Source organism: Streptomyces flavovariabilis (assembly GCF_000725785.1).
Lineage (GTDB): Bacteria > Actinomycetota > Actinomycetes > Streptomycetales > Streptomycetaceae > Streptomyces > Streptomyces hawaiiensis.
Genome location: NZ_JNXD01000026.1, coordinates 55,113 through 96,694 on the forward strand (window position 1 = coordinate 55,113; position 41,582 = coordinate 96,694).

Genomic DNA, 41,582 nt, shown 5'->3' on the forward strand with positions numbered 1-41,582 from the left:
GCATCGGCAGCTCGCTGGTCGGGACGAGGGTGCCGAGGACCTGCCGGCCGTCGAGGCCGACGCCGGTCACGTCGTCCGGGGTCAGCCGGTCGTAGGGGACGCCCGACGGCGTGACCAGGACGGTTTCCCCGACGCGCACCGAGACGTTGCCGGACGTGCCGACGACGAGCCCGTCCGAGACCGTCCGGCGGGCCGTCGCGACGAGGTCCTCCCAGGCACGCGCCTCCTCGGGGCGCACACTCCTGCGCCGCGCCTGCCCCGCACCCCGTCCGCCGGCCCGTGCGTGCCCCGTGCCGCGCTCGTCGCCTCGCTGCTCAGCCATGCCGCGAATCCTGCCAGGCAGGGGCTCGACGCGTCGCCAGGACTGCCAGGACGCCCAAAAGGCAGGGCGCCCGGTTCGTCTACGTCAAGGCGACCGAGTCCACCACCTGTCGCGACCCCTGCTTCGCGCGCGCCCGGCATCGCATACAACGGCGACCCTCCCGGGTGACCGGAATCTCTTCAACGGGTCACTCGATCAGCTGAAGCGGTTCGCGCGAGGCGCCTGGCCGCCGGGGCGCCGGGCCGCCGTTCCGGGGCGTCGCCCCGACCTCCTGCTGCGGTCACCCCTGCGCCCCTCCCAGTTCATCTTCCGTTCACTCAGGTTGCCTACGTTCATACAGCCAACGACCTCGAACGATTGCCTGGGTAAATGGAAAGCTTCTCGCTGATCCTCGCGATTGTGGTGGTAACCGCACTCGCGTTCGATTTCACGAACGGTTTCCACGACACCGCGAATGCGATGGCCACGACCATTTCCACGGGCGCCATGAAGCCCAAGGTTGCGGTGGCCATGTCCGCGGTCCTCAACCTGGTCGGCGCCTTCCTGTCCGTCGAAGTCGCCAACACGATCTCCAAGGGCCTCGTCGACGAGGCCGGCATCCGTCCTGAGGTCATCTTCGCCGCCCTGGTCGGCGCGATCCTCTGGAACCTGCTGACCTGGCTGGTCGGCCTGCCGTCCAGCTCCTCCCACGCTCTCATGGGCGGTCTGATCGGTGCCACGATCGCCTCGGCGGGCGTCGGCGCGGTCCACGGTGACGTGCTGGTCACCAAGGTGCTGATCCCGGCGATCGCCGCCCCGCTGGTCGCGGGCGTCGCGGCGATGCTGGCCACACGGCTGACGTACTCCCTCGGCAAGAAGGCCGACGGCGAGGCGTCCCGGAAGGGCTACCGGGCCGGCCAGATCGCCTCGGCGGGTCTGGTCTCCCTGGCGCACGGCACCAACGACGCCCAGAAGACCATGGGCATCATCACCCTCGCCCTGGTCGCCGGCGGCACCCTCGCCCCCGACTCCGACCCGCCCATGTGGGTCATCCTCTCCGCGGGCGTCGCGATCGCGCTCGGCACCTACCTGGGCGGCTGGCGCATCATCCGCACCATGGGCAAGGGCCTGACCGACCTCCAGCCGCAGCAGGGCTTCGCCGCCCAGACCTCCGCGGCCACGGTCATCCTGGCCTCCTCGCACCTCGGTTTCTCCCTGTCCACCACGCACTCCGTGTCCGGCGCGGTGATGGGCGCGGGGCTCGGCCGCAAGGGCGGCGTCGTCCGCTGGTCGACCGCGACACGGATGTTCATCGCGTGGGGTCTGACGCTGCCGGCGGCGGCGCTGGTGGGCGCTCTCGCCGAGTACGTCACCGGCTTCGGAGCCTGGGGCACCGCCGTGGTGGCCGTCTTCCTCGTCGCCTCCAGCGCGGCGATCTGGAAGCTGTCGCGGCGTGAGGTCGTCGACCACACCAACGTCAACGACATCGACGTCACCGACACCGACGAGGCGGAGCCCGCGGGCGTGGTCACCACGGCGATGGCCGCCGTGACGCCGCCGCCGGCCGGCACGCCGGCGCAGGAGCCGGTGCCGTCGTTCCCGGCCCAGGCCACCGCCGAGCGGACGCCGACCACGACCACGACGGTCTGACCCCGCCACCGGTTACAAGGAAGAGTCTCTGAGATGAAGATCGACTGGGCGGCCCTCGGCTCCGTCTTCGGCGTCAGCCTCGTGGTCACCGTGGCCCTCGTCGGCCTGTTCACCCTCGGCATCACCGGCCTGTCGCGCCGCGAGCGTGCGGTGGCGGAGGGCGGTTCCGCGGGCCTCGCGGTGACCGGCGCGTACGCGTGCTTCGCGGCGTGCGCGGCGGCCGTGGGGTACGGGATCTATCTGATCGTGGCCTGACGGCCCGACAGCACATCGTCCACCGGGCGGCGCGGGACTTCGGTCCTGTGCCGCCCGGTCGTCGTGTGTGCGGAAGGGGACGGTGTGGGGTTCTGCACACTCTCCCCTCGCAGGTCAACGGCAAGTTGACGCCGGTTCCCGGCCGTGGTGGACTGCCGGGGCCAGTACGGCGGCAGGAGAGGAAGCCGGTGAAAGTCCGGCGCGGTCCCGCCACTGTCACCGGGGTAGCAATCCCCGGGAGCCAGGAACTCTCACCGCCGGTCTCGTCGAACCAGGGCGTGGACACCCTGAGTGAGGACACATATCGCCATGCGCGGCTGCCGATCCGGTTTCAGCACCCCACCCCCGCCTGCCCTTCTGGCCGGCTGAGCCCATGGGTGCCGATCGCGTCTTCGCGTACGGCGCCGCCGCCGGTCTGATCGGTGACCTGCTGCTCGGTGATCCTCGCCGAGGGCATCCGGTCGCCGTGTTCGGGCGGGCCGCGGGTGCCGTGGAACGGGTGTTGTGGCGGGACCACCGCGGGTGGGGCGCGCTGCACACCGCCGTGTGTGCCGGAGGAGCCGTCGCCCTGGGGTCCGTCGCCGCACGTGCCGTGCGGACGTCCCCCGTCGCCTCGGTCGCGCTCACCGGAGCCGCCACCTGGGCTGTCGTCGGGGGGACTTCACTCGCCCGGGAGGCGCAGGCCATCGGGCGTGCCCTCCGTGGCGGGGACGTCGAAGCGGCCCGGGCCCGGCTGCCGCATCTGTGCGGCCGGGATCCGCAGGCCCTCGACGCCGACGGCATGGCCCGGGCCGTGGTCGAGTCCGTCGCCGAGAACACCTCCGACGCGGTGGTGGGGGCGCTGGTGTGGGGGGCAGTCGGCGGGGTGCCGGGGCTGCTCGGCTTCCGGGCCGTCAACACCCTGGACGCCATGGTCGGGCACAAGTCGGCCCGGTACCGCCGGTACGGGTGGGCCTCCGCGCGCCTGGACGACCTCGCGGGGTGGCCGGGAGCGCGGCTGACCGCCGTACTCGCCGCCCTGGCCGGGCCGGATCCGCGGGGGGCCGTGCGGGCCTGGCGGGCCGATGCGGCGAAGCATCCGAGTCCCAACGCCGGGCCCGTGGAGGCCTCGTTCGCGGGGGCGCTCGGGGTGCGGCTGGGTGGAACGCTCTCGTACGGCGGGCGGGTGGAGCACCGGCCCGTGCTGAACACACAAGGGCGTGCCGTCGGTACGCACGACGTCGAACGGGCCGTGCGGCTCTCGCGGCGGGTCACCTGGCTCGCCCTCGGGGTGTGCGCCGGCGCGCGGCTGCTGAAGAGGGGGAAATGACATGGGCGGTGGTCTTCTCGTCGCCGGCACCACCTCCGACGCCGGCAAGAGCGTCGTGACCGCCGGGATCTGCCGGTGGCTGGTGCGGCAGGGCGTCAGGGTCGCGCCCTTCAAGGCGCAGAACATGTCCCTGAACTCCTTCGTGACGAAGGAGGGGGCCGAGATCGGGCGGGCGCAGGCCATGCAGGCGCAGGCCTGCCGGGTCGAGCCGACCGCGCTGATGAATCCCGTGCTGCTCAAGCCCGGTGGCGAGCAGAGCAGTCAGGTCGTGCTGCTCGGCAAGCCCGTCGGGGAGCTGAGTGCGCGCGGCTACCACGGCGGGCGGCAGCAGCAGTTGCTCGGCACGGTCCTGGACTGCCTCGAGCAGTTGCGGGGCACGTATGACGCGGTGATCTGTGAGGGGGCCGGTTCTCCCGCCGAGATCAATCTACGGCGGACGGACATCGTGAACATGGGGATCGCCCGGAACGCCGGGCTGCCCGTGCTCGTGGTCGGCGACATCGACCGGGGCGGTGTGTTCGCCTCGTTCTTCGGGACCGTGGCGCTGCTGTCGCCCGAGGACCAGCGTTGCGTCGCCGGGTTCCTCGTCAACAAGTTCCGCGGGGACGTCTCCCTGCTGGAGCCGGGCCTGGAGATGCTGCTCGGCCTCACCGGACGGCGCACGTACGGCGTGCTGCCCTTCCGGCACGGGCTCGGGATCGACGAGGAGGACGGGCTGCGCGTGTCCCTGCGGGGAGCCGTGCGGGAGTCCGTGGTCGCCGCGCCCGTCGGCGAGGACGTGCTGCGTGTCGCGGTCTGTGCCGTGCCCCTCATGTCCAACTTCACCGACGTGGACGCCCTGGCCGCCGAGCCCGGGGTCGTGGTGCGGTTCGTGGACCGGCCGGAGGAACTCTCCGACGCCGACCTCGTCATCGTGCCCGGCACCCGCGGGACGGTCCGGGCACTGGAGTGGCTGCGCGAGCGGGGGCTCGCCGGGGCCCTGGTCCGCCGGGCCGCCGAGCAGCGGCCCGTCCTCGGCATCTGCGGCGGCTTCCAGATACTCGGCGAGCACATCGAGGACGACGTCGAGAGCCGCAGGGGCCACGTCGACGGGCTCGGGATCCTGCCCGTGCGGGTGCGGTTCGCCCGCGAGAAGACCCTCACCCGGCCGGCGGGGGAAGCCCTCGGCGAGCGGGTCGAGGGTTACGAGATCCATCACGGGGTCGCCGACGTCACCGGAGGAATCCCCTTCCTGGACGGCTGCCGGGTCGGCCAGACCTGGGGCACGCACTGGCACGGCTCACTGGAGTCGGACGGCTTCCGGCGGGCCTTTCTGCGCGAGGTGGCGGCCGCCGCGGGCCGCCGCTTCGTGCCGGCGCCGGACACCTCGTTCGCCGCGCTGCGCGAGGAGCAGCTCGACCGGCTCGGCGACCTGATCGAACAGCACGCGGACACGGACGCGCTGTGGCGGCTCATCGAGTCCGGCGCGCCACAAGGACTGCCCTTCATTCCACCGGGAGCGCCCGCATGAGCACTGTGTTGTTGTTGTCGACCGCCGACACGGACCTGCTGGCGGCCCGGGCCGCCTCCGGTGCCGACTACCGGATCGGCAACCCGACCCGGGTGGACGTCCGGGAGGAGCTGCCGGCCCTGCTGGACGGGGTGGGCATCGTCGTCGTCCGGCTGCTCGGCGGCAAACGGGCCTGGGAGGACGGGCTCGCCGCGCTGAAGGCCTCCGGCGTCCCCACCGTGCTGCTCGGCGGCGAGGCCGTGCCGGACGCGGAGTTGATGGCCGAGTCGTCCGTCCCGGCCGGTGTCGTGGCCGAGGCGCTGAGGTACCTCGTGGAGGGCGGGCCGGACAACCTCACCGAACTGGCCCGGTTCCTCTCCGACACCGTGCTGCTGACCGGCGAGGGGTTCGTCGAGCCGCGGAAGATGCCGGAGTTCGGCGTCCACGGCGAGCGCGTCCGGGTGGAGGGCCGTCCGACCGTCGGGGTGCTCTTCTACCGGGCCCACGAGCTGAGCGGCAACACCGCCTTCGTCGACACCCTGTGCGACGCGATCGAGGCACACGGCGCCAACGCCCTGCCGGTGTACTGCGGTTCGCTGCGCGGGGCGGACGAGAGGCTGTACGAGATCCTCGGCCGGGCGGACGCCCTGGTCGCCACCGTCCTCGCCGCCGGCGGCACCCATGCCTCGCAGGCCTCGGCGGGCGGCGACGAGGAGGCCTGGGACATCGGCGCCCTCGCCGAGCTGGACATCCCCGTGCTGCAGGGCCTGTGCCTGACGTCGTCGCGGCAGGCCTGGGCGGAGTCGGACGCCGCCCTCTCCCCCATGGACGCCGCCATGCAGGTGGCGATCCCGGAGTTCGACGGGCGGCTGATCACCGTGCCGTTCTCCTTCAAGGAGCAGGGCCCGGACGACGTGCCCGTGTACACCGCCGACCCGGAACGTGCCGCGCGCGTCGCCGGCATCGCCGTACGGCACGCGCGGCTGCGGCACAAGGACAACGCGGACAAGAAGCTCGCGCTGGTCTTCACCGCGTACCCGACCAAGCACTCCCGGGTCGGCAACGCGGTCGGGCTCGACACCCCGGCCTCGGCGGTGCGGGTGCTGGACGCGCTGCGGGACGCCGGGTACGGCGTCGAGGGGCATCCGGACGACGGTGACGAGCTGATCCACCGGCTCATCAACGCCGGCGGGCACGACGTGGAGTGGCTGACGGAGGAGCAGCTGGCCGCCGCGCCGGCGCGGGTGCCGCTGGCCGACTACCGGGCGTGGTTCGAGAAGCTCGACCCGGAGCTGAAGGACGCCATGACCGAGGCGTGGGGCGAGCCGCCGGGCGGCCTCTACGTCGACGGCGACGACATCGTGCTGGCGTCCCTGCAGTTCGGGAACGTCGTCGTCATGATCCAGCCGCCGCGCGGGTTCGGCGAGAACCCGATCGCGATCTACCACGACCCGGACATGCCGCCGTCCCACCACTACATGGCGGCCTACCGGTGGCTGGAGAACAGTTTCGGCGCGGACGCCATCGTGCACATGGGCAAGCACGGCACCATGGAGTGGCTGCCCGGCAAGGGCCTCGGGCTCGGCGGGGGCTGCGCCCCGGACGCGGTCCTCGGGGACCTGCCGCTGATCTACCCCTTCATCGTCAACGACCCCGGCGAGGGCACCCAGGCCAAGCGCCGCGGCCATGCCACCGTCGTCGACCACCTCGTGCCGCCGATGGCCCGCGCCGACACCTACGGCGACCTGGCCAAGCTGGAGCAGCTCCTCGACGAGTACGCGCTCGTCTCCGACCTGGACCCGGCGAAGGCCCCGACGGTGCGCGCCCAGATCTGGACGCTGGTCAAGGCGGCCGAACTCCACCACGACCTGCATGTCGACGACCAGCCGGACGACGAGGAGTTCGACGAGTTCGTCATGCACATCGACGGCTATCTGTGCGAGATCAAGGACGTGCAGATCCGCGACGGCCTGCACATCCTGGGCGGCGGGCCGGTCGGCGAGCCGCGCGTCAACCTCGTACTGGCCGTGCTGCGCGCCTCGCAGGTGTGGGGCGGGCAGGCCAACGCGCTGCCGGGGCTCAGGGCGTCGCTGGCGCAGCACTTCGGGCTGGTGGAGAAGGAGCTGCTGGCCGAGCCCGGGGCTCCGGTGAAGGTGCCCGTCGAACTGACGGACCTGGTGGACGGCCCGGCCCGCAGCGCCGCCGACGCGATCGACCTGCTGGAGCAGCTGTGCCGGCGGATCGCGGAGGGCATGGAGGAACGCGGCTGGGCGGCCGCCGAGAGCGCGCCCCTGGTCCGGGAGGTTCTCAGCACCGAGCTGCCCGAGGCGGTCGCGGTGGTGACGTTCGCCTGCACCGAGGTCGTGCCCCGGCTGGAGAAGACCACCGACGAGATCGGGCACATCCTGCGGGCGCTGAACGGCGGCTACGTCCCGGCCGGTCCCTCCGGTTCGCCGACCCGCGGGCTCGTCAACGTCCTGCCGACGGGCCGGAACTTCTACTCCGTCGACCCCAAGGCCATTCCGTCCCGGCTGAGCTGGGAGGTCGGGCAGTCGCTCGCGGACTCGCTGGTGCAGCGGTATCTGCAGGACACCGGCGCGTACCCCACGTCCGTCGGCCTGACGGTGTGGGGCACCTCGGCGATGCGCACCCAGGGCGACGACATCGCCGAGATCCTGGCGCTGCTGGGGTGCCGGCCGGTGTGGGACGACGCCTCGCGCCGGGTGACCGGGTTCGAGGTGGTCCCCCTGGCGGAGCTCGGCCGACCGCGCATCGACGTGACGGTCCGCATCTCGGGCTTCTTCCGGGACGCGTTCCCGCACGTGGTGGGGCTGATCGACGACGCCGTCCGCACGGTCGCCGAACTGGACGAGCCGGCGGAGTCCAACTACGTCCGGGCGCACGCCGATCAGGACACCGCCGAGCACGGCGACCGCCGCCGGGCCACGGCCCGCATCTTCGGCTCCAAGCCGGGGGCGTACGGGGCCGGTCTGCTGCCGCTGATCGACGCCCGCAACTGGCGCTCCGACGCGGACCTCGCCGAGGTGTACGCGGTGTGGGGCGGCTACGCCTACGGCCGGGGGCTCGACGGGCGGGCCGCGCGCGGGGACATGGAGACGGCGTTCAAGCGGATCGCCGTCGCCGCGAAGAACGTCGACACCCGTGAGCACGACCTCGTCGACGCCGACGACTACTTCCAGTACCACGGCGGCATGGTCGCCATGGTGCGGCACCTCACGGGCACGAGCCCCGAGGCGTACGTCGGCGACTCGGCCACCCCGGACCAGGTGAAGACCCGCACGCTCGGTGAGGAGACGCACCGCGTCTTCCGGGCCCGGGTGGTCAACCCGCGCTGGATGGCGGCCATGCGGCGGCACGGCTACAAGGGCGCCTTCGAGATGGCGGCGACGGTGGACTACCTGTTCGGGTACGACGCCACGGCCGGGGTCGTGGACGACTGGATGTACGAGAAGCTCAGCGCCGAGTACGTCTTCGACCCGGAGAACCGGGACTTCATGAAGAAGTCCAACCCCTGGGCGCTGCGCGGCATCACCGAGCGGCTGCTGGAGGCCGCCGAACGCGGACTGTGGGCCGAGCCGGACGCGGAGACGCTTCAGCGGCTGCGCGCCACCTATCTGGAACTCGAAGGCGACTTGGAGGGCGACGAGAAGTGACCACCCCCTTTCCGTTCACGGCCGTCGTCGGCCAGGACGACCTGCGGCTCGCGCTGCTGCTGAACGCGGTGTCCCCTGCCGTCGGCGGTGTGCTGGTGCGCGGCGAGAAGGGCACCGCCAAGTCGACGGCGGTGCGGGCCCTTTCGGCGCTCATGCCCACGCTGGACGTCGTCTCCGGCTGCCGGTTCTCCTGCGACCCCGGCTCCCCCGACCCCGGCTGCCCCGACGGGCCGCACGAGCCGGGGGCGTTCGAGACCCGGGCCGCGCGCATGGTCGAACTGCCCGTCGGCGCCTCCGAGGACCGCCTCGTCGGTGCGCTGGACATCGAGCGGGCCCTCTCGGAGGGTGTGAAGGCCTTCGAGCCGGGCCTGCTGGCCGACGCGCACCGCGGGATCCTCTACGTCGACGAGGTCAACCTCCTCCACGACCACCTGGTCGACCTGCTGCTGGACGCCGCCGCGATGGGCGCCTCGTACGTCGAACGTGAGGGCGTCTCCGTCCGGCATGCCGCGCGGTTCCTGCTCGTCGGCACCATGAATCCCGAAGAGGGAGAGCTGCGGCCGCAGTTGCTCGACCGGTTCGGGCTGACCGTGGAGGTCGCGGCCTCGCGGGAGCCGGACCAGCGGGTGGAGGTCGTGCGACGGCGGCTGGCCTACGACGACGACCCCGGCGGTTTCGCCGCGCGCTGGGCCGAGGAGGAGGCCGCCGTACGGGCGCGGATCGTCGCCGCCCGGGAGCTGCTGCCGTCCGTGCGGCTGGGCGACGGGGCGCTGCGGCAGATCGCGGCGACCTGTGCGGCCTTCGAGGTCGACGGCATGCGCGCGGACATCGTGATGGCGCGCACCGCCACCGCCCTGGCGGCCTGGGCCGGGCGTACGGACGTGCTCGCGGAGGACGTCCGGCAGGCGGCGCTGCTCGCGCTGCCGCACCGGCGGCGGCGCAACCCCTTCGACGCGCCGGGGCTCGACGAGGACAAGCTGGACGAGACCCTGGAGGAGTTCGGCGGCTCGGACGACGACGATCCGGACCCGGACCCCGGGCCGGACGGGCCCGGCGGGGGCGGCGGACAGCCGGAGCCCGACGACGCGCCGCAGGGCGACGGCGACGCCGGGGCGGCCCGGCCCGAGGCCGGTGAGGACGGGCAGCCGCAGCCCTCGGGGGCCGGCGAGCAGTCGGCGGCAGGCGCCTCCGAGCCGTTCCGCACCAAAGTGCTGAGCGTGCCCGGGATCGGCGAGGGTGCCGCCGGGCGGCGTTCCCGGGCGCGGACCGAGCACGGGCGGACGACCGGGGCCCGGCGGCCCCGGGGCGCGCTCACCAAACTGCACCTGGCGGCGACCGTGCAGGCCGCGGCGCCGCACCAGCGGGCGCGTGGACGATCCGGGCGGGGCCTGGTCGTGCGCCGGGACGATCTTCGGCAGGCCACCCGCGAGGGCCGCGAGGGCAATCTCGTGCTGTTCGTGGTCGACGCCTCCGGGTCGATGGCGGCACGGCAGCGGATGAGCGCCGTGAAGGGCGCGGTGCTGTCGCTGCTGCTGGACGCCTACCAGCGGCGCGACAAGGTGGGCCTGGTGACCTTCCGCGGCTCGGACGCGGACGTCGCGCTGCCGCCGACCTCGTCGGTGGACGCGGCGGCGGCCCGGCTGGAGACGCTGCCCACCGGCGGGCGGACACCGCTCGCCGCCGGGCTGCTGCGCGCGCACGACGTGCTGCGCGTGGAGCGGCTGCGCGACCCCGCACGGCGGCCGCTGGTCGTGCTGGTGACGGACGGCCGGGCCACCGGCGGCCCCGAGCCGGTCGCCCTGGCAGGGCGTGCGGCGCGGCTGTTCGCGGCCGACGGTGTCGCCTCGGTGGTCGTGGACTGCGAGTCGGGGCCCGTGCGGCTGGGCCTCGCCGGGCAGCTCGCCGGTGAACTGGGCGGTACCGCCGTGACATTGGACGAGCTGCGGGCGGACAGCATCGCCGGGCTCGTGAAGGACGTGCAGAGGAGGGCCGCGTAATGCCGCAGGGACAGCCGAGTGTGGTGCCGGACGACGGGCTGACCACACGGCAGCGCCGGAACCGGCCGCTGGTCGTCGTGCACACGGGCGTCGGCAAGGGCAAGTCCACCGCCGCCTTCGGGCTCGCGCTGCGGGCCTGGAACCAGGGATGGCCGATCGGGGTGTTCCAGTTCGTCAAGTCGGCGAAGTGGAAGGTCGGCGAGGAGCGGGCGCTGCGGGTGCTCGGGGACTCCGGCGAGGGCGGGTCCGTCGACTGGCACAAGATGGGCGAGGGCTGGTCCTGGGTGCAGCGCGACATCCAGGGTGACAACTTCACCAACGAGGAGAAGGCCCGGGAGGGCTGGGAGCAGGTCAAGCGGGACCTGGCCGCCGAGACGTACCAGCTGTACGTGCTGGACGAGTTCGCCTACCCCATGCACTGGGGGTGGGTGGACACCGACGAGGTGATCTCCGTGCTGCGCGACCGGCCCGGGACGCAGCATGTCGTCATCACCGGGCGGAATGCGCCGGAGAAGCTGGTCGGCTTCGCCGATCTCGTGACCGACATGTCCAAGGTCAAGCATCCGATGGACGTGGGCCAGAAGGGCCAGAGGGGCATCGAGTGGTGAGTGCTTCCGTCCCTCGGCTGGTCATCGCCGCGCCCTCCTCGGGCAGCGGCAAGACCACCGTCGCCACGGGGTTGATGGCCGCGTTCGCCGCGCGGGGGCTCGCCGTGTCCCCGCACAAGGTCGGGCCGGACTACATCGACCCCGGGTACCACGCCCTCGCCACCGGGCGGGTGGGACGGAATCTCGACGCGTACCTGTGCGGGCCCGAGCTGGTCGGGCCGCTGTTCCTGCACGGGGCGCGGGGGTGTGACATCGCCGTCGTCGAAGGCGTGATGGGGCTGTACGACGGGGCCGCGGGCGAGGGTGAGCTGGCGTCGACGGCTCATGTCGCGAAGCTGTTGCGGGCGCCGGTGGTGCTGGTCGTCGACGCCTCGTCGCAGTCGCGGTCGGTGGCGGCGCTGGTGCACGGGTTCGCGTCGTGGGACCCGGAGGTGCGGGTCGGGGGCGTGATCCTCAACAAGGTCGCCTCGGACCGGCACGAGGAGCTGTTGCGGGAGGCGCTGGAGCAGGCCGGGGTGCCGGTGCTGGGTGTCTTGCGGCGGGCTGCGCAGGTGTCCACGCCTTCTCGGCATCTCGGGCTGGTTCCCGTTGCCGAACGGCAGGGTGCGGCGGTCGGCGCTGTCGCCGCGATGGCCGCGCAGGTGGCCGACGGGTGTGACCTGGGGGCGTTGGAAGCACTGGCGCGTGCTGCCGGTGCCGTACCGGGGGGCTCCGCCCCCTGGACCCCCGCCTCGCCCGCTCACCACCCGACTCGGTCGGATGAGAAGCGAGCGCCCGTCGTCGCCGTTGCCGGCGGGCCCGCGTTCACCTTTTCCTACGCCGAGAACACCGAGCTCCTCACCGCCGCCGGTGCCGAGGTCGTGGTCTTCGATCCGCTGCGGGACGAGGAACTGCCCGACGGGACCGCCGGCTTGGTGATCGGGGGCGGCTTCCCCGAGGTGTACGCCGCCGAGCTGTCCGCGAACGAACCCCTGCGCAAGGCCGTTGCCGCCCTGGCGGACAGCGGCGCTCCCGTCGCCGCCGAGTGTGCCGGGCTGCTGTATCTGTGCCGGGAGCTGGACGGGCTGCCGATGTGCGGGGTGCTGGACGCCGGGGCGCGGATGACGGAGCGGCTCACTCTGGGCTACCGGGATGCCGTGGCCGTGGGCGACAGCGTGCTCGCGGCGGCCGGGACACGGATGCGGGGGCACGAGTTCCACCGGACCGTCGTGGAGCCCGGCGCGGGGACGGAGCCCGCCTGGGGGGTCCGCGCCCCCCGGCCGCGGGTCGAAGGTTTCGTACAGCGCGGTGTGCACGCGAGCTATCTGCACACGCACTGGGCGTCCGAGCCCGGTGTGGCCCGTCGGTTCGTGGAGAGGTGCCGGACGTCATGAGCAGCAGGCTGGTCGGAGTCGGGGTGGGGCCCGGGGATCCGGAGCTGGTGACCGTCAAGGGCGTGAACGCCCTGCGGGAAGCCGATGTCGTGGTGGTCCCCGTGATGGACACGGGAGAGCGCGGCCGGGCCGAGGCGACCGTGTTGCACTACGTGCCCGAGGAGAAGGTCGTCCGGGTCGTGTTCGCGCTGAACGAGCGCAGTGACCGGGGGCGGCGCGAGGCCGCCTGGGACGCGGCCGGGGGCCGGGTCGCCGAGTTGCTGCGCCGTCATGCCGCCGTGGCCTTTGCGACCATCGGCGACCCCAACGTGTACTCGACGTTCACGTACCTCGCGCAGACGATCACCGAGCTGGTGCCGGGGGCCGTCGTCGAGACCGTGCCCGGGATCACCGCCATGCAGGACCTCGCCGCGCGGTCGGGCGCCGTGCTGACCGAGGGCACCGAGCCGCTCACGCTCGTCCCCGTCACCGCCGGTTCCGCCGTGCTGAAGGACGCCCTGGCCGGGCCGGGGACCGTGGTCGCCTACAAGTTCGGGCGGCAGGCGCAGGAGGTCGCCGAGGCGCTGCGCGAGACCGGGCGGCTCGCCGACGCCGTGTGGGGTTCGGCGCTCGGGCTGCCGGAGGAGTCGGTACGTCCGGCCGCCGAGCTCGGCGACACGCCCCTGCCGTATCTGTCGACGCTCATCGCACCCGCCCGGCGCGACGGCGGACGGGGCGGAAAGCTCTGACCCGCCCGTCCTCCACCCCATCCCCGCTCACCCCCTGTACGAGAGGACCCCACCCATGGCCGACGCCCCCGCCGGCAAAGTGACCTTCGTCGGCGCCGGCCCCGGTGCCGCCGACCTGCTGACGTTCCGCGCCGCGCGCGCCATCGCCGAGGCCGACGTCGTGATCTGGGCGGCCAGCCTGGTCCAGGAGGAGGTCCTCGAGCACGCACGCGAGGACGCGGAGATCCTCGACTCGGCGACCATGTCCCTGGAGGACGTCGTCGCCGTGTACGAGCGGGCCCGCGCCGAGGGCCTCAAGGTGGCCCGTATCCACTCCGGTGACCCGGCCCTGTGGGGCGGCACGCAGGAGCAGGTCGACCGGTGTGCCGAGGTGGGCATCGCGACCGAGATCGTGCCCGGGGTGTCCTCCTTCTCGGCCGTCGCGGCGCTCGCCCAGCGCGAGTTGACCATCCCCGAGGTCGCGCAGTCGGTCGTGCTGACCCGGCTCGGTGGCGGCAAGACGCCGATGCCGCCCGGCGAGGAGGTCCGGGAGTTCGCCAAGCACGGCACCACCATGGCGGTGTTCCTCTCCGCCGCCCGCAGCGGCCAGCTCGTGCGGGAGCTGCTGGAGGGCGGCTATCCGACGTCGACCCCGGTCGTGGTCGCGTACCAGGCGACCTGGCCGGAGGAGCTGATCGTGAAGTGCACGATCGGCACACTGGAGGAGACGGTCAAGGAGCACAAGCTCTGGAAGCACACCCTGTTCCTGGTCGGCCCGGCGCTCGATGCGCACGGCACACGCTCGCACCTGTACCACCCGGGTCACTTCCACGGTTACCGCAAGGCCGACCCCGAGGCCCGCAGAGCCCTGCGCGAACGGGGTGCCAGTACATGATCACCGTGGTCGGGACCGGCACCGGGGCCCCGGTGGGCGAGGACGTCCTGGCCGGGGCCGGGCTGGTCGTCGGCGGCCGGCGGCATCTGGACGCCGTAGTGCTGCCGGAGTCGGCCGAGCGGATCGTGCTCGGTCCGCTGGCGCCCGCGCTCGACGCCGTCGAGCGACAGGTCGGCAAGGGCGGTCGGGTCGTCGTGCTCGCGTCCGGCGACCCGGGGTTCTTCGGAATCGTGCGGGTGCTGGCCGAGCGGTTCGGGCCGGGGCTGCTGGATGTGCGGCCCGGAGTGTCGTCCGTCGCCGCCGCGTTCGCCCGGATCGGGCTGCCCTGGGACGACGCCGTGGTGGTGAGCGCCCACGGCCGGGACCTGCGCACGGCCGTCAACGTGTGCCGGGCGCAGGCGAAGACGGCCGTGCTGACCGGGCCGGGCGCCGGCCCGGCGGAACTGGGCGCCGCGTTGCGGGACGCGCCGCGGGTGCTGGTCGTCGCCTCCGGGCTCGGTTCGCGGGCGGAGCGTGTGGAGCGGGTGACGCCCGGCGAGGCCGCCGCCCGGGACTGGGGTACGGCGGTGAACGTGGTGCTGTGCCTGGACGAGGCGCGGGCGCTCGGCGCCGCACGGACGGTCGCGGGGCCCGGGGAGCGGCCCGCCGGCTGGGCCTTGGAGGAGGCGGAGTTCGCCCACCGGGACTCGATGATCACCAAGTTCGAGGTGCGGGCGCTGGCCCTGGCCCGGCTGGGGCCGCGCCCGGGCGACCTGCTGTGGGACGTGGGCGCGGGCTCGGGGTCCGTGGCCGTGGAGTGCGCGCGGCTCGGTGCGGCCGTGACCGCCGTGGAGAAGTCCGCGGACGGGGCGGAGCGGGTCCGCGCCAACGCCGCCGCGCACGGCGTGGACGTACGCGTGGTGCGGGGCACGGCACCGGACGTGCTGGCGGATCTCGCCGAGGCCCCGGACGCCGTGTTCGTGGGCGGCGGCGGGCGCGAACTGCCCGCCGTCGTCACGGCCTGCGCGCGGCGTGCCCGGCGCACCGTGGTCGTCGCCATGGCCGCGCTCGACCGGGTACCGGCCGCGCGCGAAGCCCTGACGAACGCCGGTTTCACCTGCGACGGCGTGCTGCTGCAGTCGTCGCGGCTCGCGCCGCTGCCCGGGGACGTGACCCGGCTCGCGGCGACCAACCCCGTTTTCCTGCTGTGGGGCGTCCGGCCTCCGGCAGCTGTCGAAGAAGGAGTCGCTCAGTGATCGGCCTCATTTCCGCCACCGCGGCGGGAGCGGCTGCGCGGGACCGGCTGGCCGCGGCGTGGCCGGACCGCACGCGTGTGTACGAGGGTCCCGTCGGGGACGCCGTACGGACCGCGTTCGCGCAGTGCGAGCAGCTGGTGTGCTTCCTGGCGACGGGGGCGGTGGTGCGGCTGGTGGCACCGCTGCTGTCCGGCAAGACCGAGGACCCGGGCGTGGTGTGCGTCGACGAGGGCGGGCGGTTCGCCGTGTCCCTGCTGGGCGGGCACGCGGGCGGGGCCAACGAACTGGCCCGCGAGGTGGGCGAGTTGCTGGGTGCCGAGCCGGTCGTGACGACGGCCACGGACGCCGTGGACCTGCCGGGCCTGGACACCCTCGGCCTGCCCGTGGAGGGCGATGTCGCCGGGGTCTCGCGGGCACTGCTGGACGGCGAGGCCGTGGCGCTGCGGGCCGAGGTGGCCTGGCCGCTGCCGCCGCTGCCGGTGGCGGACGAGGGGTCGTACACGATCCGGCTGACCGACCGGCTCGTGGAGACGGCCGGGCGCGAGGCGGTGCTGCGTCCGCCGACGCTGGTCGTCGGGGTCGGGGCGTCCAGGGGCGCCCCCGTGGAGGAGATCCTCGGGCTGGTGGAGGACGCCCTGCGGGAGGCCGGGCTGTCCGCGGCGTCCGTCGCCGAGCTCGCCACCGTCGACGCCAAGGCCGGGGAGCCCGGCATCGTCGAGGCCGCGCGGCGGCTGGGCGTGCCCCTGGTGACGTACTCCGCCGGAGAACTGGCCGGGGTCGACGTGCCCAATCCGTCCGACGCGCCGCTCGCGGCCGTCGGGACCCCGTCCGTGGCCGAGGCCGCCGCGCTCGTCGGCGGCGGCGAACTCCTCGTCCCCAAGCGGAAGTCGGCCGCGAGCCCGGCGATGGCGACCTGTGCCGTCGTACGGCGGCCGGGGCGCGGGCGGCTCGCGGTGGTCGGGCTCGGGCCCGGCGCCCGGGACCTGCTGACGCCGCGCGCGAAGGCCGAACTGCGGCGGGCCTCCGTGCTCGTGGGGCTCGACCAGTACGTCGACCAGATCCGCGACCTGCTGCGGCCCGGCACCCGGATCCTGGAGTCGGGGCTCGGGGCCGAGGAGGAGCGGGCGCGCACGGCGGTCGAGGAGGCCCGCAGGGGACAGGCCGTCGCGCTGATCGGCAGCGGGGACGCGGGCGTCTACGCCATGGCCTCCCCCGCGCTGGCCGAGGCCTCCGACGACATCGACGTGGTAGGGGTGCCCGGAGTGACGGCGGCGCTCGCGGCCGGTGCGATCCTGGGCGCCCCGCTGGGCCACGACCACGTGTCGATCAGCCTGTCCGACCTGCACACGCCGTGGGAGGTCATCGAACGGCGGGTGCGGGCGGCGGCCGAGGCGGACATCGTGGTCACCTTCTACAACCCGCGTTCGCGCGGCCGTGACTGGCAGCTCCCCAAGGCGCTGGGCATCCTCGCCGAGCACCGGACACCGGCCACGCCGGTCGGTGTCGTACGCAACGCCTCACGGCCGGACGAGTCCAGCCGGCTCACCACGCTGGGCGCTCTCGACCCGGCGACGGTCGACATGATGACGGTCGTGACCGTGGGCAACACGGCAACCCGGGACATCGCCGGGCGCATGGTGACCCCGCGCGGCTACCGCTGGCAGTCGGCACAGGAGGGAGCCGAGTGAACCGCGTCGTTCATCCGATCGAGGAGGAGTCCTACCGGCGGCTGCGCGCCCGGCTGGACACCTCGCACTTCCCGCCGCTGACCCGGGCGGTCGTGGAGCGGGTCATCCACTCCGCCGCCGACCTCGACTACGCCACCGACCTCGTCATGGCCGAGGCAAACCTGCAGAAGGCACACGCGGCGCTGCACGCCGGGGCGCCCGTGGTCGTGGACGTGGAGATGGTCGGGGCCGGGATCACCCGGCGCGAGACCGTCTGCCGCCTGAAGGACGCCGTGGCAGGGGCGGGGCTGACCCGTTCCGCGCACGCGATCCGGCTCGCCCACGAGCAGGTCGGCCCCGGTGCCCTCTGGGTGATCGGCAACGCGCCGACCGCGCTGGAGGAACTGCTGACGCTCGACGCCGACCCCGCGCTCGTCATCGGACTGCCCGTCGGTTTCGTCGGAGCCGTCGAATCGAAGGCCGCACTGCGCGAGAGCGGACTGCCCGCCGTGAGCAACATATCCGAGAAGGGCGGGTCGGCGGTCGCCGCCGCCGCGCTCAACGCCCTGCTGTACCACCCCACTTCCGCCGAGGAGAAACTGTGACCACCCCGCCCGCCCTGCTCATCGCCGGCCACGGCACCCGGGACGACGCCGGAGCCGAGGCGTTCCGCGACTTCGTACGGCGGCTGGGCGCCCGGCACCCCGAACTGCCCGTCGCGGGCGGCTTCATCGAACTGTCCCCGCCGCCGCTGGGCGAGGCCGTCACCGAGCTGGTGGAGCAGGGCGTACGGCGGTTCGCCGCCGTCCCGCTGATGCTGGTGTCCGCCGGGCACGCCAAGGGCGACATCCCGGCGGCCCTGGCCCGCGAGAAGGAGCGGCACCCGGGCATCTCGTACACGTACGGGCGTCCGCTCGGCCCGCATCCGGCGCTGCTGAACGTGCTGGAGCGGCGGCTGGACGAGGCCCTGGGGTCGGCGGGCCGCACACCCGGGGACCGGGCCGACGTGACGGTGCTGCTGGTGGGGCGCGGCTCCACGGACCCGGACGCCAACGCCGAGGTGCACAAGGCGGCCCGGCTGCTGTGGGAGGGGCGCGGGTACGCGGGTGTCGAGACGGCGTTCGTGTCGCTGGCGGCGCCGGACGTGCCGAGCGGGCTCGACCGCTGCGTGCGGCTGGGCGCCCGCCGGATCGTGGTCCTGCCCTACTTCCTGTTCACGGGCATCCTGCCGGACCGGGTACGGCACCAGACGGAGGGCTGGGCGGCCGCCCACCCGGAGGCCGAGGTGCTGTCGGCCGACGTCATCGGGCCGGAGCCCGAGCTGCTCGACCTGGTGTGGGAGCGGTACGAGGAGGCCGTCAAGGGTGATCTGCGGATGAACTGCGACTCGTGCGTCTACCGCATCGCCCTGCCCGGTTTCGAGGACAAGGTGGGCATGCCGCAGCAGCCGCACTTCCACCCGGACGACGACGACCACCACCACGGGCACGGTCACGGGCACCACCACGGCGCTCACTCGCATGCGCACTGAGAACGGGCACGATCTGCGCCACCACGGGGACGCGGAGGTGCGGGACGACGGCGGATCGCTCGTCGACCTCGCCGTGAACGTCCGCGCGGACACGCCGCCGGTCTGGCTGCGGGAGCACATCGCCGCGTCCCTGGGCGGGCTCGCGGCCTACCCGGACGGACGCGCCGCGCGGGCGGCGGTGGCGGCACGGCACGGGCTGCCGGTGGAGCGGGTGCTGCTGACGGCGGGTGCGGCGGAGGCGTTCGTGCTGCTGGCGCGGGCGCTGAAGGTGCGGCGGCCGGTGGTCGTCCACCCCCAGTTCACGGAGCCGGAGGCGGCGCTGCGGGACGCGGGGCACACGGTCGGCCGGGTGTTGCTGCGGGAGGAGGACGGTTTCCGGCTGGACCCGGAGGCCGTCCCCGAGGACGCCGACCTGGTGGTGATCGGCAACCCGACGAACCCGACGTCGGTGCTGCACCCGGCGGACACGATCGCCCGGCTCGCCCGGCCCGGGCGGGTGCTGGTGGTGGACGAGGCGTTCATGGACGCGGTGCCGGGCGAGCGCGAGGCCCTGGCCGAACGCGTCGACGTGCCCGGCCTGGTGGTGCTGCGCAGCCTGACCAAGACGTGGGGGCTGGCCGGACTGCGGATCGGCTACGTGCTGGCGGCGCCGGAGACCGTCGACGACCTTCAGCGGGCGCAGCCGCTGTGGCCGGTGTCGAGCCCGGCGCTGGCCGCGGCCGAGGCGTGCGTGGGGCCGCGTGCGGTGACGGAGGCGGCCCACGCGGCGCACCGTATCGCCGCGGACCGCGCCCATCTGCTGACCGGTCTCGCGCGCTTCGCCCCGGCCGGGCTGCGCGTGGCCGGGCCGGCGCAGGGCCCGTTCGTCCTGGTCCGCCTGCCCCGCGCGTCCACGGTCCGCCGGCGTCTGCGCGACCTCGGCTACGCCGTGCGCCGCGGGGACACGTTCCCCGGCCTGGACGAGGAGTGGCTGCGGCTGGCGGTGCGGGACCGCGGGACGACGGACGGCTTCCTGCGGGCCCTGGAGCAGGCGCTGGCGGACTGACACTCACCTGCGCACAGCGGGAGGTCGACGGGCGTCGGGACTGCGGCCACCCGCCGGTGGGTCAGCCCCGGCGGCGGGCCAGGACCACCGCTCCTGCGCGTTCCCCCGCCGTCACCCGGGCGGCCGGGGCCCCACCGGTCGGACCTCGAAGAGGCCCTGCCCGACCACGGGCCTACCCGACCACGCGCCCGTTCAGCACCACCCGGCGGGGCGACGTCAGCACCCGTACGTCGGCCCGGGGGTCCTCGTCGTAGACGACGAGGTCGGCCGGGGCGCCCTCGTCGAGCCCGGGGCGGCCGAGCCAGGTGCGGGCCGTCCAGGTGCCCGCGGCGAGGGCCTCGACGGACGGGATGCCGGCGGTGACGAGTTCGCCGACCTCGGCGGCGGCGAGGCCGTGCGCCAGGCCGCCGCCGGCGTCGGTGCCGACGAAGACGGGGATCCCGGCGTCGTAGGCGTTGCGCACGGTGTCGTAGCGCCGTTCGTGGAGCCTGCGCATATGGGCCGACCAGCGGGGGAACCGGGCCTCGCCGCCGTCGGCGAGCCGCGGGAAGGTGGCGATGTTGACCAGGGTCGGCACGATGGCCACGCCGCGTTCGGCGAACAGCGGGACGAGGTCCTCGGTCAGGCCCGTCGCGTGTTCGATGCAGTCGATGCCCGCCTCGACGAGGTCCTTGAGGGAGTCCTCCGCGAAGCAGTGCGCGGTCACGCGCGCGCCCAGGCGGTGGGCCTCGGCGATCGCCGCCTCGACGGCCCCGCGGGGCCAGCAGGCCGACAGGTCGCCGAGGTCGCGGTCGATCCAGTCGCCGACCAGCTTGACCCAGCCGTCGCCGCGCCGGGCCTCCTGGGCCACGTAGGCGACCAGGTCCTCCGGTTCGATCTCCCAGGCGTAGTTGCGGATGTAGCGGCGGGTGCGGGCGATGTGCCGCCCGGCGCGGATGATCTTCGGCAGGTCCTCGCGGTCGTCGATCCAGCGGGTGTCGGAGGGCGAGCCGGCGTCGCGGATGAGCAGCGTGCCCGCGTCCCGGTCGGTCAGTGCCTGCTTCTCGGCGACGTCCTCGGGGACCGGGCCGTGCCGGTCGAGTCCGACGTGGCAGTGCGCGTCGACGAGGCCGGGCAGGGCCCAGCCGACGATGGTGCGGATGTCGCGGGCCCCGGCGGGACGGTCGTAGGAGATGCGGCCGTCGACCACCCACAGCTCGTCGCGGACGTCCTCGGGTCCGACGAGCACCCGTCCCTTCACGTGCAGCACCGTGCGATCGCTCATGCACCGCACCTTAATGAGCCGCCCGGCGGGACTCGAAGGGGGCCGGTGTCCGCGGGACGTGCCGCGCAGGGGCGCGAGGGCCGCCGGTTACCCTCGATGCGATCGAACCTGCTGTGAGTGAAGAGAGCACTGCCGTGACGCATCCGTTTCTGGACCTGGCCCCGCTCGGCGCGGACCGCTTCGCCGCGATCGAGGACCGTGTGGCGCGGCTGCTGAGCACCCGGCAGGACGTCGTGATCATGCAGGGCGAGGCGCTGCTGCCGCTGGAGGGCGCGATCCGCGCCGCGGCCGGTCCGGGTACGACGGCGCTGAACGTCGTCACGGGGCCGTACGGGCAGACGTTCGGCGACTGGCTGCGGGACTGCGGTGCCACGGTGATCGACCTGGCCGTGCCCTTCCACACGGCGGTGACGGCCGAGCAGATCCGCGAGGCCTTCACCGAACACCCGCGGATCGACTTCGTGTCCCTGGTGCACGCGGAGGCGGCGACCGGCAACACCAACCCCGTCGCGGAGATCGGCGAGGTGGTGCGCGAGCACGGTGCCCTGTTCTATCTGGACGCCGTGGCGTCGGTCGGGGCCGAGCCGGTGCTGCCGGACGCGTGGGGCGTGGACCTGTGTGTGATCGGGGCGCAGAAGGCGATGGGCGGTCCGGCCGGGGTGTCGGCGGTGTCGGTGAGCGAGCGGGCCTGGGCCCGGATGGCGGCGAACCCCGGGGCTCCGCGCCGGTCGTATCTGTCGCTCCTCGACTGGAAGGAGCGGTGGATCGACGGTGGCCGCAGGGCGCTGCTGCATGCGCCGGCGCAGCTGGAGATGCTGGCCCTGGAGGCGTGCGTGGAGCGGATCGAGGCGGCGGGGCTGGACGCCGTGATGGCCCGGCACGCGTCCGCCGCGGCGGCGACCCGGGCCGGGACGGTCGCACTCGGTGGCGGGCTGGAGCCGTACGTGTACGAGGAGCGGGACGCGGCGCCCGTCGCCACGACGCTGCGGGCGCCGTCCGGGGTGGTGGCGTCGGAGCTGGTCCGGCGGGCGGTGGAGGCGGATCCGGCGGTGCCGCTGGCCGCGGGTGGGGGTGCGCTGGCCAAGGAGATGATCCGGGTCAACCACTACGGCGCGGATGCGACGCCCGGGGCTGTGCGGGCGAGTCTGGCGGCGCTGGGGGCGGCACTGTCCGAGGCGGGCCTGCCGGTCGACGTGGAGGGGGCGCTGCGGGCCGCCGAGGAGGCGTGGCGGTAGTCCCCGGCCGAGCCGCGCCGGGGCACCGTTGTCAGTGCCCCGTGCGAAGCTCCGCGTATGACCACTGACACATCCGCTGATCCCCCGGCCCTCCCCGACGGCCGCCCCGTGCCCCGCCTCACCGGTGACGAGCGGGCCATGCTCGAGAGCTGGCTGGACTTCCACCGGGCCACGCTGGAGCTGAAGTGCGCCGGTCTGGACGACGCGCAGGCGCGGATCGCGGCGGCCGAGCCGTCGCCGCTGACCCTGCTCGGGCTGGTGCAGCACCTCGCCGAGGTCGAGCGGAACTGGTTCCAGCGGGTGGCCGGCGGGCTCACCGTACCGCCGGTGTTCGGGGACGCGACCGGCTATGCGCTGGATCCGGCGCGGGGGCTCGACGAGGCGCTCGGGATCTGGCGGCGGGAGATCGCGCGGGGGCGGGAGCTGTGCGCCGGGCTGCCGCTGGACCACATCGGGCGGGTCGCCGAGGGGCCGGTGCCCGGGATGGAGGTCAGCCTGCGCTGGGTGCTCATCCACATGATCGAGGAGTACGCACGGCACAACGGTCACGCCGATCTCCTGCGGGAGCGTATCGACGGAGTGACCGGGGCTTGAATTCCTCGCGCTATCCGGAACATCCCACATGTAAGCTGGCGCACAATTAAGAATTCTTTCAAGAACAGGTTGCCCTATTCTTCTGCCCGCTTTTCCCGTTCCTAAACGCGTAGATTTTGAGGACGCCCGGAGGGGAAATTCGGGCAGATCTCGTGGGGGTTACACGGCTGTGACGCGTTACACACTGTGACCGCTTTGCCCGGTATTTCCCGGGCAATATCGGGCATACCGCCTCCATCATGCAGGAACACTCGCGCTCGCCTGATAACACAGACGAGGCGCATATGTAACCCCTATCGACGATGCAATTTTGCATTTGGCTGGGTAAGTTCAATTCGCATGACTGCCGTACAAGCAGATCCGCAAATCGACCGCCCCACGGTGGCTGACGGAGCCGCACTCTGGCGGATGGCGAAGGACTCGAAGGTTCTCGACCTGAACTCGTCCTACAGCTATCTGCTGTGGTGCCGGGACTTCGCCGCCACATCGGCCGTCGCCCGTGACGAGCACGGCGAGCCGATGGGTTTCATCACCGGGTACGTGCGGCCGGACAGCCCGCGCACCCTGCTGGTCTGGCAGGTGGCGGTGGACGAGGCCCACCGCGGGCGCGGACTGGCCGCCGCGCTGCTCGACGGCCTCGTCGCACGGACCGCGGACGAGCTCGGGGTGACGACGGTGGAGACCACCATCACCCCGGGCAACACCGCGTCGGAGCGCCTGTTCACGTCGTTCGCCGAGCGTCACGGCGCGCGGCTGGAGCGCGAGGTGCTGTTCGACGCGGGCCTGTTCCCCGACGGGCCGCACGACGCAGAGGTGCTGTACCGCATCGGCCCGCTGCCCCACTGAGACTTCCCGCCCCACCCCACTCCCGCAGACTTCCCCCACGTACCGAGGAGCGATTCGTCGTGACCATCACCCAGCCCGACCTGAGCGTCTTCGAGACCGTCGAGTCCGAGGTGCGCAGCTACTGCCGCGGCTGGCCCACCGTCTTCGACCGTGCGGTGGGCAGCCGCATGTACGACGAGGACGGCCATGAGTACCTCGACTTCTTCGCCGGAGCCGGGTCACTGAACTATGGGCACAACAACCCCGTGCTGAAACGCGCGCTGATCGACTACCTGGAGCGGGACGGCGTCACGCACGGGCTCGACATGTCGACCACCGCCAAGCGCACGTTCCTGGAGGCCTTCCAGAACCTGCTGCTGCGCCCGCGCGACCTGCCGTACAAGGTCATGTTCCCCGGCCCGACCGGCACCAACGCCGTGGAGGCCGCGCTGAAGCTGGCGCGGAAGGTGAAGGGGCGTGAGTCGATCGTGTCCTTCACCAACGCCTTCCACGGCATGTCGCTGGGCTCGCTGGCCGTGACCGGCAACGCCTTCAAGCGGGCCGGCGCCGGCATCCCGCTGGTGCACGGCACCCCGATGCCGTTCGACAACTACTTCGACGGCACGGTCGAGGACTTCCTGTGGTTCGAGCGACTGCTGGAGGACCAGGGCTCCGGCCTGAACAAGCCGGCCGCCGTGATCGTCGAGACCGTGCAGGGCGAGGGCGGCATCAACGTGGCCCGGCCCGAGTGGCTGCGTGCCCTGTCCGAGCTGTGCGAACGGCAGGACATGCTGCTGATCGTCGACGACATCCAGATGGGCTGCGGCCGTACCGGCGCCTTCTTCTCCTTCGAGGAGGCGGGCATCGTGCCGGACATCGTCACCGTCTCCAAGTCGATCAGCGGCTACGGCATGCCCATGTCGCTGTGCCTGTTCAAGCCCGAGCTCGACGTCTGGGAGCCCGGCGAGCACAACGGCACCTTCCGCGGCAACAACCCCGCGTTCGTCACGGCCACCGCGACCCTGGAGACGTACTGGGCCGACGGTTCCGCGATGGAGAAGCAGACCCGCAAGCGCGGCGAGCAGGTCGAGCAGGCCATGATCTCCATCACCGAGGAGAACCTGGCGGACGTCAAGGAGTACCGGGGCCGCGGCCTGGTGTGGGGCCTGGAGTTCCACGACAAGGAGCGCGCGGGCAGGATCGCCAAGCGCGCCTTCGAGCTCGGACTGCTCATCGAGACGTCCGGCCCGGAGAGCGAGGTCGTGAAGCTGCTTCCCGCCCTCACCATCACGCCGGAGGAACTGGACGAGGGCCTGAGCATGCTGGCCCGCGCCGTCCGAGAAACCGCCTGACCAACCGAGCACCACCCATCTAGGAGGCATCGCAGCACCGTGATTGTCCGTTCGTTCAAGGAGATCGAAGGTACCGACCGGCACGTGAAGGCCGCGTCCGGTACGTGGGAGAGCAAGCGCATCGTCCTCGCCAAGGAGAAGGTGGGTTTCTCCCTGCACGAGACAGTCCTGTACGCGGGTACGGAGACGTCGATGTGGTACGCGAACCACATCGAGGCCGTCGTCTGCGTGGAGGGCGAGGCCGAGCTGACCGACCACGAGACCGGGCAGAAGCACACCATCACGCCCGGCACCATGTACCTCCTGGACGGGCACGAGAGGCACACGCTGCGGGTCAAGCAGGACTTCCGCTGCCTCTGCGTGTTCAACCCGCCCGTGACCGGACGGGAGGACCACGACGAGAACGGCGTATACCCGCTGCTCACCGAGGAGGTGTGACGTTTCCATGACCGCCACCACCGAGACCACCACCGCCATCCCGGACCTCTATCCCAGTCGCGGTGCCGCCGAGGCAGTGACCCCGCGCCAGGACCCGGTCGTTTGGGGCGCACCCGACGCCCCGGGCCCGGTCGCCCCGGCCGACCTGCTGTCCTTCGAGCGTGACGGCTTCCTGGCCATCGACGAGCTCATCACCGAGGACGAGGTCGCGGTCTACCGGAACGAGCTGAACCGGCTGGTGCACGACCCGGACATGCGTGCCGACGAGCGGTCGATCGTCGAGCCGAAGTCCAAGGAGATCCGCACGGTCTTCGAGGTGCACAAGATCAGCGAGGTGTTCGCCCGGCTGGTCCGCGACGAGCGGGTCGTCGGACGGGCGCGGCAGATCCTCGGCTCGGACGTGTACGTCCACCAGTCGCGGATCAACGTCAAGCCGGGGTTCGGCGCCAGTGGCTTCTACTGGCACTCGGACTTCGAGACGTGGCACGCGGAGGACGGCCTGCCGCGGATGCGCACGGTGTCGGTCTCGATCGCGCTGACCGAGAACTACGACACCAACGGCGGACTCATGATCATGCCGGGGTCGCACAAGACGTTCCTCGGGTGTGCGGGGGAAACGCCGAAGGACAACTACAAGAAGTCGCTGCAGATGCAGGACGCGGGCACGCCCTCCGACGAGGCGCTGACCCAGCTGGCCACGCAGCACGGCATCAAGTTGTTCACGGGCAAGGCCGGGTCGGCGACCTGGTTCGACTGCAACGCCATGCACGGTTCCGGCGACAACATCACGCCCTTCCCGCGCAGCAACGTGTTCATCGTGTTCAACAGCGTGGAGAACACGGCGGTGGAACCGTTCGCGGCGCCGGTGCGGCGGCCGGAGTTCATCGGGGCGCGGGACTTCACGCCGGTGCGGTGACCGCTCCCGTCGGTGAAGTGACCGGATGACACAGCTGCCGGGTGGGGCCTCCTCGTGTGGGACGGGAGGCCCCACCCGGTTTTGTCATGCCGCCAGGACCTCCAGGAGACGGTCGACGTCCGCCGGGGTGTTGTAGAGGTGGAACGCCGCCCGCAGATTCCCCGCCCGGTCGGACACCTGGATGCCCGCGCGGCTCAGCTCGCCCTGCCGGTGGCCGAGCCCCGGCACGGACACGATCGCCGAGCCGGGTGCGGGCACCGGCTCGTGGCCCAGCCCGGCGAGCCCGGTGCGGAAGCGGTTCGCGAGACCGACGTCGTGGGCGTGCACGACGTCGACGCCGATCTCCTCCAGCAGCTCCAGTGAGGCGCGCAGCCCGGCGTAGGTGAACAGGGCGGGGCTGACGTCGAACCGCCGCGCGGAGTGGGCGAGTTCCTCGACGGGGCCGTAGCAGCTGTCCCAGGGGCGTTCCCCCGCGACCCAGCCGGCGAGCAGCGGTGCGAGCCCGCCGAAGTCCGGCGGGGCGACGAAGAACGAGGCCCCGTGCGGGCCCAGGAGCCACTTGAATCCGACGGCGGCGAGGAAGTCGTCGGCGTCGGCGTCCATCGGCAGCCAGCCGGCCGACTGGGAGGCGTCAACATAGGTGCGGGCACCGTGCGCCCGGGCCGCCTCGCGCACCGAGGGCAGATCGGCGAGGCGGCCGTCGGCGGACTGGGCGGCGCTGACCGCGACGAGCGCGGTGCCGGGGCGGACGGACTCGGCGAGCCGTTCCAGGGGCACGGCACGCACCTTGAGGTCGCCGCGCATATGGAACGGGTTCACCAGTGACGCGAAATCGCCCTCCGCCGTGAGGACTTCGGCACCGGCGGGCAGCGCGGCGGCGATCAGCCCGCCGTACTCGGCGACCGACGCCCCGGTCGCGACGCGCTCGGCCGGAACTCCCGCCAGCCGCGCGAAGGAGGCGCGGGCGGCCTCCACGTCCTCGTACAGGGGACCCAGGGGCGTGCCCTCTGCGCGCATCCGCACCGCCTGCTGGACGGCGCTGACGGTACGGGCGGGCAGGAGCCCGTTGCTGGCGGTGTTGAGGAAGGTCTGCTTCGGGGTGAACTCGGCACGGACGAGGTTCTCGAAGGTCTCCATGGGACCACTGTGCGTCCCCCGGATCTCCCCGTCCATTGCCGATTTCTGCGTGAGGCCGCTAAGGAGCGCTTATGGATGCGCTCCGAGCTGGGCGTTTCAGCGCTGGGGCACGGCGCAGCCGTCCGGGCCGCAGGCGTCCGCGCCGTCGCCGCTGTCGACGATCTTCAGTTGCGGACGCTCGCCGTACGCCTGGGTCAGGGCCTGGGCGAAGACCTCGGCGGGCTGGGCGCCGGAGACGCCGTACTTGCGGTCGAGGACGAAGAACGGCACGCCGCTCGCCCCGAGCTGTGCGGCCTCGCGCTCGTCGGCGCGGACCTCGTCGGCGTACGCACCCGGGTCGGCGAGCACCGCGCGCACGGCCTCCGCGTCCAGCCCGGCGGCCGAGGCGAGCTCCACCAGCCGCTCGTCGTCGGCGAAGACGGAGCGCTCCTCGGCGAAGTTGGCCCGGTAGAGCAGGTCGAGGAGCCGTTCCTGGCGGCCCTGCTCCTTGGCGAAGTGGAGCAGGCGGTGCATGTCGAAGGTGCTGCCGTGGTCGCGGCCCCGGGTGCGGTAGTCGAGCCCTTCGGCGGCGGCCTGGGCGCCCAGGTTGTCCTCGCCGGCCTCGGCCTGTGCGGGGCTCATCCCGTACTTCTTGGTGAGCATCGTGATCACGGGCTGGATGTCGTCCTTGGCCCGGCCGGGGTCCAGCTCGAAGGAGCGGTGCACCACCTCGACCTCGTCGCGGTACGGGAAGTCCCGCAGCGCCTTCTCGAAGCGGGCTTTGCCCACGTAGCACCAGGGGCAGGCGATGTCGCTCCAGATCTCGACGCGCATGTCTCGGCTCTCTCCAGGTCGTACGGGTTCGGAGGCTCTCTCCATCGAGTGCATGAACGTTCAAGCAGCGGACTTCATTCCCTGGCCGGCGCGAACCGCATCCGCAGGTGGTGATGCCCCGGCCCGGCCGGCTCCGCGACCCATCCCTGCCGCCGGTAGAACGCCTGCGCCCGCCGGTTGTCCACGTGCACCTCGAGCACGGCCGTACGCGTGCCGTCGGCCTGCCACTCCTCGACGCAGGCCGCGTGCAGCGCGGTGCCGACGCCGCCGCGCCAGTGGTCGGGGTCGACGTGGAACTGGAACAGCTTCACCGTGTCCGCCGGGCCGCCTTCGGGGGTGCGGAACGACGCCAGGCCGATGATGCGGCCCGCCTCCACGACGCACAGCACACGGCCGTCGGGCCGGGCGAGGGCGCTGCGCCAGGAGGCGGTCCAGTCGGTGCCGTCCTGCGGCACTCCGCCGGGGTAGTACGTCGCCCGGGCCCGGGCGTGCAGCGCGACCACGTCCGCCACCTCGGCGGGCAGGACGGTACGGATCACACGGCCTGACGTCACTCGGTCTCCGATCATGGAACCGATGACGTGCTCGCGCCGGGAAGCGGTTCCCGGCGCGACCTCAGCTGCCGTCGCGCAGATCGTTCGGCCAGGACGGCATGAACTCGATGTGGTCGTACGTCACCACGCAGCCGTCCCCCATCGGGGACTGGGTCATGAAGCCGACCAGGGCCGCGTCCGTCTCCTTCTCGCCGCCGAGGGTGAAGAGGCGGACGAAGGTCCAGCGTTCGCCGTCGCGGGAGGCGTGGAAGGCGAAGGCGCGGCCGGTACGGCTGACCCGGAGCCAGACGGAACTGCCGTCCACCGTGAAGGAGTTGGCGTCGTCGGAGTGGCCCCGGGTCACCACCGTGCAGACGGTGGGGACGTCCGGGGAGTACTCCAGGCAGAGCTTGGCCCAGGCCCGTTCCCCGACATGGACGTAGAGCACGCCCGCGTCGAAGGCCGCACCGAACCCCACCGTGACCCGGGCGATCAGCTGGAAGTCCCCTTCGGGCGCCCCGAGCAGCCGCGGCGCGTCGGAGGCGGGGTCCAGTCCCTCACCGGTGGGCGGCACGAACCGGTCCTGCCGGGGTCCGGCCCACCCGGAGAGCACGCCGTCCTCGTAGGCCCAATGGCCGTCGGGCCCATAAGTACGCAGGCCGAAGGGAAGTTCGGAAAGTTCCAGATCCATTCGACCAACTCTTTCAGGTCCGGCCTCCAGGGGCGCGGGGAACTGCGCGACAAGCCACGACGAACCGGCAGCCCGCAACTCACCGCACCCCTACGGCGCTACCCGATCAACGCTCAAGTCGCCCGTTGAACCGCCGCGGCAGCCCCAGCGGGTTCTCGTCCCGCAGCTCCGCCGGCAGCAGCGCCTCGGGCGCGTTCTGGTACGCGACGGGCCGCATCCACCGCTCGATCGCCGTACCACCGACCGACGTCGACGTGGACGTCGTGGCCGGGTACGGCCCGCCGTGATGCTGGGCCGGCGCGACGGCGACCCCCGTCGGCCAGCCGTTCACCAGCACGCGCCCGGCCAGCGGCGTCAGCTCCGCGAGGATCTCGGCGCCACGGCCCTGCCCCGCCGCCTCCTCCTCGGACAGCTGCACCGTCGCCGTCAGGTTGCCCGGCAGCCGCGACAGCACCGCCTTCACCTCGGTCTCGTCCTCGTAGCGGGCCACCACGGTGACCGGCCCGAAGCACTCCTCCAGGAGCAGGTCGTGCTCGCCCTCCGCCGCCAGCCTGCTCGCCGGCACCGTGAGGAAGCCCGCGCTGACGGTGTGCTCGCCGCCCGCGCCCGGGGTGACCGGGGAGTCGACGTCGGGCAGCCCGGCCCGCTCGGCGACGCCGGCCACGAAGTTGTCGCGCATGCGGTGGTCGAGCAGCACCCCGGAGTCGGTGTCGCTGACGGCGTCGGTCAGGGACTTCAGCAGGGCGTCACCGGCGGCGCCGGCCGGCGCGAGGACGAGGCCGGGCTTCACGCAGAACTGGCCGACGCCCAGGGTCATGGAACCGGCGAGTCCCGCACCGATCGCCTCGGCCCGCTCGGCGGCGGCGGCCTCCGTGACGACGACCGGGTTCAGCGAGCCCAGCTCACCGTGGAAGGGGATCGGGACCGGGCGGGCGGCCGCCGCGTCGAAGAGGGCACGGCCACCGCGCACCGACCCGGTGAAGCCGGCCGCCGAGACCAGCGGGTGCTTGATCAGCTCGACGCCCGCCTCGAAGCCGTGGACCAGGCCCACGACGCCCTCGGGGATGTCGTGCCGGGCGGCGGCGCGGCGCAGCACCTTGGCGACGTACTCGGACAGGGCCGGGTGGTCGGGGTGGGACTTGACGACGACCGGGCAGCCGGCCGCGAGGGCGCTCGCGGTGTCGCCGCCCGCGACGGAGAAGGCGAAGGGGAAGTTCGACGCCGAGTACACGGCGACGACGCCCAGCGGCACCTTGTAGCGGCGCAGGTCCGGGATCGGCGGGGTCGCCGTGTCGTCGGGGTGGTTGATGACGACGTCGAGGAAGGCGCCCTCGTCGACGATGTCCGCGAAGGCCCGCAGCTGGTAGCAGGTGCGGGCGAGCTCGCCGGTCAGCCGGACCGGGCCGAGCGCGGTCTCGGCGTCGGCGGTCTCGACGAGACCGTCCTTGGCCGCCTGAAGCTCGTCCGCGGCGGTGCGCAGGAAGGCCGCGCGGACCGTGCGGTCGGCGAGGGCGCCGCGTGCCGCGTGCGCGGCACGGACGGCGGTGTCCACCTCCTGGGTTGTGGCCTCCACCGCAACCTGTTCCCGCTGCTTCCCGGTTCGGGGGTCGACACTCCAGACTGGTGCTGCTGCCACCGCGGGTCCCTCCACACATGTATTGCCGCAGTACTGGGTCATTCACCAGGGGCGTTCGATATACTGAACGCTGTCTCTGATGATGAATATGATGTGGAGACTATTTCGCGTCCAACGAAGGGGTCAAGGGCGATGTCGGCTGGCGAGACGGGCGGCGGGGCGCAGGTCAAGTCCGCGGTACGAACGGTTGAACTGCTCGAGTACTTCGCCGGACGCCCCGGCATGCACTCCCTCGCGGCGGTCCAGGAGGCCGTCGGATATCCCAAGTCCAGCCTCTACATGCTGCTGCGCACCCTGGTCGAGCTGGGCTGGGTGGAGACGGACGCGACGGGCACGCGGTACGGCATCGGGGTGCGGGCCCTGCTGGTCGGCACCTCGTACATCGACGGTGACGAGGTCGTCGCGGCGGCCCGCCCGACACTGGACCGGCTCTCGGACGACACGACCGAGACGATCCACCTCGCCCGCCTCGACGGCACCAACGTCGTCTACCTGGCCACCCGCCAGTCGCAGCACTACCTGCGGCCCTTCACCCGGGTCGGCCGCCGGCTGCCCGCGCACTCCACGTCCCTCGGCAAGGCGCTGCTGAGCACCTACTCCGACGAGCAGGTCCGCAAGATGCTCCCCGAGACGCTGCCCGCGCTGACCGAGCACACCATCACCGACCGGGAGAAGCTCATCGAGGAACTGCGCCAGGTGCGGGAGCAGGGCTTCGCCGTGGACCGCGAGGAGAACACGCTGGGACTGCGCTGCTTCGGGGTGGCGATCCCGTACCGCACCCCGGCGCGGGACGCGATCAGCTGCTCGGTGCCGGTGGCCCGGCTGACCCCTGCGCACGAACAGCTGGTGAAGGACGCGCTCTTCGACGCGCGGGACCGGCTGACACTGGCCACCCGTAGGCTCTGAGGCATGAACGTCGAGCTGCGCCAGGTTCACGACAGCGATCTGCCGGTCTTCTACCGGCAGCTGAACGACCCCGAGTCCCTGCACTTGGCGGCGTTCACCCCGGAGGATCCGGCCGACCGGGCCGCCTTCGACACCCGCTGGTCCCGGATGCGCTCCTCGCCCGACGTCATCGCCCGTACGGTCCTGGCCGACGGTGACGTGGTCGGCAGCGCGGCGGTGTACGGGGTGCCCGGTGAGCGCGAGGTGACGTACTGGATCGACCGCGCGTACTGGGGAAAGGGCATCGCCACCGTGGCCCTGCGGGCGCTGCTCGCCGAGGTGCCGGAGCGCCCGCTGTACGCGCGGGCGGCGTCCGACAACGCGGGGTCGTTGCGCGTGCTGGAGAAGTGCGGGTTCCGGATGGTGGCGACGGCCCAGGGGTTCGCCCCGGCCCGGGGCGCCGAGATCGACGAGACGGTGCTCCTCCTGGAGGGCTGAGCGGGCCCGGACCTCTCCCCCGCCCGGCGGAGGCGGATCGTCGCCGGGCAGGAGGTGCCGGCGGCCTCCCCCGCGGGAGCCTGATCGCATGACGCAGTCGTTCGATTCCCCGGCCGCTCCCGGCCCCGCCGTCCGCGCCGACCGCCCGCGGCGGATCCTCCGAGCCGTCGCCGTCGTCTCCTGTGGGCCCTACCTCACACTCAAGGCCGCCTGGATCGCCGGGAGTCGCCTCGGGATCCCCGGGGGGAGCTCGCTGCTCGACGACCGCCTCACCATGGCCGTCGTCAACGGTCTGACGATGCTGCTGGACAGCGCGGTGATCGTGCTGGCGCTGGTGCTGACCCGGCCGTGGGGGCTGCGGGTGCCCGCGTGGCTGCTCGCGTTCCCCGTGTGGGTCGCGACCGGGCTGCTCGCGCCGGTCATGGCCGGGTTTCCGGCGCAGCTGGCGGTGAGGGCGTTCGGCGGAGGCGGCGCCTCGTCCGCAGGCCGGGAGGCCTTCCTGGACGAGTGGGTGTTCGCCGTCGTGTACACGGGGTTCATCGTGCAGGGGCTCGCTCTCGGCGGCCTCTTCGTGCTCTACGCGAGGGACCGCTGGGGGCACCTGTGGCGTGGGCGGGTGGGCGATCTGCCCGTGGGTGCCGTCGGTCCGGCCCACCGGGTCCTCGCCGTGGCCGCCGCCGTGCTCGCCCTGCCGCCGCTCACTCTCCACGCCCTCTGGGCCGGAGGTGTCTTCGCCGGGCTCGGCGAGGGCCGGGCGGCGGAGCGGGGCGGCGAGTTCTCCGTCCTTCAGGCCCTGTTCGCCGTGTTCCTCCTCGCGGCGGTCACCGGTGCCGTGCTGCTGTCCTTCCGGCGCGGCCGGGCCCTGCCCGTGGCGGTGCCGCTCGCTCTCGCCTGGATCGGCTCGGGTGCCGTGGCCTGCTGGGGCGGCTGGCTGTCGCTGGCCTCCGTCGGCGGCGTGGCGGACCTCGCCGACCGCCCCACGCCGCTGATGAACCTCGCCTACGCTGGACAGATGCTCGTCGGCCTCCTCGTCGCCGCCATCGGCGCCTACCACTTCGCGGAGCGCTCGGCCGGGGCCGCGCGGCGGTCCGCGTGAGCGGAGTCGCCCGGTCGCTGTTCGGCCGGCGGGCGCGTCTGCGCTGGATCCATCTGATCCTCGGCGGCGCGCTGGCCATGCCGTACGTCCTGGTCGGCTCGGTGATCATCGGTCCGGCCACCGGTGCCACGGACGTCTTCGGGTCCTTCCCCCTCCAGCTCGCGTCGTTCGGCGTGGGCCTGCCGATCGCCGCCGTCACCTCGCTGTTCCCGCTCACCCGGCCGCTGGAGTCGGCCGCCGTGCGCTGGCTGTGCGGTGTGGAGGCGGACCGGCTCGCGTTCGGGCCCGCCGGGACGCGGGGCGAGAAGGGGCGTACGGCGGCCTGGTTCACGCTGCATCTCGGGTTCGGCGGGATCATCGCGGGGATGTCGCTGGCGCTGCCGCCGTTCGCCGCCGTGCTGATCGTGCTGCCGGCCGTCGCCGCACTGCGCGGCGGCCGGCTCGGACTGCCCGAGGTCTTCGACCACACCTGGGTCCTGGCGCTCGCCCCGGTCGCGGGCGTGGCGTCGCTGCCAGCCCTGGCCGGCTGTGCGGCGGGCTGCGGTGCGCTGCTGGCCCGCTGGGCCGTGCCGCTGCTCGGCCCCACGCCCCGGGAGCGGCTCGCCGCCGCCGAGGCACGGGCCGCCGACCTGGCCGTGCGCAACCGGCTGGCGCGGGAGCTGCACGACTCCGTCGGCCACGCCCTGAGCGCGGTCACGCTGCAGGCCGGGGCGGCCCGCCGGGTCCTCGACTCCGATCCGGAGTTCGTCCGCGAGGCGCTCGCCGCGATCGAGGACACGACCCGGCGCACGGTCGGCGAACTGGACGCCGTACTGGGTGTGCTGCGCGAGGGCGACGCCCCCGGCACGGCCCCGGCACCCACCCTCGCCGCCGACCTCGACGGGCTGCTGCGCCGCACCCGGGCGGGCGGACATCGTGTGCGCGCCACCGTGGACGCCGACCCGGAGGCGCTGCCCCCGCTACTGTCCCGCGAGGCCTACCGCATCGTGCAGGAGGGGCTCAGCAACGCCCTCAAACACGCCGGTGAAGGGGCCGGCGTGGAGGTGCGGATCGCGGTGACGGGCGGAGGCCTGGAGATCACCGTGGAGAACCCGGTGACCGGCCCGGCACCCTCCCGCACCGGTGGCGGTCACGGGCTGCGCGGCATCGCGGACCGGGCCAGGCTGCTGGGCGGGACCGCGACGGCCGGACCGACCACTGCGCAGACCTGGCGGCTGCACGCCCGCCTGCCGATGAGAGGACCCGTATGACCCGCCCGGCCACCGTCCGTGTCGTCCTCGCCGACGACGAACGCATGGTGCGCACCGCGCTGCGCGCCATCCTGTCCGCCGAGCCGGACCTGGAGGTGGTGGGCGAGGCGGCGACCGGCGCGGAGGCGGTGTCGGTCGTCCGGGAGCTGCGGCCGGACGTCGTCCTCATGGACGTCCGGATGCCGGAGACCGACGGGATCCGCGCCACCGAGCAGATCCTCGCCACCCTGGACGTGCCGCCCCGGATCGTCGTCGTGACGACCTTCGAGAACGACTCCTACGTGTACGACGCGCTGCGGGCCGGTGCCGCCGGGTTCCTGCTGAAGCGGGCGGACGCCGACGCGCTCGTGCAGGCGGTCCGGCTGGTCGCGCGCAGCGACAGCCTGCTGTTCCCGGCGGCCGTGCGCACCCTCGTGACCGCGCACGCCCGTACGCAGCCGGCGCCGCCCGCCTGGGTGGCGAAGCTCACCGGACGCGAGCGGGAGGTGCTGCGGCACCTGGCGCACGGACTGACCAACGCGGAGATCGCCCGCCGGATGGAGGTCGGCCCGGCCACGGTGAAGTCGCACGTCGCGGCGATCCTGGCCAAGACCGGCACCCGGGACCGCACCCAGGCGGTGATCGCGGCGTACGAGGCGGGCTTTCTGAACGGCGGATGAGAAACCGGCCCGCCGGATGAGAAACCAGGACGGACGGGAACGTTCCGCCCGGTGTGGCTCGTCCTTCAGTTCGCGATGAACAAGACGATCAGGCGCGCTTCGGCGTTCGCACTGCTCCTGGTGCTGGCTCTGCTGGTCAGGGCGACCTGGGTGCAGTTCTACGAGGGCCGGGCGCTGGCAGACGACAAGGACAACCGGCGGAACGCGATCGAGACGTACTCGGCGCCGCTCGGGAACATCATCGTGGGCGGCCGGTCGGTCACCGGCTCGGCGCCGACGAAGACGGGCGACCTGAAGTACAAGCGGACGTACACGGACGGCCCGCTGTACGCGGCGGTGACGGGATACGCGTCCCAGGCGTACGCCCCGACTCAACTGGAGGGCATCTACACCGACCTGCTCAACGGCACGGACAGCCGGCTGAAGTCCGTGCTCGACACCCTCACCAACCAGCGGGCCGAGCCGGGCAACGTGGTCACGACCATCGACCCGGACGTGCAGAGGGCGGCCTACGAGGCGCTCGGCGACAAGAAGGGCGGCGCCGTCGCCATCGACCCGAAGACCGGGAAGATCCTCGCGGTCGTGTCGACACCGTCGTACGACCCCTCCTCGCTGACCGACGCCAACACGGCGGGGAAGGCCTGGCAGAAGCTCACCTCCGACCCGGAAAAGCCGCTGGTCAACCGCGCGCTGCGACAGCCGCTGCCGCCCGGTTCGACATTCAAGCTGGTCGTGGCGGCGGCCGCGCTGGAGGACGGACTGTACTCGTCGGTGGACGAGAAGACGGACAGCCCCGACCCGTACACACTGCCGGGCACCACCCGGGACCTGACGAACGAGAACCCGAACGCGCCCTGCACGAACGCCACGATCCGCAGGGCGCTGGAGTACTCGTGCAACAACGTCTTCGCGAAGATGGCCGTGAAACTGGGCCAGGACAAGGTGAAGGCGATGGCCGACAAGTTCGGCTTCGACGACGACAGGCTGGACGTGCCGGTCCGGGCCTACACCAGCGTGTACCCGTCGGACATGGACCCGTCGCAGACGGCCCTGACGGGCATCGGCCAGTTCGACGTCACCGCCACCCCGTTGCAGATGGCCATGGTGTCGTCGGCCATAGCCAACGGTGGCAAGCTGGTGTCGCCGCACATGGTTTCGCAGATCACCAACAGCGGCGGTGATGTGCTGCACGACTACGGCGACGACGCGGGCACGAAGGAGATCGTCAGTTCGTCGACCGCCGAGCAGCTGCAGTCGGCGATGGAGACGGTCGTGGACCAGGGCACGGGCACCAACGCCCAGGTGCCGGGAGCGACCGTGGGCGGCAAGACGGGCACGGCCCAGCACGGCGAGAACAACAGCCAGGTGCCGTACGCCTGGTTCACCTCGTACGGCAAGTCCGACTCGTCGGGCAAGGAGGTCGCCGTGGCGGTCGTCGTGGAGCAGTCGGACGCGGCCCGCTCGGAGGTCAGCGGCAACGGCCTGGCGGCGCCGGTCGCCAAGGCGATGATGGAAGCGGCGCTGAAGGACTGAACCTCAGCCGTCCATGAGCCGTCTGTACAGACGAGACGGGCCGCCCCCTTCCCCCCGGGGGCGGCCCGTCTTCGTCACTTCGCTCCCAGGAGCTGCTCGATCGGGTCGATCGCGAAGTACACGAGGAACAGCGCCGAGGTCCCCCACAGCAGCCAGTGCACCTCCTTGGCCTTGCCGAGCACGGTCTTGATGACGACGTAGGCGAGGAAGCCGGCGCCGATGCCGTTGGTGATGGAGTAGGTGAACGGCATCACGGCGATGGTGAGGAACGCGGGGATGGCGATGTCGTACCGGTCCCAGTCGATGTGCTTGACCTGGGTCATCATCAGGAAGCCGACGGCGACCAGGGCCGGGGCGGCCGCCTGGAGCGGGACGATGGTGAGCAGCGGGGTCAGGAACAGCGCGAGGCCGAACAGGCCGCCGGTGACGAGGTTGGAGAAGCCGGTGCGCGAGCCCTCGCCGACACCGGCCGCCGACTCGATGTAGGAGGTCGCGGAGGAGGCGGAGGCCGCACCGCCCGCGACCGCCGCGGCACCGTCGATCAGCAGCACCCGGCCGAGGTTGGGGACCTTGCCCTCCTCGTCCAGCAGGCCCGCCTCGGCGCTGATGCCGACGACCGTGCCCATGGTGTCGAAGAAGTCGGACAGGATCAGGGTGAAGATCAGCAGGACGACGGTGATGACGCCGACGCCGGGGGCGCTGAAGGCGCCGAACAGGTCGAAGTCGCCGATGAGCCCGAAGTCGGGGGCGTCGACGAGCCGGTCCGGCCAGGAGGGTGTGGTCAGGCCCCAGGACTTGATGTCGGCCGCGGCGTTGATGGCGATCGCCAGGGCGGTCATGGTGACGATGCTGATCAGGATGGCGCCCTTGACCTTGCGGGCGAGCAGTCCGATCGTCAGCAGCACGCCGAGGCAGAAGACGAGCATGGGCCAGCCGGCGAGGGTGCCGGTGCCGCCCAGCTGAACGGGCACGGTGGTGTTCGCGGCGTCCGGGATGCGGCTGACGAACCCGGCGTCGACGAAGCCGATGAAGGCGATGAACAGGCCGATGCCGACGCTGATCGCCTGCTTGAGCGGCTGGGGTATCGCGTGCATGACGGCCTCGCGCAGACCGGTCACCACCAGCACGCAGATCAGCAGGCCTTCCAGGACGATCAGGCCCATCGCGTCGTCCCAGCTCATCAGCGGGGCGATCTGGAAGGCGACCACCGCGTTCAGGCCGAGTCCGGCGGCCAGCGCGAGGGGCAGGTTGCCGCCCACGCCCATGATGATCGTCATGACCGCGGCCACCAGGGCGGTGGCGGTGGTGAGTTGGACGGCGTCCAGCTGGTGCCCGAACTTGTCCTTCGCGCTGCCCAGGATGATGGGATTCAGGACAAGGATGTAGGCCATCGTGAAGAAGGTGGCGAAGCCGCCGCGGATCTCCCGGCCGAAGGTGGAGCCCCGCTCGGAGATCCGGAAGAACCGGTCGACGCTGTTCGCCGGGGGTGGGGTGGTGGGCGGCCGGTCGGTGACCCGCTGTGGTTCGGACATGACGCGTGCTCCTCGGTACCTGGGTGATCGGTGTGCGGATGCTGGCCGGATTGTGCCTGCGTCGAACCCTGTTCAGGTTTTCTCCGTGTTACGGAATCAGAGTCCGGCCTGCCATACGCCGTTCGAAGCTCCGTACGAACCATCTGACGATCGCTGCTACGCTTCCCGATCTCGTCCGGGCCTCCCCCGGATGATCACATGTCATCTACATGACAGCCACAGGGTGCCCCGCCCGGGAACGCCCGTAGCCGCTGCGAGGAGAGGTCGCCCGTGGGCACAGTCGTCGACGACGCCGCCTCCGTGGAGTTCCACGCCTTCTTCGAGCGCCACTACGCCGAACTGTCCCGCCTCGCCCACCTGCTGACGGGCGAGCCGGACACCGCCGACGACCTGGCGGCGGACGCGTTGCTGGCGCTGTGGCACCGCTGGGACCGGGTGCGCGCGGCCGACCATCCGGCGGCGTACGCGCGCGGTGTGGTCGCCAATCTCGCCCGCACCCGCATCCGCAGCGCGGTACGCGAGCGGCGGCGGATCGCCCTGTTCTGGTCGCAGCGCGAGGAGAACACCGAGAACCCGGACATCGCGGGCGTGGTCGACGTGCAGGAGGCCTTGCGCAGGCTGCCGTTCCGCAAGCGGGCCTGTGTGGTGCTGCGGCACGCGTTCGACCTGTCGGAGAAGGACACCGCGCTGGCACTCGGTGTGTCGGTGGGTACGGTGAAGAGCCAGACCTCGAAGGGAATGGCCGAACTCCAGCGGTTGCTGGGGACGCAGGGAGTGCCGCAGCGGATGCACGCGGCGCTGGTCGCTCCCCGCCGCTCGCCCGCCGTGGAGGGCGTGCGCACCGGCGAGGGCGGAGGGAGGGACCGATGACCATGCGGCGGGACGTGCACGAGGAGCTGCGCACCCGGCTGCGCGAGGCGGCCGGGGCGCACGAGCCCGACCGGGAGCGCATGCTGGCCCGGGTCGAGCGCGGCATGGCCGGTCCGGCCGGTTCCGGCCACCGGGCGACGCGTCCGCCGGTGTTCGGCTGGATGCGGGTCGCGGGGGCGACGGCCGCGGTCGCCGGTGTGCTGGCGGTGGGCGGTTACGCGGTGGCATCGGCGGTGAAGGACGAAACCGCCCCGCAGCAGCAGGAAGTGGCGACGTCGCCGACGCCCACGCCGTCCCCGGAGGCGACGAGCCGGGCCCCCGTACCTCCGGCACCGGTGGAGCCGGCGCCGAGCCGGTCGCCCGAGCACCGCGAGTCCGGCCCGCCGCCGTCGAGGACGCCGAGCGCTCCGGCCACCGAGCGGCCGCCCGCGGCCACCGAGGACGGCCCGCTGTGGTCGGACGGTTCGGTCGACCCGCACAGCAACGACTTCTGGGCGCAGAGCAACGTCACCCTCAAGATCCGCGAGCAACTGACCGCGCTGACCGTGCGGTTGAAGGTGGCCCAGACCGGCGGGGTCTCCGACGCCGGCGCCTGGCGCTCCCTGCCCGAGAACGACTTCACCCTCACGGTCGCCGAGCAGGACGGCTTCCTCGTCTACACCTGGACCCTCAGACAGGGCCGTTCCGTCCCAGCGGGCGAGTGGGTGTTCGCCGGCCAGTTCGACCACGCCCGCGGCGGCCGCGACGCGCGGGAGGACGCCTACGCGGTGACGGCCACGGCCGGTTCGCGGCAGCTGTCGGTGGGCGGTGGCTTCGCCGCCGTGGACGACGGTGACGGCGACTCGTGAAAAATTTCTGAAGAGGCGGCAACTCTTCCCTCACCGGTGGCGACCAGTATGCGCAAGAGTCACCACCCAGCTGAGGAATCAGTACATGACTGCACCAGCAGAACAGCGCGTCCGTCACCGCCGCAGGGTCACCAAGCGGAGGGCCGTGATCGCCGCGGTGTCCGCGTTCGGCATCACGGGTGCGGCGATCGTCACCACGTCGATGCTGTCGACGGCGGGCGCCGCGTCCTCCTGGCCCACGGACAAGGGCAAGACGCCCGTGTCCGAGACCATCCCGGTCTCCGGCGTGCGCGACGGCGGGATGAAGATGTTCTACGGCACCGGCGCGCTCGGCGGCGGCAGCCAGGACGAGGGCCAGCGCCCGCTCTTCGAGCTGGCCGACGGCGCCGTCCTCAAGAACGTCATCATCGGCACCCCGGCGGCGGACGGCGTGCACTGCAAGGGCAGTTGCACGCTGCAGAACGTGTGGTGGACGGACGTCGGCGAGGACGCGGCCAGCTTCAAGGGCAAGTCCTCGTCCGCGGTGTACAAGGTGATCGGCGGCGGCGCGAAGAACGCCGACGACAAGGTGCTGCAGTTCAACGGCGCCGGCACCCTGAACGTGTCGGGCTTCCAGGTTCAGAACGCCGGCAAGCTGGTCCGCTCCTGCGGCAACTGCAAGACGCAGCACAAGCGCACGATCGTGCTCAGCGACATCGACGTGACGGCGCCGATGAACTCGATCGTCGGGGTGAACGCCAACTACGGCGACACGGCGACGCTGTCGAAGATCCGCATCCACGGCGACAGCAAGAAGAAGATCAAGACGTGTGTGCGCTTCGAGGGCAACAACACGGGCAAGGAGCCCAAGGAGCTGACGCCGCCCGGCCCGGACGGCAAGAGCTGCAAGTTCAAGGCCTCCGACATCAGCTACCAGTAGGGCCTGCCCCCCTGTGACTCCGGTTGGCCCTCGTCCCCCCTTGGGCCGGCCGGAACGCCGGGTGTCCGGCCCCCCAGTCGGACGTCCCGGCACCACGGCCCTCCGGAGCCCCCTCCGGACGGCCGGACGTGACCGGCCGAGCCCCCCTCGGCCGGTCGGCAGGGCGCCCCCGCCGCTTCGCACCGGCGGGGGCGTCGCCGTACCCGGGCCGAAGCGGCGGGCTCTAGGTGTATTGACCCGCAGCGTTGTTGACGCGGGTGATGGGTGGCTGGCCTGCGAGTGCGGTGTGGCAGCGGTGGTGGTTGTAGGTGTGGAGGAAGTC

The 41,582-nt window shown here is 72.6% G+C and carries 38 protein-coding genes, 1 pseudogene and 1 riboswitch (1 of these 40 only partly in view); of the genes and pseudogenes, 30 read left to right on the forward strand and 9 right to left on the reverse strand.

Annotated features, from left to right (window positions below; translation table 11 throughout):
- A protein-coding gene (locus IO24_RS0134365) for a class II aldolase/adducin family protein (RefSeq protein ID WP_031142756.1) crosses the window boundary here: on the reverse strand, positions 1-322 show its 5' end (the start). Its footprint begins 410 nt before the window's first position; only the first 322 of its 732 coding nucleotides appear in the window; it begins with the start codon at positions 320-322; its stop codon lies beyond the left edge, outside the window.
- A gap of 369 nt (positions 323-691) precedes the next feature.
- Here IO24_RS0134365 and IO24_RS0134370 point away from each other — a divergent pair, with 369 nt between their 5' ends.
- The 15 genes from IO24_RS0134370 (at position 692) to cobC (ending at position 19,736) form a co-directional block, all read left to right on the forward strand.
- Entirely contained in the window at positions 692-1,951 is a 1,260-nt protein-coding gene (locus IO24_RS0134370; RefSeq protein WP_031142759.1) for an inorganic phosphate transporter, read from the forward strand.
- A 33-nt stretch (positions 1,952-1,984) separates the two neighbouring features.
- Positions 1,985-2,206, forward strand: coding sequence for a hypothetical protein (locus IO24_RS0134375; protein ID WP_031108151.1), 222 nt, complete (start codon positions 1,985-1,987; stop codon positions 2,204-2,206).
- 131 nt (positions 2,207-2,337) lie between these two features.
- Positions 2,338-2,476: riboswitch (cobalamin riboswitch) on the forward strand.
- 103 nt (positions 2,477-2,579) lie between these two features.
- Positions 2,580-3,515 carry a cobalamin biosynthesis protein gene (locus IO24_RS0134380; protein ID WP_031142762.1) on the forward strand — a complete coding sequence of 312 codons (936 nt, stop codon included), beginning with the start codon at positions 2,580-2,582 and terminating at the stop codon, positions 3,513-3,515.
- 1 nt (position 3,516) lies between these two features.
- Positions 3,517-5,025 carry a cobyric acid synthase gene (locus tag IO24_RS0134385; RefSeq protein ID WP_031142765.1) on the forward strand — a complete coding sequence of 503 codons (1,509 nt, stop codon included), beginning with the start codon at positions 3,517-3,519 and terminating at the stop codon, positions 5,023-5,025.
- Complete coding sequence (gene cobN, locus IO24_RS0134390; protein ID WP_031142768.1) at positions 5,022-8,678, forward strand: cobaltochelatase subunit CobN; 3,657 nt, start codon at positions 5,022-5,024, stop codon at positions 8,676-8,678. The genes IO24_RS0134385 and cobN overlap by 4 nt, the downstream gene beginning before the upstream one ends.
- Positions 8,675-10,675: a putative cobaltochelatase gene (locus IO24_RS0134395; protein WP_031142770.1), complete on the forward strand. Its 2,001-nt coding sequence runs from the start codon at positions 8,675-8,677 to the stop codon at positions 10,673-10,675. The genes cobN and IO24_RS0134395 overlap by 4 nt, the downstream gene beginning before the upstream one ends.
- Positions 10,675-11,283 carry a cob(I)yrinic acid a,c-diamide adenosyltransferase gene (gene cobO, locus IO24_RS0134400; protein WP_031142772.1) on the forward strand — a complete coding sequence of 203 codons (609 nt, stop codon included), beginning with the start codon at positions 10,675-10,677 and terminating at the stop codon, positions 11,281-11,283. Before IO24_RS0134395 ends, cobO begins: the two co-directional genes overlap by 1 nt.
- Positions 11,280-12,656 (forward strand): cobyrinic acid a,c-diamide synthase CobB, encoded by a 1,377-nt coding sequence (locus tag IO24_RS0134405; protein WP_037669202.1) that lies wholly within the window; start codon positions 11,280-11,282, stop codon positions 12,654-12,656. Before cobO ends, IO24_RS0134405 begins: the two co-directional genes overlap by 4 nt.
- Complete coding sequence (gene cobI, locus IO24_RS0134410) at positions 12,653-13,384, forward strand: precorrin-2 C(20)-methyltransferase (RefSeq protein ID WP_031142777.1); 732 nt, start codon at positions 12,653-12,655, stop codon at positions 13,382-13,384. Before IO24_RS0134405 ends, cobI begins: the two co-directional genes overlap by 4 nt.
- A gap of 55 nt (positions 13,385-13,439) precedes the next feature.
- Positions 13,440-14,258 (forward strand): precorrin-4 C(11)-methyltransferase, encoded by an 819-nt coding sequence (gene cobM / locus IO24_RS0134415; RefSeq protein WP_031142779.1) that lies wholly within the window; start codon positions 13,440-13,442, stop codon positions 14,256-14,258.
- A complete protein-coding gene (locus IO24_RS0134420) occupies positions 14,255-15,493 on the forward strand; it encodes a bifunctional cobalt-precorrin-7 (C(5))-methyltransferase/cobalt-precorrin-6B (C(15))-methyltransferase (RefSeq protein ID WP_031142781.1) in 1,239 nt (412 codons plus the stop codon). The genes cobM and IO24_RS0134420 overlap by 4 nt, the downstream gene beginning before the upstream one ends.
- A complete protein-coding gene (gene cobJ / locus IO24_RS0134425; protein ID WP_031142783.1) occupies positions 15,490-17,181 on the forward strand; it encodes a precorrin-3B C(17)-methyltransferase in 1,692 nt (563 codons plus the stop codon). Before IO24_RS0134420 ends, cobJ begins: the two co-directional genes overlap by 4 nt.
- Entirely contained in the window at positions 17,178-17,765 is a 588-nt protein-coding gene (locus tag IO24_RS0134430) for a precorrin-8X methylmutase (RefSeq protein WP_031142785.1), read from the forward strand. Before cobJ ends, IO24_RS0134430 begins: the two co-directional genes overlap by 4 nt.
- Positions 17,762-18,691: a sirohydrochlorin chelatase gene (locus IO24_RS0134435; protein WP_031142787.1), complete on the forward strand. Its 930-nt coding sequence runs from the start codon at positions 17,762-17,764 to the stop codon at positions 18,689-18,691. Before IO24_RS0134430 ends, IO24_RS0134435 begins: the two co-directional genes overlap by 4 nt.
- Positions 18,681-19,736 (forward strand): Rv2231c family histidinol phosphate aminotransferase CobC, encoded by a 1,056-nt coding sequence (cobC, locus tag IO24_RS0134440; RefSeq protein WP_031142790.1) that lies wholly within the window; start codon positions 18,681-18,683, stop codon positions 19,734-19,736. The genes IO24_RS0134435 and cobC overlap by 11 nt, the downstream gene beginning before the upstream one ends.
- 172 nt (positions 19,737-19,908) lie before the next feature.
- Here the strand turns inward: cobC and IO24_RS0134445 are convergent, their stop codons facing one another.
- Complete coding sequence (locus tag IO24_RS0134445) at positions 19,909-21,000, reverse strand: amidohydrolase family protein (protein ID WP_031142792.1); 1,092 nt, start codon at positions 20,998-21,000, stop codon at positions 19,909-19,911.
- Positions 21,001-21,113: 113 nt separating this feature from the next.
- Between IO24_RS0134445 and IO24_RS0134450 the strand changes: the two genes are divergently transcribed.
- The 6 genes from IO24_RS0134450 (at position 21,114) to thpD (ending at position 26,360) form a co-directional block, all read left to right on the forward strand.
- Positions 21,114-22,235, forward strand: coding sequence for a pyridoxal-phosphate-dependent aminotransferase family protein (locus IO24_RS0134450; RefSeq protein WP_234335339.1), 1,122 nt, complete (start codon positions 21,114-21,116; stop codon positions 22,233-22,235).
- Positions 22,236-22,292: 57 nt separating this feature from the next.
- Complete coding sequence (locus IO24_RS0134455; protein ID WP_031142796.1) at positions 22,293-22,829, forward strand: DinB family protein; 537 nt, start codon at positions 22,293-22,295, stop codon at positions 22,827-22,829.
- A gap of 339 nt (positions 22,830-23,168) precedes the next feature.
- Positions 23,169-23,675: a diaminobutyrate acetyltransferase gene (gene ectA / locus IO24_RS0134460; RefSeq protein WP_031142798.1), complete on the forward strand. Its 507-nt coding sequence runs from the start codon at positions 23,169-23,171 to the stop codon at positions 23,673-23,675.
- Between the two features lie 59 nt (positions 23,676-23,734).
- Complete coding sequence (gene ectB, locus IO24_RS0134465) at positions 23,735-25,006, forward strand: diaminobutyrate--2-oxoglutarate transaminase (protein ID WP_031142800.1); 1,272 nt, start codon at positions 23,735-23,737, stop codon at positions 25,004-25,006.
- A 39-nt stretch (positions 25,007-25,045) separates the two neighbouring features.
- On the forward strand, positions 25,046-25,444 hold the full coding sequence (locus tag IO24_RS0134470; protein ID WP_031142802.1) for an ectoine synthase: 399 nt from the start codon (positions 25,046-25,048) through the stop codon (positions 25,442-25,444).
- A gap of 7 nt (positions 25,445-25,451) precedes the next feature.
- Positions 25,452-26,360, forward strand: coding sequence for an ectoine hydroxylase (thpD, locus tag IO24_RS0134475; RefSeq protein WP_031142804.1), 909 nt, complete (start codon positions 25,452-25,454; stop codon positions 26,358-26,360).
- 84 nt (positions 26,361-26,444) lie between these two features.
- On the opposite strand, the gene IO24_RS0134480 is transcribed toward thpD, so the two are convergent.
- The 5 genes from IO24_RS0134480 to IO24_RS0134500 form a co-directional block, all read right to left on the reverse strand.
- Positions 26,445-27,497 (reverse strand): aminotransferase class V-fold PLP-dependent enzyme, encoded by a 1,053-nt coding sequence (locus IO24_RS0134480; RefSeq protein WP_031142806.1) that lies wholly within the window; start codon positions 27,495-27,497, stop codon positions 26,445-26,447.
- A 96-nt stretch (positions 27,498-27,593) separates the two neighbouring features.
- Entirely contained in the window at positions 27,594-28,310 is a 717-nt protein-coding gene (locus IO24_RS0134485; RefSeq protein ID WP_031142808.1) for a DsbA family oxidoreductase, read from the reverse strand.
- A gap of 74 nt (positions 28,311-28,384) precedes the next feature.
- Positions 28,385-28,879, reverse strand: a complete 495-nt coding sequence (locus tag IO24_RS0134490; RefSeq protein WP_031142810.1) for a GNAT family N-acetyltransferase — start codon at positions 28,877-28,879, stop codon at positions 28,385-28,387.
- 46 nt (positions 28,880-28,925) lie between these two features.
- Positions 28,926-29,534, reverse strand: coding sequence for a DUF1349 domain-containing protein (locus IO24_RS0134495; protein WP_031142812.1), 609 nt, complete (start codon positions 29,532-29,534; stop codon positions 28,926-28,928).
- 106 nt (positions 29,535-29,640) lie between these two features.
- Entirely contained in the window at positions 29,641-31,170 is a 1,530-nt protein-coding gene (locus IO24_RS0134500; protein WP_078899476.1) for an aldehyde dehydrogenase (NADP(+)), read from the reverse strand.
- 132 nt (positions 31,171-31,302) lie between these two features.
- Between IO24_RS0134500 and IO24_RS0134505 the strand changes: the two genes are divergently transcribed.
- The 6 genes from IO24_RS0134505 (at position 31,303) to IO24_RS0134530 (ending at position 37,091) form a co-directional block, all read left to right on the forward strand.
- Positions 31,303-32,076, forward strand: coding sequence for an IclR family transcriptional regulator (locus tag IO24_RS0134505; protein WP_031109054.1), 774 nt, complete (start codon positions 31,303-31,305; stop codon positions 32,074-32,076).
- A gap of 3 nt (positions 32,077-32,079) precedes the next feature.
- Complete coding sequence (locus IO24_RS0134510) at positions 32,080-32,553, forward strand: GNAT family N-acetyltransferase (RefSeq protein ID WP_031142817.1); 474 nt, start codon at positions 32,080-32,082, stop codon at positions 32,551-32,553.
- 88 nt (positions 32,554-32,641) lie between these two features.
- Positions 32,642-33,649 carry a hypothetical protein gene (locus IO24_RS0134515; RefSeq protein ID WP_031142819.1) on the forward strand — a complete coding sequence of 336 codons (1,008 nt, stop codon included), beginning with the start codon at positions 32,642-32,644 and terminating at the stop codon, positions 33,647-33,649.
- Entirely contained in the window at positions 33,646-34,899 is a 1,254-nt protein-coding gene (locus IO24_RS0134520) for a sensor histidine kinase (protein ID WP_031142823.1), read from the forward strand. Before IO24_RS0134515 ends, IO24_RS0134520 begins: the two co-directional genes overlap by 4 nt.
- Positions 34,896-35,558 (forward strand): response regulator, encoded by a 663-nt coding sequence (locus tag IO24_RS0134525; protein ID WP_031142826.1) that lies wholly within the window; start codon positions 34,896-34,898, stop codon positions 35,556-35,558. Before IO24_RS0134520 ends, IO24_RS0134525 begins: the two co-directional genes overlap by 4 nt.
- 75 nt (positions 35,559-35,633) lie before the next feature.
- Positions 35,634-37,091, forward strand: a complete 1,458-nt coding sequence (locus IO24_RS0134530) for a peptidoglycan D,D-transpeptidase FtsI family protein (RefSeq protein WP_031142829.1) — start codon at positions 35,634-35,636, stop codon at positions 37,089-37,091.
- 74 nt (positions 37,092-37,165) lie between these two features.
- Here IO24_RS0134530 and IO24_RS0134535 read toward each other — a convergent pair whose 3' ends face one another.
- A complete protein-coding gene (locus IO24_RS0134535) occupies positions 37,166-38,623 on the reverse strand; it encodes an NCS2 family permease (protein WP_031142832.1) in 1,458 nt (485 codons plus the stop codon).
- A gap of 270 nt (positions 38,624-38,893) precedes the next feature.
- Between IO24_RS0134535 and IO24_RS0134540 the strand changes: the two genes are divergently transcribed.
- The 3 genes from IO24_RS0134540 to IO24_RS0134550 all read left to right on the forward strand — a co-directional run bounded on the left by IO24_RS0134540 (position 38,894) and on the right by IO24_RS0134550 (position 41,260).
- The gene (locus IO24_RS0134540) at positions 38,894-39,493 is read left to right on the forward strand and encodes a SigE family RNA polymerase sigma factor (RefSeq protein ID WP_031142835.1); all 600 of its coding nucleotides are present in this window, start codon (positions 38,894-38,896) and stop codon (positions 39,491-39,493) included.
- A complete protein-coding gene (locus IO24_RS0134545; RefSeq protein ID WP_031142838.1) occupies positions 39,490-40,341 on the forward strand; it encodes a hypothetical protein in 852 nt (283 codons plus the stop codon). Before IO24_RS0134540 ends, IO24_RS0134545 begins: the two co-directional genes overlap by 4 nt.
- Before the next feature lie 85 nt (positions 40,342-40,426).
- Entirely contained in the window at positions 40,427-41,260 is an 834-nt protein-coding gene (locus IO24_RS0134550) for a pectate lyase (protein WP_031142841.1), read from the forward strand.
- Positions 41,261-41,483: 223 nt separating this feature from the next.
- Here the strand turns inward: IO24_RS0134550 and IO24_RS44730 are convergent.
- A pseudogene (locus tag IO24_RS44730) lies at positions 41,484-41,582 on the reverse strand (IS481 family transposase); the annotation flags it as partial.

What these genes read in the sequence shown, in the direction of transcription:
- IO24_RS0134380 (WP_031142762.1), top strand. Translation starts at nt 2,580, where the DNA reads ATGGGTGCCGATCGCGTCTTCGCGTACGGCGCCGCCGCCGGTCTGATC.
- IO24_RS0134485 (WP_031142808.1), bottom strand. Translation starts at nt 28,310, where the DNA reads ATGCGCGTCGAGATCTGGAGCGACATCGCCTGCCCCTGGTGCTACGTG.
- IO24_RS0134420 (WP_031142781.1), top strand. Translation starts at nt 14,255, where the DNA reads ATGATCACCGTGGTCGGGACCGGCACCGGGGCCCCGGTGGGCGAGGAC.
- thpD (WP_031142804.1), top strand. Translation starts at nt 25,452, where the DNA reads ATGACCGCCACCACCGAGACCACCACCGCCATCCCGGACCTCTATCCC.
- IO24_RS0134455 (WP_031142796.1), top strand. Translation starts at nt 22,293, where the DNA reads ATGACCACTGACACATCCGCTGATCCCCCGGCCCTCCCCGACGGCCGC.
- cobC (WP_031142790.1), top strand. Translation starts at nt 18,681, where the DNA reads ATGCGCACTGAGAACGGGCACGATCTGCGCCACCACGGGGACGCGGAG.
- IO24_RS0134385 (WP_031142765.1), top strand. Translation starts at nt 3,517, where the DNA reads ATGGGCGGTGGTCTTCTCGTCGCCGGCACCACCTCCGACGCCGGCAAG.
- cobO (WP_031142772.1), top strand. Translation starts at nt 10,675, where the DNA reads ATGCCGCAGGGACAGCCGAGTGTGGTGCCGGACGACGGGCTGACCACA.
- IO24_RS0134510 (WP_031142817.1), top strand. Translation starts at nt 32,080, where the DNA reads ATGAACGTCGAGCTGCGCCAGGTTCACGACAGCGATCTGCCGGTCTTC.
- IO24_RS0134445 (WP_031142792.1), bottom strand. Translation starts at nt 21,000, where the DNA reads ATGAGCGATCGCACGGTGCTGCACGTGAAGGGACGGGTGCTCGTCGGA.
- IO24_RS0134505 (WP_031109054.1), top strand. Translation starts at nt 31,303, where the DNA reads ATGTCGGCTGGCGAGACGGGCGGCGGGGCGCAGGTCAAGTCCGCGGTA.
- IO24_RS0134545 (WP_031142838.1), top strand. Translation starts at nt 39,490, where the DNA reads ATGACCATGCGGCGGGACGTGCACGAGGAGCTGCGCACCCGGCTGCGC.
- ectA (WP_031142798.1), top strand. Translation starts at nt 23,169, where the DNA reads ATGACTGCCGTACAAGCAGATCCGCAAATCGACCGCCCCACGGTGGCT.
- IO24_RS0134535 (WP_031142832.1), bottom strand. Translation starts at nt 38,623, where the DNA reads ATGTCCGAACCACAGCGGGTCACCGACCGGCCGCCCACCACCCCACCC.
- cobN (WP_031142768.1), top strand. Translation starts at nt 5,022, where the DNA reads ATGAGCACTGTGTTGTTGTTGTCGACCGCCGACACGGACCTGCTGGCG.
- IO24_RS0134490 (WP_031142810.1), bottom strand. Translation starts at nt 28,879, where the DNA reads ATGATCGGAGACCGAGTGACGTCAGGCCGTGTGATCCGTACCGTCCTG.
- IO24_RS0134525 (WP_031142826.1), top strand. Translation starts at nt 34,896, where the DNA reads ATGACCCGCCCGGCCACCGTCCGTGTCGTCCTCGCCGACGACGAACGC.
- IO24_RS0134515 (WP_031142819.1), top strand. Translation starts at nt 32,642, where the DNA reads ATGACGCAGTCGTTCGATTCCCCGGCCGCTCCCGGCCCCGCCGTCCGC.
- IO24_RS0134370 (WP_031142759.1), top strand. Translation starts at nt 692, where the DNA reads ATGGAAAGCTTCTCGCTGATCCTCGCGATTGTGGTGGTAACCGCACTC.
- IO24_RS0134480 (WP_031142806.1), bottom strand. Translation starts at nt 27,497, where the DNA reads ATGGAGACCTTCGAGAACCTCGTCCGTGCCGAGTTCACCCCGAAGCAG.
- IO24_RS0134550 (WP_031142841.1), top strand. Translation starts at nt 40,427, where the DNA reads ATGACTGCACCAGCAGAACAGCGCGTCCGTCACCGCCGCAGGGTCACC.
- cobM (WP_031142779.1), top strand. Translation starts at nt 13,440, where the DNA reads ATGGCCGACGCCCCCGCCGGCAAAGTGACCTTCGTCGGCGCCGGCCCC.
- IO24_RS0134530 (WP_031142829.1), top strand. Translation starts at nt 35,634, where the DNA reads ATGAACAAGACGATCAGGCGCGCTTCGGCGTTCGCACTGCTCCTGGTG.
- cobI (WP_031142777.1), top strand. Translation starts at nt 12,653, where the DNA reads ATGAGCAGCAGGCTGGTCGGAGTCGGGGTGGGGCCCGGGGATCCGGAG.
- IO24_RS0134495 (WP_031142812.1), bottom strand. Translation starts at nt 29,534, where the DNA reads ATGGATCTGGAACTTTCCGAACTTCCCTTCGGCCTGCGTACTTATGGG.
- IO24_RS0134375 (WP_031108151.1), top strand. Translation starts at nt 1,985, where the DNA reads ATGAAGATCGACTGGGCGGCCCTCGGCTCCGTCTTCGGCGTCAGCCTC.